The organism is Streptomyces sp. Q2 (assembly GCF_056820935.1).
This window is the reverse complement of the sequence record NZ_JBXEJE010000023.1, coordinates 1-57,671: the sequence shown is the minus strand read 5'-3', so window position 1 is coordinate 57,671 and position 57,671 is coordinate 1. Positions and strand designations below refer to the sequence as shown.

At 70.7% G+C, this 57,671-nt stretch carries 46 protein-coding genes and 1 tRNA gene (1 of these 47 running past the window's edge); 27 read left to right on the top strand and 20 right to left on the bottom strand.

The window, feature by feature from the left end; translation table 11 throughout:
* From ACWBNA_RS25535 to ACWBNA_RS25520, 4 genes are all read right to left on the bottom strand, one after another.
* A protein-coding gene (locus tag ACWBNA_RS25535) for an ABC transporter ATP-binding protein (RefSeq protein WP_482706844.1) crosses the window boundary here: on the bottom strand, window positions 1-3,536 show its 5' portion. Its footprint begins 190 nt before the window's first position; only the first 3,536 of its 3,726 coding nucleotides appear in the window; it begins with the start codon at window positions 3,534-3,536; the stop codon falls past the left edge of the window.
* Between the two features lie 138 nt (window positions 3,537-3,674).
* Window positions 3,675-4,691, bottom strand: a complete 1,017-nt coding sequence (locus tag ACWBNA_RS25530; protein ID WP_482706843.1) for an esterase-like activity of phytase family protein — start codon at window positions 4,689-4,691, stop codon at window positions 3,675-3,677.
* Between the two features lie 61 nt (window positions 4,692-4,752).
* The gene (locus ACWBNA_RS25525) at window positions 4,753-5,604 is read right to left on the bottom strand and encodes a serine hydrolase (protein ID WP_482706842.1); all 852 of its coding nucleotides are present in this window, start codon (window positions 5,602-5,604) and stop codon (window positions 4,753-4,755) included.
* 194 nt (window positions 5,605-5,798) lie between these two features.
* Window positions 5,799-6,134 (bottom strand): hypothetical protein, encoded by a 336-nt coding sequence (locus ACWBNA_RS25520; protein ID WP_482706929.1) that lies wholly within the window; start codon window positions 6,132-6,134, stop codon window positions 5,799-5,801.
* Between the two features lie 355 nt (window positions 6,135-6,489).
* Between ACWBNA_RS25520 and ACWBNA_RS25515 the strand changes: the two genes are divergently transcribed.
* Together ACWBNA_RS25515 and ACWBNA_RS25510 are read left to right on the top strand one after the other, a co-directional pair.
* Window positions 6,490-8,778 (top strand): ArnT family glycosyltransferase, encoded by a 2,289-nt coding sequence (locus tag ACWBNA_RS25515; RefSeq protein WP_482706841.1) that lies wholly within the window; start codon window positions 6,490-6,492, stop codon window positions 8,776-8,778.
* Window positions 8,779-9,006: 228 nt separating this feature from the next.
* Window positions 9,007-9,816 (top strand): endonuclease I family protein, encoded by an 810-nt coding sequence (locus ACWBNA_RS25510; protein WP_482706840.1) that lies wholly within the window; start codon window positions 9,007-9,009, stop codon window positions 9,814-9,816.
* Window positions 9,817-9,875: 59 nt separating this feature from the next.
* Here ACWBNA_RS25510 and ACWBNA_RS25505 read toward each other — a convergent pair whose 3' ends face one another.
* From ACWBNA_RS25505 to ACWBNA_RS25490, 4 genes are read right to left on the bottom strand one after another with little or no spacing between them, the layout of a single operon-like run.
* Window positions 9,876-10,877, bottom strand: a complete 1,002-nt coding sequence (locus tag ACWBNA_RS25505; RefSeq protein ID WP_482706839.1) for a phosphotransferase enzyme family protein — start codon at window positions 10,875-10,877, stop codon at window positions 9,876-9,878.
* Between the two features lie 44 nt (window positions 10,878-10,921).
* The gene (locus tag ACWBNA_RS25500; RefSeq protein WP_482706838.1) at window positions 10,922-12,607 is read right to left on the bottom strand and encodes a thiamine pyrophosphate-binding protein; all 1,686 of its coding nucleotides are present in this window, start codon (window positions 12,605-12,607) and stop codon (window positions 10,922-10,924) included.
* A complete protein-coding gene (gene speB / locus ACWBNA_RS25495) occupies window positions 12,604-13,572 on the bottom strand; it encodes an agmatinase (RefSeq protein WP_482706837.1) in 969 nt (322 codons plus the stop codon). Before speB ends, ACWBNA_RS25500 begins: the two co-directional genes overlap by 4 nt.
* 57 nt (window positions 13,573-13,629) lie before the next feature.
* Window positions 13,630-15,093 (bottom strand): sodium:solute symporter family protein, encoded by a 1,464-nt coding sequence (locus tag ACWBNA_RS25490; protein ID WP_482706836.1) that lies wholly within the window; start codon window positions 15,091-15,093, stop codon window positions 13,630-13,632.
* A 122-nt stretch (window positions 15,094-15,215) separates the two neighbouring features.
* Between ACWBNA_RS25490 and ACWBNA_RS25485 the strand changes: the two genes are divergently transcribed.
* Both ACWBNA_RS25485 and ACWBNA_RS25480 read left to right on the top strand, forming a co-directional pair.
* Complete coding sequence (locus ACWBNA_RS25485; RefSeq protein WP_482706835.1) at window positions 15,216-16,685, top strand: PucR family transcriptional regulator; 1,470 nt, start codon at window positions 15,216-15,218, stop codon at window positions 16,683-16,685.
* A gap of 85 nt (window positions 16,686-16,770) precedes the next feature.
* A complete protein-coding gene (locus ACWBNA_RS25480; protein WP_482706834.1) occupies window positions 16,771-17,559 on the top strand; it encodes a phosphatase in 789 nt (262 codons plus the stop codon).
* 4 nt (window positions 17,560-17,563) lie between these two features.
* Here ACWBNA_RS25480 and ACWBNA_RS25475 read toward each other — a convergent pair whose 3' ends face one another.
* The 3 genes from ACWBNA_RS25475 to ACWBNA_RS25465 all read right to left on the bottom strand — a co-directional run bounded on the left by ACWBNA_RS25475 (window position 17,564) and on the right by ACWBNA_RS25465 (window position 20,441).
* Entirely contained in the window at window positions 17,564-18,433 is an 870-nt protein-coding gene (locus tag ACWBNA_RS25475; RefSeq protein ID WP_482706833.1) for an acyl-CoA thioesterase, read from the bottom strand.
* Window positions 18,434-18,468: 35 nt separating this feature from the next.
* Window positions 18,469-19,626 (bottom strand): acyl-CoA dehydrogenase family protein, encoded by a 1,158-nt coding sequence (locus ACWBNA_RS25470; protein ID WP_482706832.1) that lies wholly within the window; start codon window positions 19,624-19,626, stop codon window positions 18,469-18,471.
* Between the two features lie 185 nt (window positions 19,627-19,811).
* Window positions 19,812-20,441, bottom strand: coding sequence for an SACE_7040 family transcriptional regulator (locus tag ACWBNA_RS25465; protein WP_482706831.1), 630 nt, complete (start codon window positions 20,439-20,441; stop codon window positions 19,812-19,814).
* A 95-nt stretch (window positions 20,442-20,536) separates the two neighbouring features.
* Between ACWBNA_RS25465 and ACWBNA_RS25460 the strand changes: the two genes are divergently transcribed.
* From ACWBNA_RS25460 to ACWBNA_RS25415, 10 genes are all read left to right on the top strand, one after another.
* Window positions 20,537-22,153 (top strand): carboxyl transferase domain-containing protein, encoded by a 1,617-nt coding sequence (locus ACWBNA_RS25460; protein WP_482706830.1) that lies wholly within the window; start codon window positions 20,537-20,539, stop codon window positions 22,151-22,153.
* 14 nt (window positions 22,154-22,167) lie between these two features.
* Window positions 22,168-24,183 (top strand): acetyl/propionyl/methylcrotonyl-CoA carboxylase subunit alpha, encoded by a 2,016-nt coding sequence (locus ACWBNA_RS25455; protein ID WP_482706829.1) that lies wholly within the window; start codon window positions 22,168-22,170, stop codon window positions 24,181-24,183.
* Complete coding sequence (locus ACWBNA_RS25450) at window positions 24,180-25,127, top strand: hydroxymethylglutaryl-CoA lyase (protein WP_482706828.1); 948 nt, start codon at window positions 24,180-24,182, stop codon at window positions 25,125-25,127. The genes ACWBNA_RS25455 and ACWBNA_RS25450 overlap by 4 nt, the downstream gene beginning before the upstream one ends.
* A 5-nt stretch (window positions 25,128-25,132) precedes the next feature.
* The gene (locus ACWBNA_RS25445) at window positions 25,133-26,293 is read left to right on the top strand and encodes an acyl-CoA dehydrogenase family protein (RefSeq protein ID WP_482706827.1); all 1,161 of its coding nucleotides are present in this window, start codon (window positions 25,133-25,135) and stop codon (window positions 26,291-26,293) included.
* A 293-nt stretch (window positions 26,294-26,586) separates the two neighbouring features.
* On the top strand, window positions 26,587-27,633 hold the full coding sequence (locus tag ACWBNA_RS25440; RefSeq protein ID WP_482706826.1) for an ABC transporter substrate-binding protein: 1,047 nt from the start codon (window positions 26,587-26,589) through the stop codon (window positions 27,631-27,633).
* A gap of 47 nt (window positions 27,634-27,680) precedes the next feature.
* On the top strand, window positions 27,681-28,547 hold the full coding sequence (locus tag ACWBNA_RS25435) for a siderophore-interacting protein (protein WP_482706825.1): 867 nt from the start codon (window positions 27,681-27,683) through the stop codon (window positions 28,545-28,547).
* 174 nt (window positions 28,548-28,721) lie between these two features.
* Window positions 28,722-30,188 carry a lysine decarboxylase DesA gene (gene desA, locus ACWBNA_RS25430; RefSeq protein WP_482706824.1) on the top strand — a complete coding sequence of 489 codons (1,467 nt, stop codon included), beginning with the start codon at window positions 28,722-28,724 and terminating at the stop codon, window positions 30,186-30,188.
* A complete protein-coding gene (locus tag ACWBNA_RS25425; protein ID WP_482706823.1) occupies window positions 30,172-31,452 on the top strand; it encodes a lysine N(6)-hydroxylase/L-ornithine N(5)-oxygenase family protein in 1,281 nt (426 codons plus the stop codon). Before desA ends, ACWBNA_RS25425 begins: the two co-directional genes overlap by 17 nt.
* Window positions 31,449-32,012: a GNAT family N-acetyltransferase gene (locus ACWBNA_RS25420; protein WP_482706822.1), complete on the top strand. Its 564-nt coding sequence runs from the start codon at window positions 31,449-31,451 to the stop codon at window positions 32,010-32,012. Before ACWBNA_RS25425 ends, ACWBNA_RS25420 begins: the two co-directional genes overlap by 4 nt.
* Complete coding sequence (locus tag ACWBNA_RS25415; RefSeq protein ID WP_482706821.1) at window positions 32,009-33,796, top strand: IucA/IucC family protein; 1,788 nt, start codon at window positions 32,009-32,011, stop codon at window positions 33,794-33,796. Before ACWBNA_RS25420 ends, ACWBNA_RS25415 begins: the two co-directional genes overlap by 4 nt.
* Before the next feature lie 71 nt (window positions 33,797-33,867).
* Here the strand turns inward: ACWBNA_RS25415 and ACWBNA_RS25410 are convergent, their stop codons facing one another.
* On the bottom strand, window positions 33,868-35,457 hold the full coding sequence (locus ACWBNA_RS25410) for a beta-N-acetylhexosaminidase (RefSeq protein WP_482706820.1): 1,590 nt from the start codon (window positions 35,455-35,457) through the stop codon (window positions 33,868-33,870).
* A gap of 71 nt (window positions 35,458-35,528) precedes the next feature.
* Here ACWBNA_RS25410 and ACWBNA_RS25405 point away from each other — a divergent pair, with 71 nt between their 5' ends.
* Window positions 35,529-36,407 carry a DUF4429 domain-containing protein gene (locus tag ACWBNA_RS25405; protein ID WP_482706819.1) on the top strand — a complete coding sequence of 293 codons (879 nt, stop codon included), beginning with the start codon at window positions 35,529-35,531 and terminating at the stop codon, window positions 36,405-36,407.
* A 21-nt stretch (window positions 36,408-36,428) separates the two neighbouring features.
* Here the strand turns inward: ACWBNA_RS25405 and ACWBNA_RS25400 are convergent, their stop codons facing one another.
* On the bottom strand, window positions 36,429-37,997 hold the full coding sequence (locus ACWBNA_RS25400; RefSeq protein ID WP_482706818.1) for a purple acid phosphatase family protein: 1,569 nt from the start codon (window positions 37,995-37,997) through the stop codon (window positions 36,429-36,431).
* A gap of 185 nt (window positions 37,998-38,182) precedes the next feature.
* Between ACWBNA_RS25400 and ACWBNA_RS25395 the strand changes: the two genes are divergently transcribed.
* Together ACWBNA_RS25395 and glmS are read left to right on the top strand one after the other, a co-directional pair.
* Window positions 38,183-38,440, top strand: coding sequence for a hypothetical protein (locus ACWBNA_RS25395; protein WP_482706817.1), 258 nt, complete (start codon window positions 38,183-38,185; stop codon window positions 38,438-38,440).
* Window positions 38,441-38,488: 48 nt separating this feature from the next.
* Window positions 38,489-40,306 (top strand): glutamine--fructose-6-phosphate transaminase (isomerizing), encoded by a 1,818-nt coding sequence (gene glmS, locus ACWBNA_RS25390; RefSeq protein ID WP_482706816.1) that lies wholly within the window; start codon window positions 38,489-38,491, stop codon window positions 40,304-40,306.
* A 151-nt stretch (window positions 40,307-40,457) separates the two neighbouring features.
* Here glmS and ACWBNA_RS25385 read toward each other — a convergent pair whose 3' ends face one another.
* Both ACWBNA_RS25385 and ACWBNA_RS25380 read right to left on the bottom strand, forming a co-directional pair.
* The gene (locus ACWBNA_RS25385) at window positions 40,458-41,021 is read right to left on the bottom strand and encodes a GPR1/FUN34/YaaH family transporter (protein WP_482706815.1); all 564 of its coding nucleotides are present in this window, start codon (window positions 41,019-41,021) and stop codon (window positions 40,458-40,460) included.
* Between the two features lie 150 nt (window positions 41,022-41,171).
* Window positions 41,172-41,699, bottom strand: a complete 528-nt coding sequence (locus tag ACWBNA_RS25380) for a universal stress protein (RefSeq protein ID WP_482706814.1) — start codon at window positions 41,697-41,699, stop codon at window positions 41,172-41,174.
* Between the two features lie 320 nt (window positions 41,700-42,019).
* Between ACWBNA_RS25380 and ACWBNA_RS25375 the strand changes: the two genes are divergently transcribed.
* From ACWBNA_RS25375 to ACWBNA_RS25350, 6 genes are all read left to right on the top strand, one after another.
* Window positions 42,020-42,325, top strand: a complete 306-nt coding sequence (locus ACWBNA_RS25375; protein WP_482706813.1) for a hypothetical protein — start codon at window positions 42,020-42,022, stop codon at window positions 42,323-42,325.
* Between the two features lie 378 nt (window positions 42,326-42,703).
* Window positions 42,704-43,942, top strand: coding sequence for a GlxA family transcriptional regulator (locus ACWBNA_RS25370; RefSeq protein WP_482706812.1), 1,239 nt, complete (start codon window positions 42,704-42,706; stop codon window positions 43,940-43,942).
* A gap of 222 nt (window positions 43,943-44,164) precedes the next feature.
* Window positions 44,165-44,767: an oligoribonuclease gene (gene orn, locus ACWBNA_RS25365; protein ID WP_482706811.1), complete on the top strand. Its 603-nt coding sequence runs from the start codon at window positions 44,165-44,167 to the stop codon at window positions 44,765-44,767.
* A gap of 78 nt (window positions 44,768-44,845) precedes the next feature.
* A tRNA-His gene (locus ACWBNA_RS25360) sits at window positions 44,846-44,918 on the top strand.
* Between the two features lie 72 nt (window positions 44,919-44,990).
* Window positions 44,991-45,488 carry a GNAT family N-acetyltransferase gene (locus ACWBNA_RS25355; protein WP_482706810.1) on the top strand — a complete coding sequence of 166 codons (498 nt, stop codon included), beginning with the start codon at window positions 44,991-44,993 and terminating at the stop codon, window positions 45,486-45,488.
* A 191-nt stretch (window positions 45,489-45,679) separates the two neighbouring features.
* Window positions 45,680-45,973, top strand: coding sequence for a hypothetical protein (locus ACWBNA_RS25350; RefSeq protein ID WP_482706809.1), 294 nt, complete (start codon window positions 45,680-45,682; stop codon window positions 45,971-45,973).
* A gap of 336 nt (window positions 45,974-46,309) precedes the next feature.
* Here the strand turns inward: ACWBNA_RS25350 and ACWBNA_RS25345 are convergent, their stop codons facing one another.
* Complete coding sequence (locus ACWBNA_RS25345) at window positions 46,310-47,365, bottom strand: LacI family DNA-binding transcriptional regulator (RefSeq protein WP_482706808.1); 1,056 nt, start codon at window positions 47,363-47,365, stop codon at window positions 46,310-46,312.
* 355 nt (window positions 47,366-47,720) lie between these two features.
* Here ACWBNA_RS25345 and ACWBNA_RS25340 point away from each other — a divergent pair, with 355 nt between their 5' ends.
* The 4 genes from ACWBNA_RS25340 to ACWBNA_RS25325 all read left to right on the top strand — a co-directional run bounded on the left by ACWBNA_RS25340 (window position 47,721) and on the right by ACWBNA_RS25325 (window position 52,570).
* Window positions 47,721-49,046: an ABC transporter substrate-binding protein gene (locus tag ACWBNA_RS25340; RefSeq protein WP_482706807.1), complete on the top strand. Its 1,326-nt coding sequence runs from the start codon at window positions 47,721-47,723 to the stop codon at window positions 49,044-49,046.
* Window positions 49,047-49,051: 5 nt separating this feature from the next.
* Entirely contained in the window at window positions 49,052-50,065 is a 1,014-nt protein-coding gene (locus ACWBNA_RS25335; protein WP_482706928.1) for a carbohydrate ABC transporter permease, read from the top strand.
* Window positions 50,066-50,076: 11 nt separating this feature from the next.
* On the top strand, window positions 50,077-50,982 hold the full coding sequence (locus ACWBNA_RS25330; protein WP_482706806.1) for a carbohydrate ABC transporter permease: 906 nt from the start codon (window positions 50,077-50,079) through the stop codon (window positions 50,980-50,982).
* Between the two features lie 124 nt (window positions 50,983-51,106).
* Window positions 51,107-52,570, top strand: a complete 1,464-nt coding sequence (locus tag ACWBNA_RS25325; RefSeq protein WP_482706805.1) for a GH1 family beta-glucosidase — start codon at window positions 51,107-51,109, stop codon at window positions 52,568-52,570.
* Window positions 52,571-52,661: 91 nt separating this feature from the next.
* Here the strand turns inward: ACWBNA_RS25325 and ACWBNA_RS25320 are convergent, their stop codons facing one another.
* The 4 genes from ACWBNA_RS25320 to ACWBNA_RS25305 form a co-directional block, all read right to left on the bottom strand.
* Window positions 52,662-53,765, bottom strand: a complete 1,104-nt coding sequence (locus ACWBNA_RS25320) for a hypothetical protein (RefSeq protein ID WP_482706804.1) — start codon at window positions 53,763-53,765, stop codon at window positions 52,662-52,664.
* An 89-nt stretch (window positions 53,766-53,854) separates the two neighbouring features.
* On the bottom strand, window positions 53,855-55,867 hold the full coding sequence (locus ACWBNA_RS25315; protein ID WP_482706803.1) for a beta-galactosidase: 2,013 nt from the start codon (window positions 55,865-55,867) through the stop codon (window positions 53,855-53,857).
* Entirely contained in the window at window positions 55,864-57,177 is a 1,314-nt protein-coding gene (locus ACWBNA_RS25310; RefSeq protein ID WP_482706802.1) for a glycoside hydrolase family 36 protein, read from the bottom strand. Before ACWBNA_RS25310 ends, ACWBNA_RS25315 begins: the two co-directional genes overlap by 4 nt.
* A 24-nt stretch (window positions 57,178-57,201) precedes the next feature.
* A partial coding sequence (locus ACWBNA_RS25305) for a carbohydrate ABC transporter permease (protein WP_482706801.1) occupies window positions 57,202-57,671 on the bottom strand: 470 nt, incomplete at its 5' end.

The window sequence follows — 57,671 nt, the reverse complement described above, 5'->3', positions numbered from 1 at the left end:
ATGCGGTCCGTGGCCTGGTTGACCTGGGCTTCCGAGGCCAGGTCCAGGGCGGCGGTCGCCTCGTCGAGGAGGAGGACGTCCGGGTCGACCAGCTCGGCGCGGGCCAGTGCGATCAGCTGGCGCTGGCCCGCCGAGAGGTTGCGGCCGCGTTCGGCGACCTCGTGCAGGTAGCCGCCCTCCAGCGTGGCGATCATCTCGTGGGCGCCGACCGCGCGGGCCGCCGCCTCCACCTCGGCGTCGGTGGCCTCGGGGCGGCCGTAGGCGATGGCGTCGCGGACGGTGCCCTGGAAGAGGTAGGCCTCCTGCGGGACGACCCCGAGGCGGTGGCGGTACGAGGTGAGGTCGAGGGCGCGCAGGTCCGTGCCGTCGACGGTCACCCGCCCGCCCGTCGGGTCGTAGAAGCGGGCGACCAGCTTGACCAGGGTCGACTTGCCGGCGCCGGTCTCGCCGACGAAGGCGACCGTCTGACCGGCGGGAATGTGCAGGTCGATGTTGGTCAACGCCTCTTCGGGCTGGTCGGTGGAGCCGTACGCGAAGTGGACGTCCTCGAAGGCGATCTCGCCCCGCAGGGAGAGGACTTCGAGCGGCTCGTCGGCGTTCTGGGTGGAGGTCGGTTCCTGGAGCAGCTCCTGGATACGGCCCAGCGACACCGTCGCCTGCTGGTAGCCGTCGAAGACCTGGGAGAGCTGCTGGACGGGGGCGAAGAACAGGTCGATGTAGAGGAGATACGCGACCAGGGCGCCGGTGGTGAGGGTCGCCGCGTCGACCCGTCCGGCGCCCGCGATCAGTACGGCGGCGGCGGCGACCGACGACAGGAACTGGACGAACGGGAAGTAGATCGAGATCAGCCACTGGCCCCGGATGCGCGCCTGGCGGTAGCTGTCGCTGCGCTCCGCGAACCGCCGGCTGCCGTCGTGCTCGCGGCGGAATGCCTGCACGATCCGGAGCCCGGACACCGACTCCTGGAGGTCGGCGTTGACCAACGACACCCGCTCACGAGCCAGTTCGTACGCCTTCACGCTCGCCCGGCGGAAGAAGAACGTGGCGATGATCAGCGGGGGCAGGGTCGCGAAGACGACGAGGGCGAGCTGCACGTCGATCACCAGCAGGGCGCCCATGATGCCGAAGAAGGTGACGACCGAGACGAACGCGGTGACCAGGCCGGTCTGGAGGAAGGTCGAGAGGGCGTCGACGTCCGTCGTCATCCTCGTCATGATCCGGCCGGTCAACTCACGCTCGTAGTAGTCGAGTCCGAGCCGCTGGAGCTGGGAGAAGATCTTCAGGCGCAGGGAGTACAGGACCCGTTCGCCGGTCCGCCCGGTCATCCGGATCTCGCCGACCTGCGCGGCCCACTGGACGAAGACGCTGAGCAGGGCGAGGAGGGAGGCGGCCCAGACCGCGCCCAGGGCCATGTCCGTGACGCCGTCGTCGATGCCGTGCCGGATCATCACCGGCAGGAGCAGGCCCATCCCGGCGTCCACGGCGACGAGGACGAGGCTCACCAGCAGCGGCAGGCCGAAGCCCCGCAGCAGCCTGCGCAGGCCGTACGACTCCTCGGCGGCGACCGCCCGGGCCTCGTCGATGCCCGGGGTGTCGGTCGCCGGGGGCAGCGCGTCGACCTCGGCGAGGAGTTCGGGGGTGGCCGGGGTGCCGTCCATGGCGATGTCCCGGCGCTCGCGCTCCCCCGCCCAGAGCCTGGGCGTGATGCCGCTCTCGGCGTCGAACTCGGCGTCCAGTTCGTCCCGTACCGAGGTGTCCTGCGTCGGTTCCGCGGGCCGGGTGTGGCCGGGTGAGACACCGCCGAGTTCGTCCGGGTCGGTGAGGAGGCGGCGGTAGAGGGCGGAGCGCTGCTGGAGCTCCTCGTGGGTGCCGAGGTCGGCGAGCCGGCCGCCGTCGAGGACGGCGATGCGGTCGGCGAGGTTGAGGGTGGAGCGGCGGTGGGCGATCAGCAGCGTGGTGCGGCCCCGCATGACGTGCTGGAGGGCCTCGTGGATCTCGTGCTCGACGCGGGCGTCCACGGCGGAGGTGGCGTCGTCGAGGACGAGCAGGCGCGGGTCGGTCAGGATGGCGCGGGCGAGCGCGACGCGCTGGCGCTGGCCGCCGGAGAGGGTCAGGCCGTGCTCGCCGACGGTGGTGTCGTAACCGTCGGGGAGTTCCCTGATGAAACGGTCCGCCTGGGCGGCGCGTGCGGCCTTCTCGATCTCCTCCTGGGTCGCGTCCGGACGGCCGTAGGCGATGTTGTTGCGGACCGTGTCCGAGAAGAGGAAGGAGTCCTCGGGGACCAGGCCGATCGCGGCCCGCAGCGAGTCGAGGGTCAGCTCGCGGACGTCGTGCCCGCCGATGAGGACGGCGCCGCGCGTCACGTCGTAGAAGCGCGGCAGCAGGAGGGAGACCGTGGACTTGCCGGAGCCGGAGGAGCCGACGACGGCGAGGGTCTCGCCGGCGCGGATCTCGAAGCTCAGCCCGTCGAGAACCGGGCGCTCATGGTCGTAGCCGAAGGCGACGTCGTCGAACTCGACGGTCGCGGGCGCGTCGGCGGGAAGTTCCTTGCCGCCGTCCCGCATCGACGGCTCGGTGTCGATCAGCTCCAGGACGCGTTCCGTGCCCGCCCGGGCCTGCTGGCCGACCGTGAGGACCACGGCGAGCATGCGGACCGGGCCGACGAGCTGGGCGAGGTAGGTGGAGAACGCGACGAACGTGCCAAGCGTGATGTGGCCGCGGACCGCGAGCCAGCCGCCGACCGCGAGCATCGCCACCTGGCCGAGGGCGGGGACGGCCTGCAGGGCCGGGGTGTACCTGGAGTTGAAGCGGATGGTGCGCAGCCGGCCGGCGAACAGGCGGCGGCCGACCTCCCGGAGCTTCCCGGTCTCCTGGTCCTCCTGCCCGAAGCCCTTCACCACGCGCACGCCGCTGACCGCGCCGTCGACCACGCCCGCGACGGCGGCGGCCTGGGCCTGGGCGTACCAGGTGGCGGGGTGCAGCTTGCTGCGGCTGCGCTTGGCGATCCACCACAGGGCCGGGGCGACGGCCAGCGCGACCAGCGTGAGCGGCAGCGACAGCCACGCCATGATCACCAGGGAGATCAGGAAGAGCAGGATGTTCCCGATGGTCATCGGGAGCATGAAGAGCAGACCCTGGATCAGCTGGAGGTCGCTGGTGGCACGGCCGACGACCTGACCGGTGGACAGCTCGTCCTGGCGGCGGCCGTCGAGGCGGGTGATCGTCCCGAACATCTCGGTCCGCAGGTCGTGCTGCACGTCGAGGGCGAGGCGGCCGCCGTAGTAGCGGCGGATGTAGGTGAGGACGTAGACGACGACGGCCGCGGCGATCAGGGCGCCCGCCCAGGGAGCCATGTCCCGGGTGTGGTCGCCGATCACGTCGTCGATGATCACCTTGGTGACCAGCGGGACCAGCGCCATGACGGCCATGCCGCCCAGCGAGGAGCCGAGGGCGAGGACGACGTCCGTGCGGTGTCGCCATGCGTAACCGGCCAGCCTGCGCGCCCAGCTCTGCTTCTCCCCCTGTTGCGCTGCCACGCCGGTGCCTTCCGTTCGTCCTGCTCGCCTGCTCGTCCTGCTCGTCCGGAAGGCACCAACGCGAAAGGAAGCGGATTTCATCCCTCCGCAACAAAACGGGAGGGAAGCGGTCGGACGCGCACCCGCAGGTAGAGGAGGTCAGACGCGTACCCGCAGGTAGTAGAAGCGGGTCGTCTGTACCGGGTTCTGGTTGTCGTCGCTGACCAGGAGCACCTTCAGGGCGCCCTTGTCCCGGCCCGTGATCGCCATGCCCTCGATGTTGTCGAGGAGCGGGTTCGGCTGGGGCTGCTTCGCGGTGGCGCCCAGGGTCGGGCAGGCCGCGATGTCCGTGAGCAGGGTCTTCTTGATCAGGCGTACGCCGTCCTGGCCCGTCAGGTTCTCGATACCGCTGGTGTCGGTCGCCCGCCGCGGGTCGGCCAGGTAGAGGCGGACGGTGTTGCCGACGCCGGAGGTGAAGCCGCGCTCCAGGACGAGGAGGCGGCCGTCGGGCGTGGCCTGGACCTCGGGGACGCCGAGGCCGGTGTCGCTGCGGTAGGCGTACTGGGCGCCGAGCTCGAAGTGCCCGCCCTTCGTCCGCTGCCAGGTCTGGAAGCGGACGATGCCCGCGCTGTCGCCGGAGAGGGCGTACTCCATCGACGCGAGAAGGGTGCGAGCGCCGGGGAGCATCGTCAGCCCCTCGAAGGTGCCGTTGGAGACGGCCCGGCCGGCCGGGGCGACCTGGAGGGCGGGCGGGACGGGGAGGCGGTCGAGAATCCTGCCCTCGGGGCTGTAGCGACGTATGGACGGTTCGGTCTCGGAGGTGATCAGCCGGGTGCCGTCACCTTCGACGACCAGGCCCTCGGAGTCGAGGGCGGCGCCGTTCTCGTCGGCGAGCGGGACGACGCCCTCGGGCTGGAGTGTCTTCGCGTCCAGGTCGAACAGGGACGACCGGTCGGAGAGGGCGGCCAGCGAGCCGTCCTTGTCCACGGCGAGCGCGGAGAGGTTGCCGACGAAGGTGCCGTCGTACGTCGTCTTGTCGAGCGCGTCGGAGAAGCGGTCGATGGAGACGGACGGGGAACAGGCGTTCGTGACGGCGTGGGCGGGACCGGCGGCGGTCAGGCAAGTGGCCGCCGCCAGGGCCGCGGAGGTGGTGGCGAGTACGGTTCTCAGGCGCATGGAGGTCACGGTAGGACGGGCCGGTGACGGGCGGGAGACCGGCTCGTGAAGCATCGTGGCCTCAGCTCGCGGCGAGATCCCTGTGGACGACCTTGGCGACGCCCTGGATGGTCGTGACGCCGTAGTTCATGGTGCTGTTGCCGTGCGTGAGCACCGTGATCATGTAGTCGTGGCCGTTGCCCTTGAACGCGCCGACGCTGTGCACCCGCCAGCCGTTGGTGGCCCGCTCCAGCCAGCCGTTCTTGACGGCGACGGAGACCCCGGACGGCACCCCGTACGGCGTTCCCCAGCGCTGCGAGGAGATGACCTGGCCCATCAGCTTGAGGATGTAGGCACGGGAGTTGTCGCTCAGGACCGTGTTCTTCGCGGTGACGAGCTTGAGGAGCTTCTGCTCGTCGGTGACGGTGATCTGGGTCAGACCCCAGTAGCCGTTCGCGCCGGGTTTCGTCTGCGTCATCCCGGCCGCGGTGAGGAAGCCCTTGATCTTCGTCAGGCCCAGCTGCTTCCACAGTGTGCTGGTCGCGGCGTTGTCCGACTTGGTGATCATGGCCTTGGCGAGCGTGGTCTCGCGGTCGGTGAGGTAGCGGTTGTGCTTCTTCGCGTCCCACAGCAACGTGGCGAGCACGGTGACCTTGACCACGCTGGCCGAGTCGAAGGCCGTCGAGGGGCGCAGGGTGCAGGTCGTCTTGGTGGTGCGGTCGTAGACACCGACGGCGACCGTGCCCTTGCGGGTCGCGAGGGCCGCGGTGATGTCCTTCCTCAGCTTGTCGGCGAGGCCCGCCTTGGCGGACGTACAGCTGACGGTCGGCGTGGCCGCGGCGGCGGGCGCGGCGGCGGCCACGACGGGGATGAGCACACCGGCGCCCACGCCCGCCGCGAGCACTCTCGCGCGTCTCGATATCCCTTGAGTCATGCCCCTGTTGACTCACGAGTTCGAGTGAATGGTTGTACGCATCGGCGAACGCGTTGGGCAAAGGATGTACGGGGCGCTACCGGAGGCAGTCGGATCTACCAGGCGTGGGCCGATCCGCCCCGCCGGCCGAGGCAGGAACCCGAGGGCGTGCCAGGAGATACCGAGTACGCCCCCGGGCTGGGGAAGTGTGCCGGTCAGGATCCCGGCACGGGGCTCTCGGCGGCGCTACGGAGGCTGCTGTCGTCCGCGTCGCAGCATGCGTCGGCGTACGCGGGTGCGTGGAGTCGGGCGCCACGGCTCTCGGCGATGCGGTGGACGTCACGCAGCGCCTCGGCCATGCGGGCTGCCAGGAAGTGGAGTTGGGCGGAGGTGGCTTTGCGGTCGCCGAGCATGTCGGCGGCGTGATCGAGGAGTTCGCCCGCCATGCCGAGTTGCACACTCTCGATGGTGTCGGCGACGCGGGAGAGGTAGCCGGTCCCGTCCCCGACGAGATAACAGGGCTTTCCTTCCGGACCGGCCCACGGAAGCAGGCGCGCCTGGCCCGGAAGGCCCGTCGGATGCCTGAGACAACGGTGATCGGTCTACCGAGGGATGATCTGTCTGCGAGCGCCCCTGGGCTCCTGTGGGCGGTGCCGCCATCTCGACGTAATCGGACAGGCGGGACCTGGGTATATCCCCGGGTGCCGCGTCACTCTCCCCTTGATCCGCCACGACGCGAATCATCACATCGGCATATCGCGGCAGGCAACGCGGACACTCCAACGGCGTTCAGGATGGCCGAGTCGGCGCACCGAGCCCCACACTCTTACCGGTATCTCATCCATCCACAGCCTCCCCCCAGGCAAGGCACAGTCCGCGCCCATCCGGCGTATGCATCGTGCACGGGTGACATCAGCCACCGATCCCCACCCCCACACGACCGCGTCCCCCGACCTGCCGCCGCCGGTCCCGCCCGCGGCGCCTCCGGACAAGGCGCCCCGCTGGTCGCTCCCCGCGCTCGTCGCGATCATGATCCTGGCGGCGGTGCTCTACGCCTGGAATCTGTCCGGCTCGGGCCTGAACAGCTTCTACAGTGCCGCCGTGCTGAGCGGCACGCAGAGCTGGAAGGCCTGGTTCTTCGGCTCGTTGGACGCCGGGAACTTCATCACCGTCGACAAGCCGCCCTTCGCGCTGATGGTCATGGGCCTGTCGTGCCGGATCTTCGGGTACGGCACCTGGCAGATGATGGCGCCGGTGATCGCGGCCGCGCTCGGCACGATATGGATCCTGCACGCGTCCGTGAAGCGGGTGTTCGGGCACGCGGCGGCGGCCGTCGCCGCGCTGGTGCTGGCCCTCACGCCGATCACGGTCGCCATCAACCGGGACAACAACCCCGACACGCTGCTCGTGTTGCTGATGGTGGGTGGTGCGGCGCTGGCGCTTCGGGCCGTCCGCAATGACAGGCTCCTGCCGCTCATCGGCTCCGCGGTGTGCTTCGGGCTCGCCTTCAACACCAAGATGCTCCAGGGTTACATCGCCCTGCCGGCCGTCTTCGCCGTGTACGTGTACGCGTCGAGGCTCGGCTGGAAGAAGAAGGTCGTGCACCTGGTCCTGGCGGCCGGGGCGCTCGCCGTGTCCAGCTTCTGGTGGGCGGCCGCCGTGTCCCTGCTGCCCGCGTCCGAACGGCCGTACATCGGCGGCTCGACCGACGGCACCGCCTGGAACCTGATCATGGGCTACAACGGCCTGGGCCGGATCTTCGGCGGCGAGGGCAACGGCGGGGGCGGAGGCGGCGGGGGCGGAGGCTTCTCCGGTACGGCCGGACTCGGACGCCTCTTCAACGACACCCTCGGTGGCCAGATCTCCTGGCTGATCCCCTTCGCGGCGATCGCCTGCGTCGGCGGTCTCGTCCTGTGCGGCCGTGCCTCGCGCACCGACCTGACGCGGGCCGCGCTGGTGCTGTGGGGCGGCTGGACCGCGCTGCACTACCTGACGTTCGCCATGGCCGAGGGCACCATGCACCCGTACTACACGACCGCGCTCGCCCCGGGCATCGCGGCGCTGTGCGGAGGCGGCGGCGTCATGCTGCTGCGTGCCTTCCGCGCCGACAGGCGCTGGGCCTGGGTGCTGCCGGCGGCCCTGGCGGTCACGGCGATCTGGTCCGTCGTCCTGCTGCGCCGGGCCTCCGGCTGGAACACCTGGCTGTGGCCGGCGATCGCGGTGGTCATGGCGCTGGCCATCACGGGTCTGCTCGTCTTCCGCTCCGGGAACCGGGTACGGCTGCTGGCGGCCTCGGTGGTCGCGGCGGTCGTCGCCGCGGCGGCGGGCCCGGCGGCGTACGCCTGGTCGGTGCCGTCCGGTTCGGGCGGTGGAGGCGGAATGGGCGGTGGTACGAACCCGACCGCCGGGCCGTCGACGGGCAGCGGCTTCGGCGGTGGCGCGGGCGGTGGCCCCGGTGGCGCGGGCGGCGGGCGGGGCGGCTTCGGCGGCGGTGAGATGCCGGACGGTGGTACGCAGCAGGGCGGTCAGGCGGGCAGCCAGGCCGGCGGCCAGGCGGGCGGTCAGCAGCCGGGGCAGGACGGCGGGGCTCAGATGACGCCCGGCGGCGGCAACGGTGAACTGCCCGGCGGCCAGGGCGACGGCCAGAGCGGCCAGGCTCCCGGCGGTACCGGTGCGACGGGCGGTACGCCTCCCGGAGGCACCGGCGGGGCCGTCGGTGGCGGCACCGGCCGCGGCGGCGACATGGGCGGCGCGAGCAGCGAACTCGTCTCGTACCTGGAGAAGCACCAGGACGGCGCCAAGTGGCTGCTGGCGGTGTCGAGTTCGCAGAGTGCCGCGCAGCTGATCGTGAGCAGCGGCGAGCCCGTCATCTCCATGTGGGGCTGGTCCGGCAGCGACAAGGCGATGACCCTCGCGAGGCTCAAGGAACTGGTGGAGAAGGGCGAACTGCACTACATCCAGCTCGGTGGCGGCGGCATGGGCGGAGGCGGAATGGGCGGTGACTTTGGCATCAGCTCCGAGGTCACCGAGTGGGTGCAGAAGAACGGGACGGCGGTGCAGGAGAGCGAGTACAGCTCCTCCACCACGGACTCCAGCTCGGACACGTCCACGCAGATCCAGCAGAACCAGCAGAACCAGCAGAACCAGCAGAACCAGTCGACGGTCTACCGGCTGGACGCGTCGGACGTCGACTGATCCGACTGGCTCCGGCTCCCCCGACTCACACCACACCGACCGACAAGCCTCAACGCCCCCTGGCCTTCCGGTCCGGGGGCGTTTTGGTATGTCAACTCGCGTAGACAAAGGGCAAATTGCCGGTTTCAGTCACCTGATCGACATGTTCGATTCATGGACACGCTCGCATGTCCATGTCACGATCCCGATTGCCCCCTCCATTCAACCCGCGTAGAACGGACACCCCCGATGCCCGTGACCCCCATACGCACGCGCCGCTGGAAGCCCCTGGCGCTCGCCGTCTCCGCCGTCATGGTCGCTCTCGCCGCCCCCGCGCTGACCGCGACCCCGGCCGCGGCCACGACGACCGCGTACGACACGACGTACTACAAGAACGCGGTCGGCAAGACGGGGACGAGCCTCAAGTCCTCCCTGCACACGATCATCAGCAGCCAGACGAAGATCTCGTACTCCGCGGTCTGGAACGCCCTCAAGGCCACCGACCAGGACCCGAACAACAGCAACAACGTGATCCTGCTGTACAGCGGTGTCTCGCGCAGCAAGTCCCTCAACGGCGGTGACGTCGGCGACTGGAACCGCGAGCACACCTGGGCCAAGTCCCACGGGGACTTCGGCGAGGTCACCGGCCCCGGCACCGACCTGCACCACCTGCGCGCCTGCGACGTCCAGGTCAACAGCACCCGCGGCAACCTGGACTTCGACAACGGCGGCAGCGCCGTCACCAACGGCGGCGGCAGCACCGTCGACTCCGACTCCTTCGCGCCGCGCACCGCGGACCGGGGCGACGTGGCCCGCATGATCCTCTACATGGCCGTGCGCTACGAGGGCGACGACGGCTTCGCCGACCTGGAGCCCAACGAGAAGGTCGGCAACGGCTCCAACCCCTACATGGGCAAGCTCGCCGTCCTCAAGGCGTGGAACGAGGCGGACCCGCCGAGCGCCTTCGAGGAGAAGCGCAACCAGGTCATCTACGACACCTACCAGCACAACCGCAACCCGTTCATCGACCACCCGGAGTGGGTCGAGGCGATCTGGTAGGGCGGGACGCGGGGGCCCGGCCGCAGGCGTCCGACCGGCCGGCCGGGCCCACCGAGTTCCTAGGAACGGCACTCCGCTTCAAGAGCTTGTGCCAGTCGCGAGACGGCGGCGGGATCCGGCAGGTTCCGCAGTGAAGCGACGACCTGACCGCTCGCGAACGCGCGCTGCGCGTCGGTCACGGCCGGGTCGACCGCGCACTCGGCCTGTACGTGAACGAAGTTCAGGTCCGTCGCGAAGAGCATGGAGAACGAGTCCAGGCCCGTGACGGCTGCGGGGCCTCCGGCATCCAGGTACGCCCGCATCAACCGCCGTGCGGATTCGGCGTGGAAGTCGTTCGCGCCCGCCCATACGTACACGGCACGCGCGAGTTCGCGCCCCGCCGATATCGGTCCCGCGTTGTCCCAGTCGAGGAGAACCGGCCCGGCCGCGCCGACCAGCACGTTCTGGGGCCGCATGTCGAGATGGGACAGCACCAGGCCGTCGGGGTCCGACGGTGTGACGTACCGCGCCAACTCCACCGCCGACGTGGCGATGAACCGGCCCAGCGCGTCCGCCCACGGCATCCCGGCCCGCCGGGTCTCCTCGTGCAGTTTCTCCCAGTCGGCCTCCTGGGGGCACTGCTCGTACCAGGCACTCGGCGCCCCGGTGGCGGCGCCCGCTCCGGCGCGGTGGAGCAGGGCCAGGGTCCGGCCGCACCAGCTCAGCATCGCCGGCTCACGACCGTCTGCCTCCGTGCCCTCGATCCAGTCGTACAGCTTCACGTACGACCCGCCCAGCGAGGGCGTGAGCTGGGAAACGTACGCGCCGTCGCGGTTCGGCAGGAGCCGCGGCGAGGAGATCCCCAGTTTCTCGGAGGCGTTCCGCAGGGCCGCCTCCCGGTCGACCTGACGCTCGTCACAGCCGAAGAGCAGCTCTTTCACCGCCCATGAGGAGCCGGTCCCCTTCTCTTGCGCCGACAGCTTCCAGATCTGCCCCAGCGCCCCCCGGGTGACGGGTGTCATCGTCCATGGGCCGGTGCCGAGCGCGTAGGTGTCGGCGATGAAGTCGGCTGCGCTCTGCATGGGGGGCCTTTCCGGCTGCGTGGTCGGGCCCCCAGGGTTTCATCTCAGTCGAGGTGCGTCGGTGCGAACATCCGCAGGACCGCCGGGAGAACGACCACTGCCGGGCCGGCGGACGCCAGCGCCTTGGCGAGGTCGGCCGCCAGGGTCTCGGGGGCCGTACGCACCCCCGGCACCCCGAACGACTCCGCCAGCGCCACGAAGTCCGGGCGGGTCAGTTCCGTCGCCGTCGCCTCGCCGAAGGCGTCGGTCATGTACTCGCGCAGGATGCCGTAGCCGCCGTCGTCGACGATCAGCCAGGTGACGTTCAGGTCGTACTGGCGGGCCGTGGCCAGTTCCGCGATGGAGTAGAGGGCGCCGCCGTCGCCGGAGACCGCGAGCACCGGGCGGGTGGGGTCGGCGGCCGCCGCGCCCAGGGCCGCGGGGAACGCGTAGCCGAGGCCGCCGGCGCCCTGGGCCGAGTGCATGGTGTTCGGGGACTTCGCGTCGAAGGCCGACCAGGCCCAGTAGGACAGGATCGTCATGTCCCAGAAGGACGGGGAGTCGGCGGGCAGCGCCTTGCGGACGGACGCCAACACGTCCTGTTCCAGGGTGAGTTCCTGGGAATCGATGCGTTCACGCACCCGCGAGAGCAGGTCCCGGACGCGCTCGTGGGCCGTCTCGTCCTGCCTCGGCTCGACCGTCTCCAGCAGTGCCTGGAGCGCCAGGCGCGCGTCCGCGTGGATGCCCAGCGCCGGGTGGTTGGACTCCAGTTTGCCGAGGTCCGCCTCGATCTGGACGACCCGGCCGCGGGGCTTGAACGTGTGGTAGTTGGAGGAGAGTTCGCCCAGGCCCGAGCCGATGACGAGGAGGACGTCCGCGTCCTCCAGGAGGTCCGTGGTGTGGCGGTCCTCCAGCCATGACTGGAGGGACAGCGGGTGCTTCCAGGGGAAGGCGCCCTTGCCGCCGAAGGTGGTCACGACCGGGGCCCGGAGCTTCTCCGCCAGCTGCTTCAGCTTGCCCGACGCGTCCGCCCGTACGACTCCCCCGCCCGCGATGATCGCCGGGCGGGCGGCGCGGGACAGCAGGTCGGCCGCCACCGCGGTCAGTTCGGGGCGCGGGGGCAGTTCCTCGGGGAAGGCGTCGCCGCCGGTCACCACCGGGATCGACGTCTGAGCCAGCAGGACGTCCTGCGGGATCTCCACCCACACCGGGCCGTGCGGGGCCGTCAGCGCCGACTTCCACGCCTCCGCGATCGCGGACGGGATCTGCGACTGGGCGCGGACCGTGTGCACCGACTTCACGACCCCCCGGAAGGAGGCCGACTGGTCCGGCAGTTCATGCAGATAGCCGTGGCGGCCGCCGCCCAGTCCCGCCGTCGGGATCTGACTGCTGATCGCCAGGACGGGGGCCGAAGCCGCCGCCGCTTCCTGCAGGGCGGCGAGCGAGGTCAGCGCGCCCGGCCCCGTCGACAGCAGCAGCGGGGCCGCCTCGCCGGTGATCCGGCCGTACGCGTCGGCCGCGAAGCCCGCGTTGTTCTCCACCCGCAGGCCGATGTACCGCAGGTCGGAGCGGCGCAGGGCGTCGAACATGCCGAGGGCGTGCTGGCCGGGCAGGCCGAACACCGTCGTCGCGCCGAGCCCGGCCAGCGTCTCCACGACCAGGTCTCCGCCGTTGCGCCCGGGGGGCGGGTTCAGGGCGGCTGATGTCTGGGCGGCCGTCGGACGGAGCACCAGGTCGTGGTCGTGGGTCACTTCGCGCGGGCCTCTGCAATCTGGCGGGACATGATCGTGGTCAGTTCGTACGCCGTGTGCGATGCCGCCACCGACGTGATCTCCGCGTGATCGTACGCGGGGGCCACCTCGACGACGTCCGCCGAGACCAGGTTGCAGGACGCCAGGCCGCGCAGGATCTCCAGCAGCTCGCGGGAGGTCATGCCGCCCGCCTCCGGGGTGCCGGTGCCGGGCGCGTGCGCCGGGTCGAGGCAGTCGATGTCGATGGAGATGTAGAGGGGACGGTCCCCGATGCGCTGGCGGAGCTGGTCGGCGACCTCGTCGACTCCGCGCCGCATCACATCGGCCGACGTCACGATGCCGAAGCCCATCTTCGCGTCGTCGTCCAGGTCCTTCTTGCCGTACAGCGGGCCGCGGGTGCCGACGTGGGAGAGGGCGGAGGTGTCGAGGATGCCCTCCTCCACCGCCCGCCGGAACGGGGTCCCGTGCGTGTACTCGGCGCCGAAGTACGTGTCCCAGGTGTCGAGGTGGGCGTCGAAGTGCAGCAGCGCCACCGGTCCGTGCTTCCTCGCGACCGACCGCAGCAGCGGCAGCGCGATCGTGTGGTCGCCGCCCAGGGTCATCAGACGGGCGCCGGTGCCGAGCAGTTCGTCGGCCGCCGCCTCGATCGTGTCCACGGCCTCGTGGATGTCGAACGGGTTCACCGCGATGTCGCCGCCGTCCGCGACCTGCGCCAGCGCGAAGGGGGACGCGTCCTGCGCCGGGTTGTAGGGCCGCAGCAGCCGGGACGCCTCGCGGATCGCGTTGCCGCCGAAGCGGGCGCCGGGCCGGTACGAGACGCCCGAGTCGAACGGCACCCCGACCACGGCGACGTCGGCGCGGCCGACCTCGTCGAGGCGGGGCAGCCGGGCGAAGGTCGCGGGACCGGCGTACCGCGGGACGCGGGAGGAGTCGACGGGGCCGCGGGGTGTCTCGTTGCCGCTCATGGAGTACTGCCTTCTTTCCTACGCTTCGTCGCGTATGTACTGCTTCTTCTGACGACTCTACTGGGGAGCCGGAACCGGTTCTGGGGTGAGTTCGGGGGTGCCGTGACCGGCGAGGCGTTCGCGCCAGGCGGCGAGGACGGCCGCGTCGGTGGGCTTCGTCGCCAGGGAGACGACGAGGTACGCGGCGAGGGACGACAACAGGCCGTAGTACACGGGCTCGTTGGCGAGGATGCCGTAGGCCGCCATCAGGCCGACGACCGCGAGACCGCCGACGACGACGGCGGCGAGGGCGCCCTGCACGGTGCCGCGCTTCCACAGCAGGCCGCCGAGGATCGGGACGAGGAGGCCGCCGACGAGGAGGTTGTAGGCGACGGTCAGCGCTTCGACGACGTTGTTCAGCGCGATGGCGGTGGCGATCACCGCCACGCCCATGACGAGGATGAAGGCGCGGTTGCCCCTGACTTCGTCGTGCTCGTCCTCCGGCCCCCGCGCGGCCCCTCGCAGTCGCGACCAGATGTCGTTGTTGGCGACGGTCGCGCAGGCGATGAGCGCGCCGGAGGAGGTCGACATGACCGCCGCGAGCGCTGCGGCCAGCACCAACCCCCTCACTCCGACGGGGAGTTCGTCCTTCACGATCGTGGCGAAGGCGTCGTCCGCGTTGGCCAGGTTCGGGTAGAGGACCTTGGCTGCCGTACCGATGACGGCGCCGGCGAGGGCGTACACGAGACAGTAGGTACCCGCGACGGTGCCGCCCCACTTCGCCGTCGTGTCGCTGCGCGCGGTGAACACGCGCTGCCAGATGTCCTGGCCGATGAGCATGCCGAACGTGTAGATCAGCACGTAGGTGAAGATCGTCTCGCCGCCGATCCCCAGCGGGTCGAAGTACCCCGTGGGGAGCTGCGCCTTCATCTCACCGAAGCCGCCCGCCTTCACGACGGCGATGGGCAGGAGCAGCAGCAGGACGCCGATGGTCTTCACCACGAACTGCACCATGTCCGTCAGCGTGATCGACCACATGCCGCCGAGCGTCGAGTACGCGACGACGATCGAACCGCCGAGGACGATCGCGACCGTGCGGTTCATGTCGAAGAGGACGTCGAAGATCGTGGCGTACGCGATGGTCGACGTGACGGCGAGCATGAGGGTGTACGCCCACATGACGACGCCGGAGATGACCCCGGCCCGGCCGCCGTAGCGAAGGTCCAGCATCTCGGAGACCGTGTAGACCTTGAGGCGGGCGATGCGGGCGGAGAAGAAGACGGAGAGCGCCAGGAGGCCGAGGCCGATCGTGAAGACCATCCAGGCGCCGGACAGGCCGTACTGGTAGCCGAGGCCGACGCCGCCGATGGTGGACGCGCCGCCGAGGACGATCGCCGCCATGGTGCCGCAGTACATCGTGGGGCCGAGGCGGCGGCCGGCCACCAGGAACTCGCTCTTGGACCTGGCGCGGCGCATGCCCCACCAGCCCATGGCCAGCATGCCGGCCAGATAGACGACGATCACCGCGTAGTCGACGGCCATGGGCCCCACCCTTCTTCGTGGTCGTACCGCCGGTTCGTGGGTTGACCCTAGGTGGCCGAAAAGGGCCCCGGAAGTGTACGTTTCATCCATTCGAGCCGCTTCGAATGGAGGGAACGTCCACCATGCCGGAGCCCGCCGTCCCTCCCACCCCGCCGGTCCCGCTGGCGGCCCTCCTGGCCCGCGAGGACCTCGCCCTGCGGCAGGTCGCGGGCCCCTTCGACCCGGACGTCGTCATCCACTGGGCGCACACCTCGGAGATGGCGGACCCGTACCCGTACCTGCTGGGCGGCGAGCTGTTGCTGACCGCCGGGGTGCACATCCCGGAGGCGGCGGGTACCGGGACCTACTTCGACGACTACGTCTCGCGGATCGTCGCGGCGGGCGGCGCGGCCCTCGGCTTCGGGCTGGCGCCGGTGCACGACACGGTGCCGCGGGCGCTGGTCGCGGCCTGCGAGGCGTACGAACTGCCGCTGGTGGAGGTTCCGCCGCAGACCACCTTCTCCGGTGTGGCCCGCGCGGTCTGGCAGCTGATGGCCCAGGCCCGGCTGGCCGAACTCCGCCGCGTCACCGAGGCCCAGCAGAGCCTGGCCGCCGCGGCCTCCCGTCCCGACCCGGTCCCCTCCGTCCTGCGGCAACTCGCCCAGCGCGTGGGCGGTCTGGCGGTGCTGTACGGGCCGGAGGGGACAAAGATCGCGGCGGCGGAGAGGGCGGGGCAGGGGGATGCCGCCCTGCCGACGGAGGTGCGCGAGGCGCTGGCCGAGCTGGCCCACAACCTCGCCGGGCGGGCCTCCGCCACCACCGCCACCGACACCGCCGCCGGCACCCGTCTGGCCGCCTACGCCCTCGGTGCCGGGCAGGGGTTCGTGCTCGGGGTGGCGGCGCCGGGCCGCGAACCCGGCGATCACACCATCGCCTCCGTCGCCGCCGTGCTGCTCGCGCTGCTCACCGGCGAGCAGCAGAGCGGTACCGGGGCGGCCAGGTCCTCGGCGCTCGTACGGCTGCTGCTGGGGGCCGCGCCGGAGACGGTCGCACCGCTGCTCGGCGGCGAGAGGTGGGTCGTCGTGCACGCGGCGCCGGACGGTCACGCTCCCGACGCCGTGGCGGCCTCCGCGCTGGGCGCGTCGCTCGGCTCGCCGCTGGTCGACCTGGCGCGGGACGTCGTACGGGTGCTGGTGCCGGCCGATCGCGAAGTGGCGCCGCAGCCGGGCTGGACGCTGGGCGTCAGCGCCGCCGTCGGTCCCGGCGAGTGGGCGTCCGCCGACGCCCGGGCGGGCCGTGCCCTGGCCCGGGCCCGGGCCACCCGCACCCCGCTGGTCCGGCACGGCGCCCGTCCGGCCCTCGCCGACCTGGTCCCCGGGGAGGAGGCCGAGGCGCACGCCCGGGCGCTGCTGGCACCTCTCACGCCCGTGCTCGCCGAGACGCTGCGCGCCTGGCTGTCGCTGCACGGCAGCTGGGACCGTACGGCGGTCGCGCTGGCCGTGCACCGCAACACCGTGCGCCAGCGCGTCGCCCGGTGTGCGGCACTGCTGGCGGCGGACCTGGACGATCCGGACGTACGGATGGAGCTGTGGTTCGCGCTGCGACGGCTGTGACCTCGCCGTGGAGCCGCCACGTGACCCACGTCGCAGCGTGCGGGACGAAGGGTGTTCGCCCACGGCTCTGCCTCACAATGGGGGCATGCCGATATCCGGGACACCCAGCCGCGACGAGCTCGTCGAGCACCTTGTGAAGACCCGTATCGCGGGCGACGTCGCCACCCCGCGTGAGAACAACCTCTCCCACTACCGCCAGCTCGCCAACGGCGTCCGCAACTTCTGGCTCGGCCTGGAGCTCGGCGACCGCTGGACGGACGAGCAGGACGTGCTCGCGGTGATGGCGGAGCGGGTGGGTGTCAACGACGATCCGGAGTTCCGCTACGGCCAGGACACCATCGACCCCGAGCTGACGGTGGCCGGCCTGGAGCGGATGGCGGGCCGGCTGCGCAAGGCGGCCGACGGGCAGCAGCGGGTGCTGTTCGCGACCGGCCACCCGGGCGGCCTGCTGGACGTGCACCGGGCCACGGCCGCCGCGCTGCGCACGGCCGGCTGCGAGATCGTGGTCATCCCGGACGGGCTGCAGACGGACGAGGGGTACGTCATGCAGTTCGCGGACGTGGCGGTCCTGGAGCACGGCGCCACGCTGTGGCACACACACTCCGGGGAGCCGATGAAGGCGATCCTCACCGCCCTGGAGCGGGCCGGCCGCCCGCTGCCCGACCTGGTCGTCGCCGACCACGGCTGGGCGGGCTACGCCGGGCAGCATGGCGTGGACTCCGTCGGATACGCGGACTGCAACGACCCGGCGCTGTTCCTCGCCGAGTCCGAGGGCACGGTCCAGGTGTCGGTCCCGCTCGACGACCATGTGGTCAGCCCGCGCCACTACGACCCGATGACGGCGTACCTGCTGTCGGAGGCGGGGCTGGCCTGAGCCCTCAGCGTCTGGGGGCGCGGACCACGCCTTCCTGGATGACCGAGATGGCGAGCTGCCCGTCCTGCGTGTAGATGCGGGCCTGCCCGAGGCCGCGGCCGCCGTGGGCCGACGGTGACTCCTGGTCGTACAGGAGCCATTCGTCGGCGCGGAATGGGCGGTGGAACCACATCGCGTGGTCCAGGGAGGCCCCGACGACGTCGCCGACCGCCCAGCCGCCGCGGCCGTGCGCGAGCAGGACCGAGTCGAGCAGCGTCATGTCGGAGACGTACGTGGCGAGGACGACGTGCAGGAGCGGGTCGTCCGCGAGTTTGCCGTTGGTGCGGAACCACACCTGGGAGTGCGGCTCGCGCGGCTCGCCGAAGCTGCCGTACGGCGGCTCGTCGACGTAGCGCAGGTCGATCGCCTCGCGGGCCTCCAGGAACTTCTCCACGACCTCGGGCGCGAGGTGGCCGTAACCGCGCAGCCGCTCCGCCGAGGTGGGCAGCGCGACCGGGTCGACGGAGGGCGGCATGGGTGTCTGGTGGTCGAAGCCCTCCTCGTGCCGCTGGAAGGAGGCGGACAGCGCGAAGATCGGCTGGCCGTGCTGGACGGCGACGACGCGGCGCGCGGTGAAGGAGCGGCCGTCGTTCATGCGGTCGACCGTGTAGACGATCGGCGCGCCGGGGTCGCCGGGGCGCAGGAAGTACGCGTGGAGCGAGTGGGCGAGGCGGTCCTCGGGGACCGTCCGCCCGGCGGCGACGAGCGCCTGGGCCGCGACCTGCCCGCCGAAGACGCGGGGGACGACGGCTGACCGGGACCGGCCGCGGAAGATGTTCTCCTCGATCTGCTCGATGTCGAGCAGATCGAGGAGACTCTGTAGTGCCTGACTCATGCAGTCATTTCTACTGGTCAGTGTTTTCGGCGGTCCTACAGACCCATGTCCTTCGCGATGATCGACTTCATGATCTCGCTGGTGCCGCCGTAGATGCGGTTGACGCGGTTGTCCGCGTACAGGCGGGCGATCGGGTACTCGTTCATGAAGCCGTAGCCGCCGTGCAGCTGGAGGCAGCGGTCGATCACGCGGTGCGCGACCTCGGTGCAGAACAGCTTGGCGCTGGCGGCCTCGGCGGGGGTCAGCTCGCCCGCGTCGAGGGCTTCGAGCGCGCGGTCGGCGACGGCCTCGGCCGCGTCGACCTCGGCCTGGCAGGCGGCCAGTTCGAACTTGGTGTTCTGGAAGGAGGCGACGGTCTTGCCGAAGACGGTGCGCTCCTGGACGTACTCCTTGGCGAACCGGACCGCCGCCTTCGCCTGGGCGTAGGCGCCGAAGGCGATGCCCCAGCGCTCGGAGGCGAGGTTGTGGCCGAGGTAGTAGAAGCCCTTGTTCTCCTCGCCGAGGAGGTCCTCGACGGGGACCTTCACGTCGACGAACGCGAGTTCGGCGGTGTCGGAGGTCTTCAGGCCGAGCTTGTCGAGCTTGCGGCCGATGGAGTAGCCCTCGGACTTGGTGTCCACGGCGAACAGGGAGATGCCGAAGCGGCGGTCCTCGGCGGTGGGCGCGGAGGTGCGGGCGCAGACGATCACGCGGTCGGCGTGGACGCCGCCGGTGATGAAGGTCTTGGAGCCGTTGAGGACGTAGTGCGTGCCGTCCTCGCTGAGCTTGGCGGTGGTCTTCATGCCCGCGAGGTCGGAGCCGGTGCCCGGCTCGGTCATCGCGAGGGCCCACATCTCCTCGCCGGAGACGAACTTCGGCAGGAACCGCTTCTTCTGCTCGTCGGTGGCGAGCATCTTGATGTACGGCAGGCCGAGCAGCACGTGCACACCGGAGCCGCCGAACTGGACGCCCGCGCGGGAGGTCTCCTCGTACATCACGGCTTCGAACTTGTACGAGTCGATGCCGGCGCCGCCGTACTCCTCGTCGACGCGGATGCCGAAGACGCCGAGTTCGGCGAGCTTGTAGTAGAAGTCGCGCGGCGCCTGGCCGGCCGCGAACCACTCGTCGTAGACGGGGACGACCTCGGCCTCGATGAAGGCGCGCAGGGTCTCCCGGAACGCCTCGTGATCCTCGTTGAACACCGTACGGCGCACCGCCGCCACCTCCACGTACTCTCGGGCATGTCTAAGCGCTTGCTCATCCAAGGTACCGGCGAGTAGGAACCCGCGTCCAGACCAGCCCGTACGTAACGCTCGTCACGCCGTGGGCCCGTGAGCACCAGTCAAGGGGCACCGCCCGTGGACACTCCGGGCCTCCACGCCCCCGCCACGGACACCGTTCACGCCGACGAATGAGGCGCGTGCCCCGCCCGCCACTCGGCCCCCGCCGCCCCGAACGCCCCCCGGGCCATCCGGTGCAGCAGCTCCGCCGTGGCCCCCCGCCCCGGCAGCGAGCCCGCCCTCCCCAGGTGCGGCGTCGAGTTCAGCAGCCCGAACACCGAGTGCACGGCGGACCGCGCCGCCGGCTCCCCGAGCTCCGGGTACACCTCCCGCACCACCTCCACCCACAGCTCGACGTACTGCCGCTGCAGCTGCCGCACCAGCTTGCGGTCGCTGTCCCGCAGGCGGTCCAGCTCGCGGTCGTGCAGCGTGATCAGGGGGCGGTCGTCGAGGGCGAAGTCGATGTGGCCCTCGATGAGGGAGTCGAGGAGCGCCTCGGCACCCACGCCGTCCGCCTCCTGGACGCGTCGCTTCGCTCCGGTCAGGAGCTGCCCGCTGATCCCGACCAGCAGCTCGGCGAGCATCGCGTCCTTGCCGGCGAAGTGACGGTAGAGACCGGGCCCGCTGATGCCGACCGCGGCGCCTATCTCGTCGACACCGACGCCGTGGAAACCGCGATCGGCGAACAGCCGCGCGGCCTCCTTGAGGATCTGCTCGCGGCGGGTGGGGGCGTCGGTTCTGGTGGCCATGCAATCAATTCTAGACAGGGAGGTTAGCGGTCGTTAACCTGATGGAAATGGTTAACGCTCATTAACAGTCGATCGCTGGGTGAGGGGACCGCAGGATGCACGAGGCGGCAGAGCTGACGAGCGCGGCAGATCCCGCGTCACAGGCGTGGCGGGCCAACGAGAAAGCCCACCTCGCACTCGTCGAGGAGCTGCGCGGCAAGCTCGCCGCGGCCCGGCTGGGCGGTGGTGAGAAGGCGCGGGCGCGGCACACCGCGCGCGGGAAGCTGCTGCCCCGGGACAGGGTCGACGCGCTCCTCGACCCGGGCTCCCCCTTCCTGGAGCTGGCGCCCCTCGCGGCCGACGGGATGTACGACGGCCAGGCCCCGGCCGCGGGTGTCATGGCCGGGATCGGCCGGGTCAGCGGGCGTGAGTGCGTGATCGTCGCCAACGACGCCACCGTCAAGGGCGGGACGTACTACCCGATGACGGTGAAGAAGCACCTGCGCGCGCAGGAGGTGGCGCTGGAGAACCGGCTCCCCTGCCTCTACCTGGTGGACTCCGGCGGCGCCTTCCTGCCCATGCAGGACGAGGTGTTCCCCGACCGGGAGCACTTCGGGCGGATCTTCTACAACCAGGCCCGGATGTCGGGGGCGGGGATCCCGCAGATCGCCGCGGTGCTCGGCTCGTGCACGGCCGGCGGGGCGTACGTCCCCGCCATGAGCGACGAGGCCGTGATCGTGCGCAACCAGGGGACGATCTTCCTGGGCGGTCCCCCGCTCGTGAAGGCCGCCACCGGCGAGGTCGTCACCGCCGAGGAGCTCGGCGGCGGCGAGGTCCACGCGCGGGTGTCCGGCGTCACCGACCACCTCGCGGAGGACGACGCGCACGCGCTGCGGATCGTGCGGACCATCGCCGCCACGCTCCCCGCGCGCGGGGCCCTGCCCTGGGAGGTCACGCCCGCCGCGGAGCCCAAGGTCGACCCGTACGGGCTGTACGGCGCCGTGCCGGCCGACTCGCGCACCCCCTACGACGTACGCGAGATCATCGCGCGCGTGGTCGACGGTTCCCGTTTCGCGGAGTTCAAGTCCGAGTTCGGGCAGACCCTCGTCACCGGCTTCGCCCGCGTCCAGGGCCACCCGGTGGGGATCGTCGCCAACAACGGCATCCTGTTCTCCGAGTCCGCCCAGAAGGGCGCCCACTTCATCGAGCTGTGCGACCAGCGCGGCATCCCGCTCGTCTTCCTGCAGAACATCTCCGGCTTCATGGTCGGCAAGGACTACGAGGCCGGCGGCATCGCCAAGCACGGCGCCAAGATGGTGACGGCGGTTGCGTGTACGCGCGTGCCGAAGCTGACGGTCGTGGTCGGCGGGTCGTACGGCGCCGGGAACTACTCCATGTGCGGGCGGGCGTACTCGCCCCGCTTCCTGTGGATGTGGCCCAACGCCAAGATCTCGGTGATGGGCGGCGAACAGGCCGCGTCCGTCCTCGCGACCGTGAAGCGGGACCAGTCGGAGGCTCGCGGGGAGGTGTGGCCCGCGGACGAGGAAGAGGCGTTCAAGGCACCGATCCGAGCGCAGTACGAGCGCCAGGGCAACGCCTACTACGCCACCGCCCGGCTGTGGGACGACGGGGTCATCGACCCGCTCGACACCCGGCAGGTGCTGGGGCTGGCTCTGACCGCTTGTGCGAACGCCCCGCTGGGTGACCCCCAGTTCGGCGTCTTCCGGATGTGAGGGACTTCCACACGATGTTCGACACAGTGCTTGTGGCCAACCGGGGCGAGATCGCCGTCCGCGTCATCCGTACGCTGCGGTCGCTGGGCGTGCGCTCGGTGGCCGTCTTCTCCGACGCGGACGCGGACGCTCGGCACGTCCGGGAGGCCGACACGGCCGTACGGATCGGTCCGGCGCCGGCCGGCGAGAGCTATCTGTCCGCCGAGCGGCTGCTGGCGGCGGCCGCCCGCAGCGGAGCCCAGGCCGTCCACCCCGGCTACGGCTTCCTCGCCGAGAACGCCGACTTCGCGCGCGCGTGCGCCGACGCCGGGCTCGTCTTCGTCGGACCGCCGGCCGAGGCGATCGCGCTCATGGGCGACAAGATCCGCGCCAAGGAGACGGTACGGGCGGCCGGGGTGCCGGTCGTGCCCGGATCCAGCGGCAGCGGGCTCACCGACGCCGAACTGGCCGACGCCGCCCACGAGATCGGCATGCCGGTGCTGCTGAAGCCGAGCGCGGGCGGGGGCGGCAAGGGCATGCGGCTGGTGCGGGACCCCGCGGTCCTCGCCGACGAGATCGCCGCCGCCCGCCGCGAGGCCCGCGCCTCCTTCGGTGACGACACGCTCCTGGTCGAGCGGTGGGTCGACCGGCCCCGGCACATCGAGATCCAGGTCCTGGCGGACGGCCACGGGCACGTGGTCCACCTGGGCGAGCGCGAGTGCTCCCTCCAGCGCCGCCACCAGAAGATCATCGAGGAGGCGCCCAGCGTGCTCCTCGACGACAGGACCCGTGCGGCCATGGGCGAGGCGGCGGTGCAGGCTGCGCGTTCGTGCGGGTACGCGGGCGCGGGGACGGTCGAGTTCATCGTCCCCGGGAACGACCCGTCGTCGTACTACTTCATGGAGATGAACACCCGCCTCCAGGTGGAGCACCCGGTCACCGAACTGGTCACCGGCCTCGACCTGGTGGAGTGGCAGCTGCGGGTCGCGGCGGGCGAGCCGCTGTCCTTCGGGCAGGAGGACGTCGAACTCACCGGGCACGCCGTCGAGGCCCGCATCTGCGCCGAGGACCCCGCGCGCGGGTTCCTGCCCTCCGGCGGCACGCTGCTGCAGCTCCGCGAGCCGCAGGGCGACGGCGTACGCACCGACTCCGGGCTCAGCGAGGGCACCGAGGTCGGCAGCCTGTACGACCCGATGCTGTCCAAGGTGATCGCCTACGGCCCGGACCGGGCGACCGCGCTCAGGAAGCTCCGGGCCGCCCTCGCGGAGACCGTCACGCTGGGCGTGCCGACCAACGCCGGGTTCCTGCGGCGGCTGCTCGCCCATCCGGCGGTGGTGGCGGGCGAGCTGGACACGGGGCTGGTCGAGCGGGAGGTCGAAGGGCTCGTGCCGGCCGAGGTGCCGCAGGAGGTGTACGCGGCGGCGGCGCTGCTGCGCCAGGCCGCCCTCGGCGCCGAGGTGCCCGGCTGGGCCGACCCGTTCTCCGCCACGGACGGCTGGCGTCTGGGCGGCGAACGGGCCTGGACGGCACACCACCTGCGGGTGGCGGGACACGACCCGCACACGGTCCGCGTGCGCAGCACGCCGGCCGGCGGGACGGAAGTACTCCTCGACGGCGCGGAGGTACCCCTCCCGGCCCGTGGGGGCCGCCCCCCGGGCCCGGGCGGCGAATCCCGCTTCACCGTCCACCTCGACGGCCTCGCCCACACCTTCGCCGCGCTGCCGGACGGCACCTGGCTGGGCCGTGACGGCGACGCCTGGCGTGTGCGCGACCACGATCCGGTCGCCGCCTCGCTCACCCGGGCCGGGCACGCGGGCGCCGACTCGCTGACCGCGCCCATGCCCGGCACGGTCACCGTGGTGAAGGTCGCCGTGGGCGACGAGGTCACCGCGGGGCAGAGCCTGCTGGTCGTCGAGGCGATGAAGATGGAGCACGTCATCTCCGCCCCGCACGCCGGCACGGTCGCCGAACTGGACGTGGTGCCGGGATCGACGGTCGCCATGGACCAGGTGCTCGCCGTCATCACCCCGGCGGAGGAGGAGAGCGCATGAGCACTCCCGAACGGGGCCTGCCCATGGTCGTACCGGCCTCGGGCCTGCCCGCCCGCGTCCGCATCCACGAGGTCGGTGCCCGAGACGGCCTGCAGAACGAGAAGAGCACCGTCCCGACCGAGGTCAAGGCGGAGTTCGTCCGCCGGCTGGCCGACGCGGGCCTGACGACCATCGAGGCCACCAGCTTCGTCCACCCCAGGTGGGTGCCCCAACTGGCCGACGCGGAGCAGCTGTTCCCGCTCGTCGGCGACCTTCCCGTCGCGCTCCCGGTCCTGGTGCCGAACGAACGCGGCCTGGACCGGGCCCTGGCACTGGGCGCCCGCCGCGTCGCCGTCTTCGCCAGCGCCACCGAGTCCTTCGCCAAGGCCAACCTCAACCGCACGGTCGACGAGGCACTGGCGATGTTCGAGCCGGTAGTGGCGCGGGCGAAGGCGCAGGACGTGCACGTCCGCGGCTACCTGTCGATGTGCTTCGGTGACCCGTGGGAGGGGGCCGTACCGGTCCCCCAGGTCGTCCGGGTCTGCCGCGCCCTGCTCGACATGGGCTGCGACGAACTGAGCCTGGGCGACACGATCGGGGTGGCGACGCCGGGCCATGTCCTCGCGCTGCTCACCGAGCTCAGCGAACAGCGGGTTCCCACGGCCGTGCTGGGCGTGCACTTCCACGACACGTACGGCCAGGCGCTCGCCAACACTCTGGCGGCCCTCCAGTACGGCGTCACCACGGTCGACGCCTCCGCGGGCGGCCTCGGCGGCTGCCCGTACGCGAAGTCCGCCACCGGCAACCTCGCCACCGAAGACCTCGTGTGGATGCTCCAGGGTCTCGGCATCGACACCGGGGTCGACCTCGGCCACCTCGTCGCCACGAGCGCGTGGATGGCCGGACAACTGGGCCGACCCAGCCCTTCTCGTACCGTCCGAGCCCTGTCCCACAAGGAGCAGTGACTGTCATGGACCACCGTCTCTCCCCCGAGCTGGAGGAACTCCGCCGCACGGTCGAGGAGTTCGCCCACGACGTCGTCGCCCCCAAGATCGGCGACTTCTACGAGCGGCACGAGTTCCCCTACGAGATCGTCCGCGAGATGGGCCGCATGGGCCTGTTCGGGCTGCCGTTCCCCGAGGAGTACGGCGGCATGGGCGGCGACTATCTCGCCCTCGGCATCGCGCTGGAGGAACTCGCGCGCGTCGACTCGTCGGTGGCGATCACGCTGGAGGCGGGCGTCTCGCTGGGCGCGATGCCGCTGCACCTCTACGGCACGGAGGCGCAGAAGCGCCAATGGCTCCCCCGTCTGTGCACGGGCGAGATGCTCGGCGCGTTCGGCCTCACCGAACCGGACGGCGGTTCGGACGCGGGCGCGACGCGCACGACGGCCCGCCTGGACCCGGAGACGGACGAGTGGGTGATCAACGGCACCAAGTGCTTCATCACCAACTCCGGCACGGACATCACGGGCCTGGTCACGGTCACGGCGGTGACGGGCCGTAAGCCGGACGGCGGTCCGCGCATCTCCGCGATCATCGTCCCTTCGGGCACGGCGGGCTTCTCGGTCGCGGCGCCGTACTCGAAGGTCGGCTGGAACGCCTCGGACACCCGCGAGCTGTCGTTCTCGGACGTGCGGGTCCCGGCGGCGAACCTGCTGGGCGAGGAGGGCCGGGGGTACGCCCAGTTCCTGCGGATCCTCGACGAGGGCCGTATCGCGATCGCGGCGCTGGCGACGGGCCTTGCCCAGGGCTGTGTGGACGAGTCGGTGACGTACGCGAAGGAACGCCACGCCTTCGGCCGGCCCATCGGCGCCAACCAGGCCATCCAGTTCAAGATCGCCGACATGGAGATGAAGGCCCACACCGCCCGCCTCGCCTGGCGCGACGCGGCGTCCCGCCTTGTGTCGGGCGAGCCGTTCAAGAAGGAGGCGGCGCTCGCGAAGCTGTACTCGTCGACGGTCGCGGTGGACAACGCCCGCGACGCCACCCAGATCCACGGCGGCTACGGCTTCATGAACGAGTATCCGGTCGCCCGCATGTGGCGCGACTCGAAGATCCTGGAGATCGGCGAGGGCACCAGTGAGGTCCAGCGCATGCTGATCGCGAGGGAGTTGGGCCTGACGGGCTGACCCGCCCACCGCTCGCCACCACCCCCTCGACGGGCCCGGACGGGCCGCGAGGGGGTGAACGCATGCCCACTGCAAGGGAGTTCGGCCACGGCATGCGACGGGGTCCGTCGCGTCGCACCCTGCCGATCGTGACACGCATCACGGCACGCGCGGGCTTCACGTACGCGGGTCGGGCACAGGAACCGGGTGCCCGCTGGACAAAATAGAAGGTTAGGCTAACCTAAGCTTGATTCCAGCCACCCGCAGGTGCGCACCCCCCAGTGGCCCCCGTACGTACGAAAGCAGACCCATCCATGTCGAACGCCAGAACCGCCAACTTCTCCCGCCGCGGGCTCCTCGCCACCGGGGGCGCTCTCGGACTCGGCGCCTTCCTGGCCGCGTGCGGCGACAGCGACGCGAAGGACAGCGGCTCGGACTCGACGGCGTCCGCGAAGGCCTCCGGCCCCTGGACCTTCAAGGACGACCGCGGCACGACCGTGAAGCTGGACAAGGCCCCCGCGAACATCGTCGCCTTCACCGGCGTCGCCGCCGCCCTCTACGACTACGGCATATCGGTCAAGGGCGTGTTCGGCCCGACCAAGACCGCGGACGGCAAGGCCGACGTCCAGGCCGGCGACATGGACGTCAGCAAGCTCACCGTCCTCGGCAACGCCTGGGACCAGTTCAACGTCGAGAAGTACGCGGCCCTCGCGCCCGACGTCCTGATCTCCACGATGTTCGACGACGCCGGCACCCTCTGGTACGTCCCCGAGGCGTCGAAGGACAAGATCGCCCAACTCGCCCCCAGCGTCGGCATCTCCGTCTACGACCGTCAGCTCACCCAGCCGCTGGAGCGCATGTGGCAGCTGGCCGAGTCCCTCGGCGGCGACCTGACCTCCACCAAGGTCACCGACGCCAAGAAGGCCTTCGAGGAGGCCGCCACCCGGCTGCGCGCGGCCGCCAAGGCCAAGCCCGACATCAAGGTGATGGCCGGTTCGGCCAGCGCGGAGCTGTTCTACGTCTCCGGCACCAACCTCTCCATCGACCTGGAGTACTTCAAGGCCCTCGGCGTGAACTTCGTCGAGCCCCCGGAGAGCGCCAAGAAGGTCGGCGGCGGCTGGTTCGAGTCGCTGAGCTGGGAGAACGTCGACAAGTACAAGGCCGACATCATCATGATGGACGACCGCTCCTCGACCATCCAGCCGGCCGACATCGCCGAGGCCACCTGGAAGAAGCTGCCCGCCGTCAAGGCCGGCCAGGTCATCGCGCGCTCCCCCGAGCCGATCCTGTCCTACGCCAAGTGCACCCCGCTTCTCACCAGTCTCGCCGAGGCGCTGGAGAACGCGAAGAAGGTCAGCTGACCTCCGCACCCGCCCGCTCACGTCATCCTGACTCTCAGGAGCCACCAGTGACCACCGCCGTAGCCGCCCCGTTCCGTTTCTTCTCCCTCCAGGTCGTACGGACGAGGCGGCTCGGTCCGTCGCTGGTCCGGGTCACCTTCGACGGCCCCGACCTCAGGGCGTTCCACTCCGACGGACAGGACCAGTCGCTGTCGCTGTTCCTGCCGCACCCCGGTCAGAGCGAGCCTCAGGTGCCGATCGAGCTGGGTGAGGGCTGGTGGCAGGGCTGGCGCGAACTCGCGGACGACGTACGGGCGGTGATGCGCTCGTACACGCTCCGCTCCCTGCGGCGGGACGCGGAGGGGAGCACGGTCGAGATCGACATCGACTTCGCCCTGCACGGCATGGAGCCCGGTGCCGCCTCCTGTGCGGGCCCCGCCTCCCGGTGGGCCGCGCGGGCGGCCGCCGGGGACAAGGTCGTGCTGCTGGGCCCGGCGGTCGCGGACAACCGGGCGATCCGCTTCCGGCCGCCCGAGGACACCGATCTCGTGGTCGTGTGGGGCGACGAGACCGCCGTACCGGCCGCCTGTTCCCTCATCGAGTCGCTGCCGGCCGGCACCCGTGCCCGGGTCTGGCTGGAGGTCCCGCACGCCGGTGACATCCAGGACGTGGTGACGCAGGCGGATGCCGAGATCACCTGGCTGGTCCAGGCCGAGAGTGGCGCCAAGAGCTCCCCGCTGGCCCTCGAAGCCCTGCGCGACACCCAACTGCCGCCCGCCGAGCACCCGTACGTCTGGATCGCGGGCGAGGCCGGGTGCGTGAAGGAGCTGCGCCGGCACTTCGTGCGCGAGCGCGGCTTCGACCGCCGCCGGGTCACCTTCGTCGGCTACTGGCGGCAGGGCCTGTCCGAGGAGCAACTGCGCGAGCAGGAGTGACCCACACGTCCAACTCGCCCAACTCGCCCACCGCAACACTGTTTTCAGAGTGACGGCAGTCACGGCAGGGGTGCGGTTTCCGTGAGCCTTAGTTAGGTTAGGCTTGCCTAAGTTGAAGCCGCGGTTCCGCCCCGCTCCCCCAGCCAACGGACTGTCCCCCCGGAGGACTTGCACATGCGCTCGCACCTGCTCAACGACACGACCGCGGAGCACTACCGCCGCTCCGTGACCGAAGGAATAGAGCGGGTGGCGGCCAAACTCGCCACCACCTCCCGTCCGTTCACCGGCGTCACCGTCGACACCCTCTCCCCCACCATCGACGGGATCGACCTCGACAAGCCGCTGCACGACACGGCCGCGGTGCTCGACGAACTGGAGGACGTCTACCTCCGGGACGCGGTCTACTTCCACCACCCCCGCTACCTCGCGCACCTCAACTGCCCGGTCGTCATCCCGGCCGTGGTCGGCGAGGCCATCCTCTCCGCCGTCAACTCCTCACTGGACACCTGGGACCAGTCGGCCGGCGGCACCCTCATCGAACGCAAGCTCGTCGACTGGACCACCGCCCGCATCGGCCTCGGCGAGAACGCCGACGGCGTGTTCACCTCCGGCGGCACCCAGTCCAACCTGCAGGCGCTGCTCCTGGCACGCGAGGAGGCCAAGCCCGCGCGAGCAGGGCGGGAAGCTGCGGACTCCTTCGGCAAACTGCGCATCTTCGCCTCCGAGGTCAGCCACTTCAGCGTGCAGAAGTCCGCGAAACTGCTCGGCCTGAGCCAGGACTCCGTCGTGTCGATCCCCGTCGGCAACGACAAGCGCATGCAGACCGTCGCGCTCGCCCACGAGCTGGAGCGCTGCAAGCAGGACGGCCTCGTCCCCATGGCCGTCGTCGCCACCGCCGGCACCACCGACTTCGGCTCCATCGACCCGCTGCCCGAGATCGCCGAGCTGTGCGACCAGTACGGCGTGTGGATGCACGTCGACGCCGCCTACGGCTGCGGACTGCTCGCCTCGGTCAAGTACCGCGACCGCATCGAGGGCATCGAACGCGCCGACTCGGTCACCGTCGACTACCACAAGTCCTTCTTCCAGCCGGTGAGTTCGTCCGCCGTGCTGGTCCGGGACGCGTCCACCCTGCGCCACGCCACCTACCACGCGGAGTACCTCAACCCGCGCCGCATGGTGCAGGAACGTATCCCCAACCAGGTCGACAAGTCCCTGCAGACCACCCGCCGCTTCGACGCGCTCAAGCTGTGGATGACCCTGCGCGTGATGGGCGCCGACGGCATCGGGCAGCTCTTCGACGAGGTCTGCGACCTGGCCGTGGAGGGCTGGAAACTGCTGGCCGCCGACCCGCGCTTCGACGTCGTGGTCGAGCCCACCCTCTCCACCCTCGTCTTCCGCTACATCCCGGCCGCCGTCACCGACCCCGCCGAGATCGACCGCGCCAACCTCTACGCCCGCAAGGCCCTGTTCGCCTCCGGCGACGCGGTGGTCGCGGGCACCAAGGTGGCCGGCCGCCACTACCTCAAGTTCACCCTGCTCAATCCCGAGACGACGACCGACGACATGGCCGCCGTACTCGACCTGATCGCCGGCCATGCCGAGCAGTACCTGGGAGAGTCCCTTGACCGCGCTTCCTGAATCCGCCCGCATTCACGACTTCGTGGGGATCGGGCTCGGCCCGTTCAACCTGGGCCTCGCCTGCCTCACCGAGCCCATCGACGAACTCGACGGCATCTTCCTGGACTCGAAGCCCGACTTCGAGTGGCACGCCGGCATGTTCCTGGACGGCGCCCACCTCCAGACCCCGTTCATGTCGGACCTGGTCACCCTCGCCGACCCGACCTCGCCGTACTCCTTCCTCAACTACCTGAAGGAGAAGGGCCGGCTGTACTCGTTCTACATCCGCGAGAACTTCTACCCGCTCAGGGTCGAGTACGACGACTACTGCCGCTGGGCCGCGAACAAACTGAGCTGCGTCCGCTTCAGCACGACGGTCGCGGACGTGACGTACGACGAAGGGGCCGGGCTCTACGTCGTGAAGACCACGGCCGGTGAGGAGTTCCGCGCCCGCCGCCTGGTCCTCGGCACCGGCACCCCGCCCTACGTCCCCGAGGCCTGCCAGGACCTGGACGGCGACTTCGTGCACAACTCCCGCTACCTGCAGCACAAGCAGGAGCTGCAGAAGAAGGAGTCGATCACGCTCGTCGGCTCCGGCCAGTCCGCCGCCGAGATCTACTACGACCTGCTCAGCGAGATCGACGTCCACGGCTACCGGCTGAACTGGGTCACCCGCTCGCCGCGCTTCTTCCCGCTGGAGTACACGAAACTCACGCTGGAGATGACCTCCCCGGAGTACGTCGACTACTACCACGCGCTGCCGGAGCAGACCCGCTACCGCCTCACCGCCGAGCAGAAGAACCTGTTCAAGGGCATCGACGGCGACCTGATCAACGAGATCTTCGACCTGCTGTACCAGAAGAACCTCGGTGGCCCGGTCCCCACCCGGCTGCTCACCAACTCCTCGCTGAACAGCGCCCGGTACGAGAACGGGACGTACACGCTGGGACTGCGCCAGGAGGAGCAGGAGAAGGACTACGAGCTGACCTCCCAGGGACTGGTCCTGGCCACCGGCTACCGGTACGCCGAGCCGGAGTTCCTCAAGCCCGTCCGCGACCGGTTGCGCTACGACTCCCAGGGCAACTACGACATCGCCCGCAACTACGCGATCGACGTGACCGGCCGGGGCGTGTTCCTGCAGAACGCCGGCGTCCACACGCACAGCATCACCAGCCCCGACCTGGGCATGGGCGCGTACCGCAACAGCTACATCATCCGAGAGCTGCTCGGCAGCGAGTACTACCCGGTCGAGAAGACCATCGCGTTCCAGGAGTTCGCCGTATGACCCCCACCACCGGCACCCCCACCGACGTCGGCACCCTCACCCTCCGCCCCCTCGACCCCCTCAAGGACGCCGAGCTGGTGCATTCCTGGGTCACGCACCCCAAGGCGGCCTTCTGGATGATGCAGGACGCCAGACTGGAGGACGTCGAGCGCGCGTACATGGAGATCGCCGCCGACGAGCACTGGCACGCCCTGCTCGGCCTGCACGACGGCGTGCCCGCGTTCCTGATGGAGAAGTACGACCCCGCCCACCACGAGCTGGTCGGCCTGTACGAGCCCGAGCCCGGCGACGTCGGCATGCACTTCCTGGTCGCCCCCACCGACCGGCCCGTGCACGGCTTCACCCGCGCGGTCATCACGGCCGTGATGGCGCACCTCTTCGAGGACCCGGCCACCGCCCGGGTGGTCGTCGAGCCGGACGTGTCCAACGCGGCCGTCCACGCCCTGAACGAGGCCGTCGGGTTCGTGCCCGACCGCGAGATACAGAAGCCGGAGAAAAAGGCGTTGTTGAGCTTCTGCACCCGGAAGCAGTTCCTCGCGGCGACGGGGGTGGCGGCATGAGCCTCGCCGACGCCGTGGCCCACCTGTCCCCCGAGCGCTGGGAGAAGGCCAACCGTCAGCTCATCCGCAAGGCGCTGGCCGAGTTCGCGCACGAGCGGCTGATCACGCCGGAGAAGGACGGGGACGGGGAGGGTGTCGGGGACGAGTACGTCGTACGGAGTGACGACGGCCTGACCCGCTACCGCTTCTCCGCCACCCGTCACGCCCTCGACCACTGGCAGGTGACCGCCGACTCGATCACCCGTACCCGGGACGGCGACGAACTGCCCCTGGCGGCCCTGGACTTCTTCATCGAACTGAAGCGGACCCTCGGCCTGAGCGACGAGATCCTGCCGGTCTACCTGGAGGAGATCTCCTCCACCCTCTCCGGCACCTGCTACAAGCTCACCAAGCCCCAGACCCCGGTCGCCGAGCTCGTGAACAGCGGCTTCCAGGCGATCGAGACGGGCATGACCGAGGGCCACCCCTGCTTCGTCGCCAACAACGGACGGCTCGGCTTCGGCATCCACGAGTACCTGTCGTACGCCCCCGAGGCCGCGAGCCCGGTCCGCCTGGTGTGGCTGGCCGCGCACCGCTCGCGGGCCGCGTTCACGGCCGGCGTCGGCATCGAGTACGAGTCGTTCGTACGGGACGAGCTGGGCGCCGAGACGGTCGAGCGCTTCGCCGGGCAGCTCACCGACCAGGGGCTCGACCCCGCCGACTACCTCCTCATCCCCGTCCACCCCTGGCAGTGGTGGAACAAGCTCACCGTCACCTTCGCCGCCGAGGTCGCCCGTGGCCACCTCGTGTGCCTGGGCGAGGGCGACGACGAGTACCTGGCCCAGCAGTCCATCCGGACCTTCTTCAACAAGTCCCACCCCGAGAAGCACTACGTGAAGACGGCCCTGTCCGTCCTCAACATGGGCTTCATGCGCGGGCTCTCGGCCGCGTACATGGAGGCGACCCCGGCGATCAACGACTGGCTCGCCCAGCTCATCGAGGGCGACCCGGTGCTGAAGTCGACGGGCCTGACGATCATCCGGGAGCGGGCGGCCGTGGGGTACCGGCACCTGGAGTACGAGCAGGCGACGGACCGCTACTCGCCGTACCGCAAGATGCTCGCCGCGCTGTGGCGCGAGAGCCCGGTGTCCTCCCTCCAGGACGGCGAGTCCCTCGCGACGATGGCCTCCCTGGTCCACGTGGACCACGAGGGCGCGTCCTTCGCGGGCGCCCTGATCGAACAGTCCGGGCTGACGCCGACCCAGTGGCTACGCCACTACCTGCGGGCCTACTTCACCCCTCTCCTGCACAGCTTCTACGCCTATGACCTGGTGTTCATGCCGCACGGCGAGAACGTGATCCTGGCCTTGAAGGACGGCGTGGTCCAGCGCGCGATCTACAAGGACATCGCCGAGGAGATCGCCGTCATGGATCCGGAGGCGGTGCTGCCGCCGACGGTCGAGCGGCTGCGCGTGGAGGTCCCGGAGGACAAGAAGCTCCTGTCGATCTTCACGGACGTCTTCGACTGCTTCTTCCGCTTCCTCGCCGCGAACCTCGCCACCGAGGGGATCCTGGAGGAGGACGACTTCTGGCGCACGGTCGCGGAGGTGACCCGCGACTACCAGCACTCGGTGCCCGAACTCGGCGACAAGTTCGAGCGGTACGACATGTTCGCCCCCGAGTTCGCGCTGTCCTGCCTGAACCGGCTCCAGCTGCGCAACAACAAGCAGATGGTGGACCTCGCGGACCCGGCCGGCGCACTCCAGCTGATCGGCGACCTGGAGAACCCCATCGCGGGGCTGTGACCACCCAGCCCCCACAGACGGACGGGCACCCCGGAGTACGGTCCTCGGGGGTGCCCGTCATCGTGTCCGGACTACGGCGTGGGCCAAGGGACCTGCGGGGACCGGTAGTAGCCGATCCCCAGCGCGTCCCACCGCGGCCCCTGCGCCGCCAGCCGCACCCGGTAGCCGTCCCAGTCGTGCGTGGCGGCCGGCGACCAGCCGAGTTCGGCGGCGCCCGCGAGCCGCGGGAAGGCCATGTACTCGACGTCCTCGCCGGTCACGATCGTCTCGGTCCACATCGGCGCCTCGACGCCCCGCACCGCCTCGGGCGGCGCCCCCGGCAGGTAGGTCCCCGGATCCCAGTCGTAGGACCGCTTGACGTCGACGTAGCCCGCCCAGGACAGCCCCAGCGGGGTGCTCTCGTCGTACTTCATGTCGAGGTAGATCCGGTCGGCCGGGGACAGGATCAGCCCGGTTCCGTTTCGCGCGGCCTCGGCGACCTGCGCCTTCTCGGTCGCGCTGGTGGAGTCCAGGCCCCAGTACTGGGCGAGCGCCCCCTTCGCCGGGGTCGCGCCGGTCAGCTGGTGCCAGCCGACCACCGTCTTGCCGTACTCGGCGACGATCGGCTGCACCCGGTCCATGAACCGCGCGTAGTCCTCGTGGCTCGTGGAGTGCGCCTCGTCGCCGCCGATGTGGAGGTAGCGGCCCGGGGTGAGGGCGGCGAGTTCCCGGATGACGTCGTCCACGAAGTCGTACGTGATCCCCTTGTCCACGCACAGGGAGCTGAAGCCGACCTCGGTGCCGGTGTAGAGCGGGGGTGCGACGCCGTCGCAGTTGAGTTCGGCGTAGGAGGCGAGGGCGGCGTTGGTGTGGCCCGGCATGTCTATCTCGGGGACGACCTCCAGGTAGCGGGAGGCCGCGTAGCCGACGATCTCCTGGTAGTCGGCCTTGGTGTAGTGGCCGCCGGGGCCGCCGCCGACCTGCGTGGAGCCGCCGTGCGTGGCCAGGCGCGGCCAGGAGTCGAGGGCTATGCGCCAGCCCTGGTCGTCGCTGAGGTGCAGGTGCAGCTTGTTGATCTTGTACAGGGCCAACTGGTCGATGTGGCGCTTGACCTGGTCGACGGTGAAGAAGTGCCGGGAGACGTCGAGCATCGCGCCGCGCCAGCCGTAGCGGGGGGTGTCCGTGATCGTGCCGCCCGCGACCAGCCACGGTCCGGGCTGGACGGAGTCCTTCTCGACGGCCGCCGGGAGGAGCTGGCGCAGGGTCTGCACGCCGTGGAAGAGCCCCGCGGGCTCGGCCGCCGTGATGGTGACGCCCTTGCCGGCGCTGTCGAGGCGGTACCCCTCGGCCCCGAACGGGCCCTTGGCCAGGCGCAGTCGTATGCCGCCCTTGCCGTGCGTGGTGACGGGCAGGCGGTAGCCGGTCGAGGGGCGCAGGACGTCCGCGAGATAGGCCCCGATGCGGCGGGCCTCGCGGGAGTCGTCGACGCGGATGTGGGTGTCCCGGGTGAGGCGGTACGGCGATCCGCCGGGGGTGACCGACGCGGGGGCCGGGACGATCCGGTCGAGCGGATGGGCGTTCTGCGCGGTGGGAGTCGGGGTCGCGCCGACGGTGGAGACACCCGCCGCCGCGACGAGCAGCAGCGAGCCGAGAAGGCGGGTCGTTATGTGGTGGTGTCTCACCTACGGTCCCTTCCTTGAACCCGAACAGGTATGGACCAACTCTCCCTCAGAACCAGTGAAACAATCCCCTCATGGCGGAAATCCTCCAGAAGGACGGCACTTGGGTCTTCGACGGCGACGCCCTGCGGCTGACCCCGGGACGGGACAAGAACGTCGGCCTGCTCCGCAGGACGCTGGGTGAACTCGTCGTGCCGCTCGGGGCGTTGGCCGGTATCTCCTTCGAACACGGCAAGAAGACGGGCCGGTTGCGGCTGCGGCTGCGCGACGGCTCGGACCCGCTGCTGCACGCGACCGGCGGCCGGCTCGCCGAGCCCCACGACCCGTACCAGCTGGTCGTCGAGGCGGACCGGTACGGCGTCGCCGAGTACCTCGTGGACGAGGTCCGGGGCGCCCTGCTCCTGGACCAGGTGCCCGCCGGGCCGGTCGACGCCTATCTGCTGCCCGGCCCGGCCCTGCCGCTGTCCGTGTCCGCCGGGGACGGCACCGCGAGCTTCGACGGCGAGCTGATCCGCCTGGAGTGGAACTGGAAGACGGAGGACGCCAAGGCCGCCGCCGGCCCCCGCACCCTCGCGGTCACCGATCTCACCGCCGTGGAGTGGCATCCGGCGATCGGCCTGGACAACGGTTACCTCCGCTTCAGCGTGAAGAACGCCCCGACCAAGGCCCCGCCCAAGTACGACCCCAACGCCGTGGAGCTGTGGGGCTTCAAGAAGGACCCGCTGATGGCCCTGGTCGCGGCGGCCGTCCAGGCCCGGCTCCCGCACCCGGCGGCCGCCTCCGCGGGGGACGTCCGGCCGCCGCAGCCCAAGGCACTCGCCGCGCCCGCCGCCGAGGACGGCCACGACGCCCTCCTGCGACGGCTGCGCGAGCTCGGCGAACTGCACCGCACGGGCGTGCTGACGGACGAGGAGTTCACGACGGCCAAGCAGGCGATACTCAAGCGGATGTGACCGCTTACCGGGTCTACCGGGTCACTTCGCCGTCCGCGCCACCGTGAAGCGGTCCACCTCCTCGCCACTCTCGGCGATGCCCCGCACGGTCAGCGTGGCGGTGCGGCCCTTGGCGGCCGGGGTGACGTCCACGCGCAGGAAGGAGTAGTCAAGGTAGCGGACCCGGGACCAGGTGACGGTCTCGTTCTGCTTGCCGTCCTTGACGTTGACGAACGAGGACACGGACTCGACGTCGTTCTCGTGGCCCTCGTACGACAGCGGGGCGCTGAAGGCGTACAGGCTGCGGCCCGCCGCGCCGGCCGTCACGTACACCACGCCGTCCGTCTCGGGGTACGCGGTGCCGCCGATCGGGAGCTTCCTGGCGACCGCGCCCGCCTTGATGACGTCGGTGCGCTCGTACTGGTGGTTGTGGCCGTTGATCACGAGGTCGACGGTGTACTTCTCGAACAGCGGCACCCACTCCTGGCGCACGCCCCCCTCCGAGGCGTGCGCGGTGGAGGTGCAGTAGGCGCAGTGGTGGAAGAAGACGACGACGAAGTCGATGTCAGTGGACGCCCGGTACTTCTTGAGCTGCGCCTCCAGCCATGTGGTCTGGGTGCCGCCGGAGATGCCGAGGTTGGCCGGGATCTCGAAGGAGATGTCGTTGGCGTCGAGCGAGATGATCGCGGTGTTGCCGTGGACGAAGGAGTAGACGCCCGGGAGGTTCTTCTTGTCGGGCCCGTTGTCCGGCAGGTTCCAGCGGGCGTCCTCGCCGCCGTAGCCGTTCGGCGAGTACCAGGCCTCCATGTCGTGGTTGCCGTACGCCGGCATCCACGGGACGGACCCGGCGACCGACTCGGTCTGGGCGAGGAACTGGTCCCACACGCGCGAGTCGAAGCCGGTGTCGGCACTCTTGCCCTGGCCCGCCGGGTCGGCGTACGCGATGTCGCCGGCGTGCAGGTGGAAGGCGGGGTTCTGGCCGAGCAGCAGGCTGTTGTTGGCGAGGCCGTGGTAGCCGACGCCCTCGTCGCCGAAGGCGGTGAAGGTGAACGGCGCCTTGTGCGCCGGGGCGGTGGTGAAGGTGCCGAGGGTGCCGAGGAGGTGCGGCTCGGCGGGGTCGAAGCCCTGGTGGCCGACGCCGTAGTAGTAGGTGCTGCCGGGCCTGAGGTGGGTGAGCTCGGCGTGCAGGTAGTACTGCGTGTGGTCGCCGCTCGCCCCGACGCCGGCCGGGGTGTACAGGGTGCGCACCTCGGCCTCGATCTTGCGGGAGAGATCCCAGGGCCGGGCGCCGATCCGGATGAAGGGCTTCTTGACGGCGACCGGGACCTGCCAGGAGACGGTCATCGCGGTGCGCGGGTCGCTGCCGTAGGCGAGGTGGCGGCCGAAGGGGGCGACGAGGGCGCCGTCGACGCTCTCCGTACGGGTGACGGTGGGGGTGGCGGTCGGGGTCGCCGCCTGTGCGGTGGCACCGGGCACGAACGCGCCTCCCGCGATGGCGCCCAGGGTGACCGCGCCGCCTCTGATCATCGTGCGCCGCGAGAATCTGGCGTGCAGGTACGCGTGCTGCTCGGCCATGCTCATGCGCTCGGCGAGCTGGTCGGGTACTCCCATGCGAGGAATGTCCATAGCGTCTGAAACTCGTCTGCTCAGGCAACGGGTTGCCGGACGCGGAATGGACGGCTCACGAACAGGGACTCATGACAGTTTCAACGTTCTCCCAAGGAGTCCCACAGGCTCCTGCCCGAAATCGGGCAGCTTTCTTGCGAAAGTGCCGCCGGTACCCCAGGATCTACCGGGTGCACGACGAACTTGTTGATCACCTGACGCGGTCCACGCCTCTGAGCCGGGGCGAGGCGCTGCGGGTGGTCCAGGACGTGCTCGCCTACTTCGACGAGACGACCGACGAGTACGTCCGTCGCCGCCACCGCGAGCTCCAGGCCCAGGGCCTGGTGAACGCGGAGATCTTCGGACGGATCGAGGCGGACCTGAAATATCGCACGGTGGCGCCACCGGAGCTCACCCTCCGGCAGCTGCGGCGGATCGTCTACGGCTGAGCCGAGCCGTCCGCCGTCCACCGGGCCCAACCTGAGGAATATGTATATATGTGCGGAATCGTCGGATACATCGGGAAGCGTGACGTCGCCCCCCTGCTCCTGGAGGGCCTGCAGCGCCTGGAGTACCGCGGCTACGACTCGGCGGGCATCGTCGTCACCTCCCCGAAGGCGGCCGGCCTGAAGATGGTCAAGGCCAAGGGCCGGGTCCGGGACCTGGAGGCCAAGGTCCCCGCCCGCTTCAAGGGCACGACCGGCATCGCCCACACCCGCTGGGCCACCCACGGCGCCCCCTCCGATGTGAACGCCCACCCGCACCTCGACGCCGAGGGCAGGGTCGCCGTCGTCCACAACGGCATCATCGACAACGCCTCCGACCTGCGCCGCAAACTGGAGGCGGACGGCGTCGAGTTCCTCTCCGACACCGACACCGAGGTCCTCGTCCACCTCATCGCCCGCTCCCAGGCCGAGAAGCTGGAGGACAAGGTCCGCGACACGCTGCGGGTCATCGAGGGCACGTACGGCATCGCCGTGCTGCACGCCGACTTCCCCGACCGGATCGTCGTCGCCCGCAACGGCTCCCCGGTCGTCCTCGGCATCGGCGAGAAGGAGATGTTCGTCGCCTCGGACATCGCCGCCCTGGTCGCCCACACCCGGCAGATCGTCACCCTCGACGACGGCGAGATGGCCACCCTCAAGGCCGACGACTTCCGCACCTACACCACCGAGGGCACCCGCACGACGGCCGAGCCGACCACCGTGGAGTGGGAGGCCGCGTCGTACGACATGGGCGGCCACGACACCTACATGCACAAGGAGATCCACGAGCAGGCCGACGCCGTGGACCGCGTGCTGCGCGGCCGCATCGACGACCGGTTCTCCACCGTGCACCTCGGCGGCCTGAACCTGGACGCCCGCGCGGCGCGCCAGATCCGCCGCGTGAAGATCCTCGGCTGCGGTACCTCGTACCACGCGGGCATGATCGGCGCCCAGATGATCGAGGAGCTGGCCCGCATCCCCGCCGACGCCGAGCCCGCCTCGGAGTTCCGCTACCGCAACGCGGTCGTCGACCCCGACACCCTGTACATCGCCGTCTCCCAGTCCGGTGAGACCTACGACGTGCTGGCGGCCGTCCAGGAGCTGAAGCGCAAGGGCGCGCGGGTCCTCGGCGTGGTGAACGTGGTCGGCTCGGCGATCGCCCGCGAGGCCGACGGCGGCGTGTACGTCCATGCGGGCCCCGAGGTCTGCGTGGTGTCGACGAAGTGCTTCACGAACACCACGGTCGCCTTCGCGCTGCTCGCCCTGCACCTGGGCCGCACCCGTGACCTCTCCGTCCGCGACGGCAAGCGGATCATCGCGGGTCTGCGCAAGCTGCCCGCGCAGATCTCCGAGATGCTGGAGCAGGAGGACGAGATCAAGAAGCTGGCCGCGGAGTACGCCGAGGCCCGCTCGATGCTCTTCATCGGCCGCGTGAGGGGCTACCCGGTGGCCCGTGAGGCCTCCCTGAAGCTCAAGGAGGTCTCCTACATCCACGCCGAGGCCTACCCGGCCTCCGAGCTCAAGCACGGCCCGCTGGCCCTGATCGAGCCGGCCCTGCCGACGGTCGCGATCGTCCCGAACGACGACCTCCTCGAGAAGAACCGCGCCGCCCTGGAGGAGATCAAGGCCCGCAGCGGCAAGATCCTCGCGGTCGCCCACCAGAACCAGGAGAAGGCCGACCAGACGATCATCGTCCCCAAGAACGAGGACGAGCTGGACCCGATCCTGATGGGCATCCCCCTCCAACTCCTCGCGTACCACACGGCATTGGCCCTGGGCAGGGACATCGACAAGCCGAGGAACCTGGCGAAGTCGGTAACGGTGGAGTAGGAAGCGCCCCTTCAGGGGCTCGGGGAACTGCGCGAGCAACCACGACGCACCCGCAGAGGCCAGACAACAAGGACGGACCCCCACGTGTCGCCACCTGACACGGGGGGTCCGTTCTCATCGCCGGGGGCCGCCCAACCCCCAGCCGGCGCAGCTACCCGGTGGCCGTCACGCCCCGGCCGGCAGCGCGTCGCGGAACGGTCGTCGGCCAGTGGGCCAGGGCTGCCGTCGCCGCGTACCAGGCCACCGCCCCCGCCGCCACGGCGAACCAGCCGCCGGCCTTGGCGAGGCTGCCGTTGTCGGCGAAGTTCGCGACGGCGAGCAGCACCAACGCCACGACGAACAACCCGTAGGTGCCCTTGGCGAGTTGGTCGCCCGCGGCGACCGTGAGAGACAGCGCCACGAGCGCGAAGAGCAGCAGGAACAGCCCGGCCGCGTTGGCCGATACCTGGTTGTCGGCGGAGACGGCCCAGGTGAACCAGAGCGCGCCGAGCGCCGAGAAGGCCGTACCACTGACGGTGTCCCGGTCGCGGAACGCCATGAGTCCGGCGACGAAGAGGGCGACTCCGCCCACGTACTGGGCAATTGACACGGCGTCGGCCACCGTCACGCCGTCGATCACGTCGGTGTATCCGAGGCCCACGGCCAACAGGGTGACGCCGAGCGCGAGTCGGCCGACGATCGTGGTGGTGCTTCCCGCAGAGACGTCGTTGTCCACGGCGGGCTCCCTTCATGCATGTGCGGTTGCGCGGTGACCGATATATGCCCTTCACAAGGGCACAAACACCTCTACGCGCCAGTAGATTTATGCACTGCACAAGGGAGTTGGGCCGTTCCCACGGTGTGTCCCACCTGGGGGGACGACGGCTTACGGAATGACGATGACCGGCCGCTTCGCCCGCTTGGCGAGCCGCCCGGCGACGGAGCCGAAGATGCGTCCGACGATGCCGTGGGTGGAGCCGACGACGATCGCGTCCGCCTCGTACTCCCGGCCGACCTCTTCGAGCTCGTGGCAGATGTCGCCGCCGCGCTCGACGAGGATCCAGGGCACCTCCGCGAGGTACTCCGCACAGGCGAGCTCGAGGCCGAGCACCTCGGTGCGGTGATCGGGCACGTCGACGAAGACCGGTGGCTCGCAGCCCGCCCACACGGTGGTGGGCAGCCGGTTGGCGACGTGGACGATGATCAGGCCCGACCCGGAGCGATGAGCCATACCGACGGCGTACGCGAGGGCGCGCTCACTGGACATGGAGCCGTCGAAGCCCACCACGACGCCGTGCTTGAAGGCGGGGTCGCAGGATTGGCGTGGCTCTTCCGCCGCCAGGGGCTCGGCCGCCGTGGGGTCGGCGACGGGCCGCTTGCGGTCCGCGGGTTCGAAGAATTCGTGACCGGCCATGGCTGTCTCGGCGTTGTGATCCTTTTATGGGTGGGCCGACAGTGTGCGGCGGAGTCTGTGTCCGGGAATCATCTTCCCAACCCCATACCCCCAAGGGTACGGCCGCACGCCTCCTTAGCCCAGATCGCGCCCCCGGTGCGTGGGGGTTCCAGGGAGCATGCACGAGGGGGCGCCCATAACGCAATGGTTGCTGCGCTGTACAGGCGGTTTGCACGGGGCCCACCCGCGGGCCGGGCTCTTCGGGGTCATACCCGGACGCACAGTGACCGACCGATCGAACACGCGTTGAACCCCCTGAGCCACACCACAGGGAGTACGTCATGCCCGGACCACGACCCCCCGCCCAGGACTCCTCCACCGACGTCGTCCGCTGGGCGGCCTTCAGCTGTGTCGTGGTCCCCGTGGTCCTCCTCTGGTACGGCAGCTCCCTCGCCGGCGCCGCGGGCACCGCCCTCGGTCTCGCCGCCGTCACCGCGGTCTGCCGTATCCTCCTGCGCCAGTCGGAGCGCGGTGCGGCACGCATGCTCGCGGAGGAACGCGCACCGCGTCGCGGCCGCCGCCACAGGACCGGATCGGGGCCGCGCAGAGGCGGACGTCACAGCGGGGGAAATACACCGGTCGGCTGACCGGTTTCCGCGCACGCACCCGACTCTTTTCAGCCAACTTCCGGCCACCGCGCATCCCTTGCCCCGACCACCCCCCAACCCCCGTTCCACCTGCACGGAAAGGGCCTGAGGGGCACCGCGCACCCTACGTGGTTTGGCCACGGCGACAAGGCGCACTTCCCTGCACGCCCCACGAGTGCAACGCTTCGTGATCGAATGCTTCACGCCAAGTTGCCAAGTCGACAATGTGCCGGATGCCCAACTGGTCTCCCCGGCACCACGTGACGCAGTAGATTCGATCTTGACTGTCTTACGGCGGGGGACTCGTGCAGGACCGAGGGGAAACGTGCAGGAGCGACACAACCGAGGAGCCGCGACCACCGAGGGGGGCTTAGCAGTATGAGCCACGACTCCACTGCCGCGCCGGAAGCCGCGGCCCGGAAACTGTCCGGGCGACGCCGCAAGGAGATCGTCGCGGTGCTGCTGTTCAGCGGCGGCCCCATCTTCGAGAGTTCCATACCGCTGTCGGTGTTCGGAATCGACCGCCAGGACGCCGGCGTTCCGCGCTACCGACTGCTGGTGTGCGGCGGTGAGGAAGGCCCACTGCGGACCACAGGGGGCCTGGAACTCACCGCACCGCATGGCCTGGAGGCGATCTCGCGAGCGGGCACCGTCGTCGTGCCCGCCTGGCGTTCGATCACCTCGCCGCCACCGGAGGACGCACTCGACGCACTGCGCCGGGCGCACGAGGAGGGCGCCCGCATAGTGGGTCTGTGCACCGGCGCCTTCGTGCTGGCGGCGGCGGGCCTGCTGGACGGCCGGCCGGCCACCACCCACTGGATGTACGCACCGACGCTCGCCAAGCGCTACCCGTCGGTGCACGTGGATCCGCGCGAGCTGTTCGTGGACGACGGCGATGTGCTGACGTCCGCGGGTACGGCGGCCGGAATCGACCTCTGTCTCCACATCGTGCGGACGGACCACGGCAACGAGGCGGCCGGCGCGCTGGCCCGACGCCTGGTGGTCCCGCCGCGCCGAAGCGGCGGGCAGGAGCGCTATCTCGACCGGTCTTTACCCGAGGAGATCGGCGCCGACCCGCTCGCCGAGGTCGTCGCCTGGGCGCTGGAGCACCTCCACGAGCAGTTCGACGTGGAGACGCTCGCCGCCCGCGCGTACATGAGCCGTCGCACCTTCGACCGCCGGTTCCGCTCCCTCACCGGGAGCGCGCCGCTGCAGTGGCTGATCACCCAGCGGGTGCTGCAGGCCCAGCGGCTGCTGGAGACGTCGGACTACTCGGTGGACGAGGTCGCGGGCCGCTGCGGCTTCCGCTCGCCGGTGGCGCTGCGCGGGCACTTCCGCCGCCAGCTGGGTTCGTCGCCGGCCGCGTACCGCGCGGCCTACCGGGCGCGGCGGCCGCAGGTCGAACGACAGCCTGACCCCGAGGGCGCGGCCGGTCCACCGAGCGCGCCCTCTCAGCTGCACCCCGACGGCGGCGGCCCGGTACCGCTCCAGACCCGCCGCACCGCGTCGCCGAGCCCGGTCGGGACGTCCGCGTCCCTGGGCCCGGCCTCGGACAACGGCCGCGAGGCGTATGCGGGGAGCCGGGCGAGCGTGCCTGGGCAGCGCAGCGGGATGTGAGATCCGGACGGGTGGTGGTGAGGGCGGGGCGGATTTCCGCCCCCACCACCACCCTTCCCGCCCCGCCCCTTCCCGCCCCGCCCCGCCCCGTCCCGTCCCGTCCCAAGGGGCGCTGCCCCTTCAACCCCGGCCTTTGCGTCAGGGTCTGGGGGCCGAGCCCTCAGTAGTGCTCACAGCTGCACCGGGGCCCACAAAAGCGCACGCCAGCCGTAGGGTGGTCGCATGAACGATCGCATGGTGTGGATCGACTGCGAGATGACCGGCCTCTCGCTGTCCGACGACGCGCTCATCGAGGTAGCCGCCCTCGTCACCGACTCCGAGCTGAACATCCTCGGCGACGGTGTGGACATCGTCATCCGCCCGCCGGACCAGGCGCTGGAGACGATGCCGGAGGTGGTGCGTCAGATGCACACCGCGTCCGGACTCCTCACCGAGCTCTCCGGCGGCACGACGCTCGCGGACGCCGAGGCGCAGGTCCTGGCGTACGTACGCGAGCACGTGAAGGAACCGGGCAAGGCCCCCCTGTGCGGCAACTCCGTCGGCACGGACCGCGGGTTCCTGCTCAGGGACATGGCGGCCCTCGAGGGCTACCTCCACTACCGGATCGTCGACGTGTCCAGCATCAAGGAGCTGGCCCGCCGCTGGTACCCGCGCGCCTACTTCAACAGCCCGGAGAAGAACGGCAACCACCGCGCCCTCGCCGACATCCGGGAGTCCATCGCGGAACTGCGCTACTACCGCGAGGCCGTCTTCGTACCGCAGCCGGGGCCCGACTCGGACACCGCCAAGAAGATCGCCGCGAAATACGTCCTGCCTGGGCCGTAAACAAGTCGGGCGCGAGCACCCCTTCGGACCCTGTACACTTTTTCTCGGCCGGTCGGAGAGATCCGAACAGCCGACATGGTGGGTGTAGCTCAGCTGGTAGAGCACCTGGTTGTGGTCCAGGATGCCGCGGGTTCAAGTCCCGTCACTCACCCTGATTCTTCAGCCGGTGACCTTGGAGACAAGGCACCGGCTGAAGTCGTCTCTGAGTGCCTACGCTGAGCCGGTGCCCGAGACCCTCTCCACCCCCCGCCTCGACCTCCTCCCCCTGCGCGTCGAGCACGCCGCGGAGATGGCCGTCGTGCTCTCCGACCCGGCCCTGCACGCCTTCATCGGCGGCGCCCCCGACTCCCCCGACGCCCTGCGATCCCGCTACCTCCGGCTCGTCGCCGGCTCGCCGGATCCGGACGTCGCCTGGCACAACTGGGTGCTGCGGCCGCACGCGGAGGCCTGTCTCGTGGGCACGGTCCAGGCGACGGTCACGCGGGGACACACCGCCGAGATCGCGTGGGTGGTCGGCACACCGTGGCAGGGCCGCGGGTTCGCCTCGGAGGCGGTGCGGGCGCTGGTCGACGGGCTCGGGCGGTGGGGCGTACGAACGGTCGTCGCCCACATCCACCCCGCGCACCTCGCGTCGGCGGCGGTGGCCACGGCGGGCGGACTGACACCGACCGACGAGGAGCACGACGGGGAGCGGCGATGGCGGCTGGCGCTACGGAGCTGAAACCCCCCTCCGCCCACCACCCTCAGCTCGCCCGGCCCACTGCCACGTCGCCACACCAGCCCAACTCGCCTACGCCACCGACCCGTTCACGGGCAGCGCGGAAGACACGGAAGGCGCGGAAGGCTGGCTGCGGCCCGTCGAGCGGTGGGCGTATTGTCGGCTTATGAGCCGTTCGCGAGGTTGGGAGGCTCATGATGCGGTCGCGCCGAGGTCATCGGGGGCGACTGCTGACGTGGGTCATCATCGCGTTCAACCTGGCGATGCTGGTGTGGCTCGTGATCGCCCTGGACGCGGCGGGCGAGGGGAACGGGTCGTGCGTCGGAGAGCTGTGCCGGGAGGCCGACGATCCGAACAGCTCCGTGGGCGCCTGGCTGGTGATCCTCTTCTGGTTGACGGGTGCCGTGCTGCTGGGCGTGGTCTGGCTGGTCACGCACCGCACCCCCGAGCAGCCAGGTCGTCGACCCCGCCGGTGGCGGCACCGCTAGTACCTGACCGGACCGGCCGCCGGTCGGAACCGGTCCGCCGGTCGGGACCGGAGCAGTCCGCCCATCCGGACGATCCACCCAGTCCGGTCCGGTCCGGTCCACCCACTCGGGCCGATCCACCCGGTCGGGACCGGGCCAGTCCGCCCATCCGAACGATCCACCTGTCCGCGCCGATCCACCCGATCCGGTCCGGTCCGGTCCACCCACTCGGGCCGATCCACCCGGTCGGGGCCGGGCCAGTCCGCCGGTCCGGGCCAGTCCGCCGGTCCGGGCCGATCCACCCGGTCGGGCCGATCCACCTGTCCTGACCGGTCCGCCGGTCTGGGCCCGGCCTCGTCAGGAAGACCTCCGTGCCACCAGCTCCGTCGCCAGGACCACCTGCCGGCGCTCCAGTTCCCGGGTGATCGCGGGGCGGCGGTCAGCGATCTCCGTCAGCAGGAGGTCGATCATCCGGCGGCCCATCTCCTCGATGGGCTGGCGGACGCTCGTCAGCGGCGGGTCCATGTGGCGGGCGATGGCCGAGTCGTCGTAGCCGACTAGCGCCACCTCGTCGGGGATGCTGCGGCCCTTCTCGCGCAGGACCTGGCGGGCGCCGGCCGCCATCACGTCCGAGCCCGCGAAGACCGCGTCCAGGTCGGGGCGGCGAGTGAGCAGCTCGGTCATCGCGCGCCGGCCGCCCTCCTCGGTGAAGTCGCCCGGCTGGATGAGCTGCTCGTCCACCTCGTGGCCCGCGTCGAGCAGAGCGGCGCGGTAGCCGTCGACGCGGCGCTGGGCGCCGTACACGTCGAGGCGGCCGGTAATGTGGGCGACCGCCCGGCAGCCTCGGGCCAGCAGGTGCTCGACCGCCGAGCGGGCGCCGCCGAAGTTGTCGGAGTCGACCGAGGGGAGTGTCTCCCCGGCCGATCTCGGGCCGCTGATCACGGCCGGTATTTCCAGCTGGGAGAGCAGGTCGGGCAGCGGGTCGTCGGCGTGCACGGAGACCAGCAGGACGCCGTCGACCCGGTGGGCGGCGAGGTACTGGGCCAGGCGGGCCCGTTCCCGGTCGTTGCCCGCGAAGATCAGCAGCAGCTGCATCGGGGTGTCGGCCAGCTCGGCGCCGACACCCTTGAGCATGTCGGAGAAGTACGGCTCGGCGAAGAAGCGGGTCTCCGGCTCGGGGACGACGAGGGCGATCGCGTCGGTGCGGTTGGCGGCGAGGGCGCGCGCGGCCGTGTTGGGGACGTAGCCGAGCTCGGCCACGGCCGCCTCCACCGCGGCGCGGGTGGCGTCGCTGACCCGCGGCGAGCCGTTGATCACCCGGGAGACCGTGCCGCGGCCGACGCCGGCACGGGCTGCCACCTCTTCGAGGGTGGGCCGGCCACCGCTCCGGCTCCGCGCTCCGTGGCTTGCCATGGGCTTAGCCCTCCCGTCGACCCTTGCGTTGGCCTGGAATCTAACAGTCCTGCCGGAGGGGAGCCCGCGACTGGTCGGCTCCCGGGTTTCCGCAGGATGACGTGCGGGGGTGGCTGAAACGAGATCCCCTGGTTCCAGTTAACAGCCCGATAACTGAACGCATCTCTCCGGTCCTAGTCCCTTGACACCCCCGCTCGGACCGACGACGCTTCAACACATCACCGGTGGGAGCGCTCCCACGGTACCTGACACATACACATCCCGCACGTTCCCCGCCCGAGCCGCAGCTAGAACTAACGGGCCCAACAATGCAGTTGGCCGGGGGGTCGGCACGTCAGGGCAACAGGAGGACGCAATGCGAGCACGTACCCGAATAGCCCGCAAGACGATGGTCCTCGCGGCCGTCGCCGCGCTGGGCTCCGGGCTGCTGGCCGGCTGTGCCGACGACGGAGACGACGGCGGCGACGGCTCGTCTTCGGGCGAAGGCGGCGGCAAGACCACGATCACGCTGGGCCTCTTCGGCACCCAGGGCTTCAAGGAAGCCGGCCTCTACGCCGAGTACGAGAAGCTGAACCCGGACATCAAGATCGCCGAGAACGTCGTCGAGCGGAACGAGAACTACTACCCCGCTCTCGTCAACCACCTGACCACCAACAGCGGCCTGCAGGACATCCAGGCCGTCGAGGTCGGCAACATCGCCGAGGTGGTGAACACCCAGGCCGCGAAGCTGATGGACCTGTCCAAGGTGGACGGCGTCAAGTCGAGCAACTGGCTGGACTGGAAGTGGAAGCAGGCCACCACCAAGGACGGCCAGACCATAGGCGTCGGCACCGACGTCGGCCCGATGGCCATCTGCTACCGCAAGGACCTGTTCGAGCAGGCCGGTCTGCCCTCCGACCGCGAGGAAGTCGCCACGTCGTGGGCGGGCAGCTGGGAGAAGTTCGTCGAGGTCGGCAAGAAGTACCAGGCGAAGGCGCCCAAGGGCACCACCTTCCTGGACTCCCCCGGCGGCCTGCTGAACGCGATCGTCAGCGGTGAGAGCGAGAAGTTCTACGACGCCTCCGGCGAGGTCATCTACAAGACGAACCCGGCGATCAAGAAGGCCTTCAACCTGACGGCGCAGGCCGCCGAGGACGGGCTGATCGGCAATCAGACGCAGTTCCAGCCCGCCTGGGACACGACGATCGCCAACAGCAAGTTCGCCGCGATGTCCTGCCCGCCGTGGATGCTCGGCTACATCAAGGGCAAGTCGAAGCCCGAGGCGGCCGGCAAGTGGGACGTTGCCACCTCGCCCAAGCCCGGCAACTGGGGCGGCACCTTCCTCGCCGTGCCGAAGTCCGGGAAGAACGCCGACGAGGCCGCGAAGCTCGCCGCGTGGCTGACCGCGCCCGAGCAGCAGGCCAAGCTCTTCGCCAAGCAGGGCAGCTTCCCGAGCGCCCCGGCCGCGTACACCATGCCGCAGGTCACCGGCGCGAAGAACGACATGACCGGTGACGCCCCGATCGGCACGATCTTCGCCGAGGCCGCCAAGCAGATCCCCGCCCAGGTGATCGGCCCGAAGGACCAGATCATCCAGCAGGGTCTGACCGACAACGGCGTCATCCTGGTCACCCAGGGCAAGTCGGCCGAGGATGCCTGGGAGACGGCCACCAAGACCATCGACAACAACCTGGAGAAGTGACCGGTATGGCCACCCGGCACGACACCGCCGCGCTCCCCCTCAAGGAGGGGGGCGCGGCCCCGGGCCGCCCGCCCGCCGACGCCGTGCCCGAGGCGGACAAGCGCCGCCGGGCCCGGCTGTCCCGCCGCTGGCAGCGGGACATGCGCTGGAGCCCGTACGCGTTCGTCTCACCGTTCTTCCTGCTCTTCCTCGCGTTCGGCCTGTTCCCGCTGATCTACACCGGCTGGGCCTCGCTGCACACGGTGGAGATGACCGCGCCCACCGACATGGAGTGGGCGGGCCTGCGCAACTACACCCGGATCTTCGACGACGAGTTCTTCTGGAACGCCGCGAAGAACACCCTGACCATCGGCATCATCTCCACGGTTCCGCAGCTGATGATGGCGATGGGCATCGCCCACATCCTCAACTACAAGCTGCGCGCCTCGACCTTCTACCGGGTCATGATGCTCGCGCCGTACGCGACGTCGATCGCCGCCGCGTCCCTGGTGTTCGTGCTGCTCTTCGGCCGCGACTACGGCATGATCAACTGGGCGCTGGGCGCCGTCGGCATCGACAACATCGACTGGCAGAACGACAAGTGGGCCTCCCAGTTCGCGGTCTCGTCGATCGTGATCTGGCGCTGGACCGGCTACAACGCGCTGATCTACCTTGCCGCGATGCAGGCGATCCCGCAGGACCTGTACGAGTCGGCGGCCCTGGACGGGGCCAACCGCTGGCGGCAGTTCATCCACGTCACCCTGCCGTCGCTGCGCCCGACCATCCTGTTCACCTGTGTCGTGTCGACCATCGGTGCTTCCCAGCTGTTCGGCGAGCCGCTCCTGTTCGACGCGAACAAGGGCACCTCCGGCGGCTCCCAGCACCAGTTCCAGACCCTCGGCCTGTACCTGTACGAGCAGGGCTGGGTCAACCAGCACCTGGGCCGCGCCTCGGCGATCGCCTGGACGATGTTCCTGATCCTCATCGTGATCGGGATCGTCAACTACGTCATCTCGCGCCGGCTGCGCGCCAGTAGTTAGGAGAACCGGCCGTGACGACGACACTGACCCCGGTGGACACGACCGACCAGAAACAGCCCAAGGGCATACGACGGCCCAAGTCGGCCCGCGCGGGCGGGCAGATGCACGCCGGCCCGATCGCGTACGTCATCCTCGCCCTGTTCACCATCGGCTCGCTGTTCCCGCTGGTGTGGACGGCGATCGCCGCCTCGCGCGACACCCAGCGCCTGGCGCAGACGCCACCGCCGTTCTGGTTCGGCTCGAACCTCTTCGACAACCTCGAGATCGCCTGGAAGGACGCCAACCTGGGCGAGGCGTTCATCAACACCACGTTCGTGGCGGGGGTGTCGGCGGTGACCGTCGTGTTCCTGTCGACGATCGCCGGGTTCGCCTTCGCCAAGCTGCGCTTCAAGGGCCGGGGCGCGATGATGCTGATCGTGATCGGCACCATGATGGTGCCGCCGCAGCTCAGCGTGATCCCGCTGTACATGATGGTCGCCGAGCTGGGGTGGACCGACCAGCTGAAGGCCGTCATCTTCCCCTCGCTGGTGAGCGCCTTCGGCGTGTTCTTCATGCGGCAGTACCTGATCCAGGCGCTGCCGGACGAGATCATCGAGGCGGCCCGGGTGGACGGCGCGAGCAGCTGGCGGGTGGTGTGGCACGTGGTGTTCCCGGCCGCGCGGCCCGCGATGGCCGTCCTGGGCATGCTGATGTTCGTCCAGACGTGGAACGACTTCCTGTGGCCGTTCCTGGTCCTGACCCAGACCGGCAGCCCGACCGTCCAGGTCGCGGTCGCGGGACTCGGCCGGGGCTTCACGCCCGACCAGTCGCTGATCATGGCGGGCGCGCTGCTGGGCACTCTGCCGTTGCTGATCGTCTTCGCGATCTTCGGCAAGCAGATCGTGGGCGGCATCATGCAGGGCGCCGTCAAGGGCTGAGTCCTGCCCTGTTCACCCCTGCTTGCGGGGGCCGAGCCATCGCCGCCTCGGCCCCTTCTCTCCCTCCCTCTCCCCCTCCCCCCTCCACCTGTCGGTCTTCACGACCTCCTATGGGAGCGCTTCCATGCCTGATTCCGAAACGCCGGCGACCCCGGTGACCTTTCCCCCCGCCTTCCTCTGGGGCGCCGCGACCTCCGCCTACCAGATCGAGGGGGCGGTGCGGGAGGGCGGTCGTACGCCCTCCATCTGGGACACCTTCAGCCACACGCCGGGCAAGACGGCCGGCGGTGAGCACGGTGACACCGCTGTCGACCACTACCACCGCTACCGCGACGACGTGGCGTTGATGGCGGAGCTCGGCCTGACCTCGTACCGCTTCTCCATCTCCTGGCCGCGGGTGCAGCCGACGGGGCGGGGCCCGGCGGTCCAGGTCGGTCTGGACTTCTACCGCCGCCTGGTCGACGAGCTGCTCGCGCACGGCATCAAGCCGGCGGTCACCCTCTACCACTGGGACCTGCCGCAGGAGTTGGAGGACGCGGGCGGCTGGCCCGAGCGCGACACGGCGTACCGCTTCGCCGAGTACGCGCAGATCGTCGGCGAGGCGCTCGGCGACCGGGTCGAGCAGTGGATCACACTCAACGAGCCGTGGTGCAGCGCCTTTTTGGGCTACGCCTCCGGAGTGCACGCCCCCGGCCGTACGGACCCGGCGGCCTCCCTCAAGGCGGCGCACCACCTGAACCTGGCGCACGGCCTGGGCACCACGGCCCTGCGGTCCGCGATGCCGGCCCGCAACTCGGTGGCGGTGAGCCTCAACTCCTCGGTCGTCAGGCCCCTTTCGGCGGACCCGGCGGACCTGGCGGCGGTCCAAAGGATCGACGACCTGGCCAACGGCGTCTTCCACGGGCCGATGCTGCACGGCGCGTACCCGGAGACGCTGTACGCGGCGACGGAGCTGATCACGGACTGGTCGTACGTCCTGGACGGCGACCTGGCGGCCATCAACCAGCCGCTGGACGCGCTGGGCCTCAACTACTACACGCCGGCGCTGGTCTCGGCGACCGACCCGCACGCGAGCGGCCCGCGCGCCGACGGTCACGGCTCCAGCTCGCACTCGCCCTGGCCGGGGGCGGACGACGTCGCCTTCCACCAGACGCCGGGCGAGCGTACCGAGATGGGCTGGACGATCGACCCGACGGGCCTGCAGGACCTGATCATGCGCTACTCGCGCGAGGCTCCCGGCCTGCCGCTGTACATCACCGAGAACGGCGCGGCCTACGACGACAAGCCGGACCCCGACGGCCGCGTGCACGATCCCGAGCGGATCGCGTACCTCCACGGCCACCTGCGCGCGGTCCGCCGCGCCATCTCGGACGGCGCGGACGTCCGGGGCTACTACCTGTGGTCCCTGATGGACAACTTCGAGTGGGCGTACGGCTACGGCAAGCGCTTCGGTGCGGTGTACGTCGACTACGCGACGCTGGAGCGGACGCCGAAGTCCAGCGCCCACTGGTACGCCCGGGCGGCCCGCACGGGGGCGCTCCCGCCGGTGACGTCGCAGGACCTGCCGCCGCTGGCGGCAACGGACTAACACCCAGGGGGAAGCGGGGGACGGGGCGCGGCATCCGACGGGGTGTCGCGCCCCGATGTTCCTCAGCCCGGCAGCGCCGCCCCGATGCGCCTCAGCCCAGCACCGCCACGACCAGCGCCACGACGAGGGCCACGACGACCGCCGCGGCCACGGTGATCGCGGCGAAGTGGCGGACGCGTTCCCTGGTGGGACGGGAGGCGACCTCGATGCCGGTGCGGGAGGGGTAGACGTAGTAGTCGCGGTGCGGGTCGGCGTGCACCCTGACGACGGCCAGGGGGAGGTGGCGGAGGGTCGCTCGACGGGCCACTTCCCCCTTGTGCACGGCCAGTCGGGGCGTGACCAGCTTCCGGTGGGCGTCTTCGAGGTCGTCCGGGAGTTTGTCGGTGGCGTTTCTCAGCACGCTCTCGCGCCAGTCGCCCGCGTTGCCGGTCGGGCGCCGCAGGTCCAGCCGGCCGAGCTGTCTCTCCTTGTCGTGGTGAGGGGTGTGGTCCACGAAACCCTCCGTCCAGACCGTGAAGCGGCCGGTGCCCTGGCACTCCTGGTGGGTGACCCGCTTCGTGCCCTGACATGCCTCGCACTGCACATGTCCCGCCTTCTTGCAGACGGGGCAGTCCAGTTGGCGTCGGCCGCGGCACTTGGGGCAGGCCACGTCCGGGACCCGGCAGCGCGTGCAGGTGGCCCGCGCGGCCCGTTCCCCGGCGGTGGTGTGGGGGTGCCGGGACGCCGTGGTCCGGCGGGTGCGGGGGCGGCCGGTTCCCTCGCACTCCCAGCAGGCGTCGGGGCCGCCGTGGCAGGTGGCGCAGTCGACGAACCGGGGGCAGTCGCTGCGGCCGCGCCCGCCGCACGCCCCGCACTCGTTGGTGCCGCCGTGGCAGTCGCCGCACAGAACCTCGTCGAGCGTGCCCCGGCGCACCAGCAGCAGGCTGCTGGACCGCTCCGGGTCGGTCGGCGGGTCGACGCGGTACGCGCGGATGTCGGTGTACGTCGGACGGCCGGCGATGTCGCCCCGGCTGCCCGGCTCCCGCATCGGACGCTCGCCGCGGGTCTCGATGGACCGGACGATGCGGAAGTCGAGCAGGGACTGCCGGCTGAGGTCCGCCGTGCCGGGCGAGGTCAGCCGGGTGGCGATGCCGCGCCGGGCGACATGCGCCTCGACGGCCTGGAGCATCTCTTCGTCGGACGGTTCTCTGGCCACGGCCGCTCCCCCTGGTCGACGCTCCGACGATCAGGGTAGGGACGACCCGGTTGGCCAGCAAGAAGGCCAACCGGGTTGTCTCCGCACGCTCATGGCGTGGTCGAGCGCGGTTCCCGTACGACCATGACGTCTCCCGGCGCCACCGTCACCCGGCCGCCGTCGATCCGCTTGGCCGCGAGCAGTTCCGTCGCGTCCGGCGCCACGTCGACCTCCGCGCCCCGGTCACCGTGGTTGATCAGGAAGAGGTAGTCGGCCTCCGGGCCGCGCCGCAGTACCGCCTCCACCCCTTCGGGCGTCACCCGGACGGGCGTCACGCCCGCCTCCGCGCGGATGCGGTCCAGGAGGGCGGCCAGCGTCGACGGGTCCGGCAGGGTCGCCACGTACCAGGCCGTCCCGGTGCCGCAGCCGTGACGTGTCACCGCCGGGACGCCGGTGAGCTCGCCTTCGGTGTACGAGGTGATCGCCTCGGCGCCGGACAGGCGCACGCGCTCCGACCACAGCGACGCCGTGCCGCCGCCGCTCAGGCTCACCGACTCGCCCGGCAGCAGCGGGAACAGCTCGTCCGTGCGCACGCCGAGCGCGTCCCGGAACGCCCCCGGGTAACCGCCCAGCCGTATATGGCAGTTCTCGTCGACGGCCCCGCTGTGGAAGCCGACCGCCAGCGTGCCGCCGTTCTGCGCGAAACGGGTCAGGTTCGCCGCGCCGTCGTCGTCGACGAGGTAGAGGTTCGGGGCGAGCACCAGGCGGTACGACGACAGGTCGGCGTCCGGGCGTACGAAGTCCACGGCGACGCCCGCGCGCCACAGGGGCTCGTACCAGGCGCGGACGAGGTCCAGGTAGCGGACCTGCTCGCTCGGCTGGGAGGGGAGTTCCAGGGCCCAGCGGGCGTTCCAGTCCCAGACGACGGCCACGGAGGCCGTGCCCGTGCTGCCGCGCACCTCGGCCAGTGCCTTGAGGTCGGCGCCGAGCGCGACCACGTCCCGCCAGATCTGACTGTCCGTGCCCGCGTGCGGCAGCATCGCCGAGTGCCACTGTTCGGCGCCCGCCTTGGCGGCCCGCCACTGGAAGTAGGCGATGCCGTCGGCGCCGTGCGCCACATGGGCGAGGGCGTTGCGCCGCAACTCCCCCGCCGTCTTGGCCCGGTTGACCGGCTGCCAGTTGACCGCGCCGGTCGAGTGCTCCATCAGCAGCCAGGGCCGCCCGCCCGCCAGGGAGCGGACCAGGTCGCCGCTGAGGGCGATGTCGATCTCCGACTCCGGGTCGGTGGAGCGGAGGTAGTGGTCGTTGGAGACGACGTCGAGTTCCGGGGCCCAGCGCCAGTAGTCCAGCGCGTCGAAGGCGTACATCACCATGAAGTTGGTGGTGGCCGGTGTGCCGGGGGCGGCTTCTCGCAGGACGGCCCGCTCCGCCTGGTACAGCGACAGCAGTTCGTCGCTGCAGAAGCGGCGCCAGTCCAGCTGGTGGGTCGGGTTGGGGACGGCACCGGTGGCGCGGGGCGGGATGATCTCGTCCCAGTCGTAGTACCGCTGGCTCCAGAAGGTGGTGCCCCAGGCGTCGTTCAGCGCGTCGAGGTTCTCGTACCTCGCCCGCAGCCAGACCCGGAACGCCGCCGCGCTGGTGTCGCAATAGCACTCCGCGTTGTGGCAGCCGTACTCGTTGTGGACGTGCCACATCACGACGGCCGGGTGGTCGGCGTACCGCGCGGCCAGTTCCCCCGCGATGCGCAGGGCGGCCTCGCGGTAGGCGGGGCTGGACGGGCAGAACGTCTGACGGCTGCCGTACGACAGTCCGCGGCCGTCCCGGTCCACCGGCAGGGCGTCCGGGTGCGCGCGGAAGAACCACGCCGGTGGGGCCGCCGTCGGCGTCGCCAGGTCGGCGGCGATGCCGTTCTCGTGGAGCAGGTCCAGGATCCGGTCCAGGAGCGTGAAGTCGTACACGCCCTCGGAGGGTTCGAGCAGCGCCCAGGAGAAGATGCCGACGCTGACCATGGTGACGCCGGCCTCGCGCATGAGGCGTACGTCCTCGGCCCAGACCTCCTCGGGCCACTGCTCAGGGTTGTAGTCGCCGCCGTAGGCGATACCCGGAACGTTCAAGGTGCTCACAGGGAGCCTCCCGTGAGGAGCCGACGGGTGGTCTCGACGCCCCACTGGTCCAGCGACAGCAGCCGGTCGCTGGAGGCCATCAGGCCGCCCGTCGCCTCCACGTGCGCCGCCCACCGCTCCCGGGTCTCGACCGCGGGGCGGGCCATCAGACAGTCGGGGTCGTTGATCCAGAGGCGGCCGTGCTGCCACTGGCGGCCGGCGCCGGTGAACTCCGCGGGGTCCTGGCCGGGTTGGGAGTAGTCGCCGGCCTCGGGGCGGCGGTGCGGGGCCGTGTCGGGGCTGACCCGCATCGCGTCGAACAGGCCGAGGGAGGGGAGCAGGGGCGCGCCGCAGCCCAGCAGGTAGGCGTCCTCACCGATCGCGTCACGGATCAGCCGGATGCCCTCGCGGTACGCCTGGAGGGCGTCCTGCGATCCGTGCCGTACGCCGTCCAGGGCGCCCGCGTACAGGAAGTCGACCTTGAAGTACTCGTAGCCTTCCGCCCGCAGGGTCGTGAAGACCGAGGTCAGGTACGCCGCCGCGGCCGGGTGGGTGGTGTCGAGGATGCTCAGGTCGTGGCCCCAGTTGCGGCCCGCGTGCGCGAAGCCGCCGTCGGCGTCCCGGACCAGCCAGTCGGGGTGCTCGGCGGCCAGGTCGCTCGCCGGGTCGACGAGGAAGGGTGCCGTCCAGATGCCGGCCCGGCGGCCCCGGGCGCGGATCGCGTCGGCGATCCCCGCACGGGAGCGGAAGCGGCCGGAGAGCGTGAGCCAGTCGCCGAGGGCCTTCTGGTAGCCGTCGTCGATCTGGACGACGTCGATGGGCAGGTCGAGGGTGTCCATCGCGCGGAGGTTCTCGTGGATGTCGTCCTCGGTGACGGCGGTGAAGTACTCGTACCAGGAGCACCAGACCGTGGGGGCCGGGCGCGGGCGCGCGAGCCCGAGACCGGCCGCCCAGTCCGCCAGCGTCGACTGGATGTCCGTACCCGTGAACTCCTTCACCGGGCCGTCGGCGCTGATCCCCGCCGTGCCGCCCTCGACGACCAGACGGATCGACGGGACCTCGTGCAGCGGTTCCGCCGCCGCCCACAGCCGGACCGGCGATCCGTCGCCCGGGTCGAGCGCCAGCAGGCCCTCGCCCTGGAAGGTGCCCTCGGGGACGGTGACGCCCGGTCGGTAGCAGACCGTCGCCCAGTTGTGGTTCGTCGGGCGGTACGGCGTCGCGTCGAGGGCGTAGGCGCCGCTGGGGCTCCAGGACTGCCAGCCCTCCTCGTGGACACGCGCGGCGCGCGTGTCCACGGGCACGGAGGCGACCGGGGTGAAGGGGTTGTGCACGGGGTTCTCTTTCGAAGGCGGGCGTCAGCCCTTGTTGGCGCCCAGGGTGAGGCCGCTGACGAACTGGCGTTGGAGTGCGAAGTAGACGATCAGGGTGGGGATGGCGGTGAGCAGGGCGCCGGCGGCGACCAGGTTGGGGTCGGTGAAGTACTGGCCGGAGAGGTTGTTCAGCGCCGAGGTGATCGGCATGTTCTCGCCGGTGGAGATCAGGACGAGGGCCCAGAAGAAGTCGTTGTAGATCCAGATGGACAGCAGCGTGGCCAGGGCGGCCATGGCGGGCTTGCACAGGGGCAGCACGATCTGCCAGTACAGGCGCCACACCGAGGCGCCGTCGACGAGGGCGGCCTCGGTCAGCTCGTGCGGCAGTGAGCGCATGTAGTTGCTGAGCACGAAGGTGCAGAAGCCGGCCTGGAACGCGACGTGGATGAGGACCAGGCCGAGTGCGGAGTCGTACAGCTTGCCGCTCATGGTGATGCCGGGCAGGTCGATGAGCA

Bases quoted from the DNA above. Each gene is read 5' to 3' on its own strand.
- ACWBNA_RS25530 (WP_482706843.1), bottom strand. From the start codon at position 4,691: ATGCGCCTGAGAACCGTACTCGCCACCACCTCCGCGGCCCTGGCGGCG.
- ACWBNA_RS25525 (WP_482706842.1), bottom strand. From the start codon at position 5,604: ATGACTCAAGGGATATCGAGACGCGCGAGAGTGCTCGCGGCGGGCGTG.
- ACWBNA_RS25510 (WP_482706840.1), top strand. From the start codon at position 9,007: ATGCCCGTGACCCCCATACGCACGCGCCGCTGGAAGCCCCTGGCGCTC.
- ACWBNA_RS25505 (WP_482706839.1), bottom strand. From the start codon at position 10,877: ATGCAGAGCGCAGCCGACTTCATCGCCGACACCTACGCGCTCGGCACC.
- speB (WP_482706837.1), bottom strand. From the start codon at position 13,572: ATGAGCGGCAACGAGACACCCCGCGGCCCCGTCGACTCCTCCCGCGTC.
- ACWBNA_RS25490 (WP_482706836.1), bottom strand. From the start codon at position 15,093: ATGGCCGTCGACTACGCGGTGATCGTCGTCTATCTGGCCGGCATGCTG.
- ACWBNA_RS25485 (WP_482706835.1), top strand. From the start codon at position 15,216: ATGCCGGAGCCCGCCGTCCCTCCCACCCCGCCGGTCCCGCTGGCGGCC.
- ACWBNA_RS25480 (WP_482706834.1), top strand. From the start codon at position 16,771: ATGCCGATATCCGGGACACCCAGCCGCGACGAGCTCGTCGAGCACCTT.
- ACWBNA_RS25475 (WP_482706833.1), bottom strand. From the start codon at position 18,433: ATGAGTCAGGCACTACAGAGTCTCCTCGATCTGCTCGACATCGAGCAG.
- ACWBNA_RS25465 (WP_482706831.1), bottom strand. From the start codon at position 20,441: ATGGCCACCAGAACCGACGCCCCCACCCGCCGCGAGCAGATCCTCAAG.
- ACWBNA_RS25460 (WP_482706830.1), top strand. From the start codon at position 20,537: ATGCACGAGGCGGCAGAGCTGACGAGCGCGGCAGATCCCGCGTCACAG.
- ACWBNA_RS25455 (WP_482706829.1), top strand. From the start codon at position 22,168: ATGTTCGACACAGTGCTTGTGGCCAACCGGGGCGAGATCGCCGTCCGC.
- ACWBNA_RS25450 (WP_482706828.1), top strand. From the start codon at position 24,180: ATGAGCACTCCCGAACGGGGCCTGCCCATGGTCGTACCGGCCTCGGGC.
- ACWBNA_RS25445 (WP_482706827.1), top strand. From the start codon at position 25,133: ATGGACCACCGTCTCTCCCCCGAGCTGGAGGAACTCCGCCGCACGGTC.
- ACWBNA_RS25440 (WP_482706826.1), top strand. From the start codon at position 26,587: ATGTCGAACGCCAGAACCGCCAACTTCTCCCGCCGCGGGCTCCTCGCC.
- desA (WP_482706824.1), top strand. From the start codon at position 28,722: ATGCGCTCGCACCTGCTCAACGACACGACCGCGGAGCACTACCGCCGC.
- ACWBNA_RS25420 (WP_482706822.1), top strand. From the start codon at position 31,449: ATGACCCCCACCACCGGCACCCCCACCGACGTCGGCACCCTCACCCTC.
- ACWBNA_RS25415 (WP_482706821.1), top strand. From the start codon at position 32,009: ATGAGCCTCGCCGACGCCGTGGCCCACCTGTCCCCCGAGCGCTGGGAG.
- ACWBNA_RS25405 (WP_482706819.1), top strand. From the start codon at position 35,529: ATGGCGGAAATCCTCCAGAAGGACGGCACTTGGGTCTTCGACGGCGAC.
- ACWBNA_RS25400 (WP_482706818.1), bottom strand. From the start codon at position 37,997: ATGGGAGTACCCGACCAGCTCGCCGAGCGCATGAGCATGGCCGAGCAG.
- glmS (WP_482706816.1), top strand. From the start codon at position 38,489: ATGTGCGGAATCGTCGGATACATCGGGAAGCGTGACGTCGCCCCCCTG.
- ACWBNA_RS25380 (WP_482706814.1), bottom strand. From the start codon at position 41,699: ATGGCCGGTCACGAATTCTTCGAACCCGCGGACCGCAAGCGGCCCGTC.
- ACWBNA_RS25375 (WP_482706813.1), top strand. From the start codon at position 42,020: ATGCCCGGACCACGACCCCCCGCCCAGGACTCCTCCACCGACGTCGTC.
- ACWBNA_RS25370 (WP_482706812.1), top strand. From the start codon at position 42,704: ATGAGCCACGACTCCACTGCCGCGCCGGAAGCCGCGGCCCGGAAACTG.
- orn (WP_482706811.1), top strand. From the start codon at position 44,165: ATGAACGATCGCATGGTGTGGATCGACTGCGAGATGACCGGCCTCTCG.
- ACWBNA_RS25350 (WP_482706809.1), top strand. From the start codon at position 45,680: ATGATGCGGTCGCGCCGAGGTCATCGGGGGCGACTGCTGACGTGGGTC.
- ACWBNA_RS25345 (WP_482706808.1), bottom strand. From the start codon at position 47,365: ATGGCAAGCCACGGAGCGCGGAGCCGGAGCGGTGGCCGGCCCACCCTC.
- ACWBNA_RS25340 (WP_482706807.1), top strand. From the start codon at position 47,721: ATGCGAGCACGTACCCGAATAGCCCGCAAGACGATGGTCCTCGCGGCC.
- ACWBNA_RS25335 (WP_482706928.1), top strand. From the start codon at position 49,052: ATGGCCACCCGGCACGACACCGCCGCGCTCCCCCTCAAGGAGGGGGGC.
- ACWBNA_RS25325 (WP_482706805.1), top strand. From the start codon at position 51,107: ATGCCTGATTCCGAAACGCCGGCGACCCCGGTGACCTTTCCCCCCGCC.